At 63.0% G+C, this 56,592-nt stretch carries 52 protein-coding genes and 1 pseudogene (2 of these 53 cut by a window edge); 30 read left to right on the top strand and 23 right to left on the bottom strand.

Annotated features, from left to right (window positions below; translation table 11 throughout):
* The 3 genes from NKG99_RS15430 to NKG99_RS15420 all read left to right on the top strand — a co-directional run.
* Window positions 1–494, top strand: the final stretch of a protein-coding gene (locus tag NKG99_RS15430) for an SfnB family sulfur acquisition oxidoreductase (protein WP_352869120.1). 754 nt of this gene lie to the left of the window's left edge; the window shows 494 of its 1,248 coding nt (coding positions 755–1,248); its start codon lies off the left edge, out of view; the stop codon is at window positions 492–494.
* A 65-nt stretch (window positions 495–559) separates the two neighbouring features.
* Window positions 560–1,120 carry an FMN reductase gene (gene msuE / locus NKG99_RS15425; protein WP_352869118.1) on the top strand — a complete coding sequence of 187 codons (561 nt, stop codon included), beginning with the start codon at window positions 560–562 and terminating at the stop codon, window positions 1,118–1,120.
* A gap of 119 nt (window positions 1,121–1,239) precedes the next feature.
* Window positions 1,240–1,725 (top strand): hypothetical protein, encoded by a 486-nt coding sequence (locus NKG99_RS15420; protein ID WP_352869115.1) that lies wholly within the window; start codon window positions 1,240–1,242, stop codon window positions 1,723–1,725.
* Window positions 1,726–1,868: 143 nt separating this feature from the next.
* On the opposite strand, the gene NKG99_RS15415 is transcribed toward NKG99_RS15420, so the two are convergent.
* Window positions 1,869–2,528, bottom strand: coding sequence for a TetR/AcrR family transcriptional regulator (locus NKG99_RS15415; protein WP_352869112.1), 660 nt, complete (start codon window positions 2,526–2,528; stop codon window positions 1,869–1,871).
* 264 nt (window positions 2,529–2,792) lie between these two features.
* Between NKG99_RS15415 and NKG99_RS15410 the strand changes: the two genes are divergently transcribed.
* Both NKG99_RS15410 and NKG99_RS15405 read left to right on the top strand, forming a co-directional pair.
* Window positions 2,793–4,232 (top strand): aldehyde dehydrogenase family protein, encoded by a 1,440-nt coding sequence (locus tag NKG99_RS15410; protein WP_352869110.1) that lies wholly within the window; start codon window positions 2,793–2,795, stop codon window positions 4,230–4,232.
* 103 nt (window positions 4,233–4,335) lie between these two features.
* Complete coding sequence (locus tag NKG99_RS15405; RefSeq protein WP_352869108.1) at window positions 4,336–4,911, top strand: DUF1349 domain-containing protein; 576 nt, start codon at window positions 4,336–4,338, stop codon at window positions 4,909–4,911.
* A gap of 82 nt (window positions 4,912–4,993) precedes the next feature.
* On the opposite strand, the gene NKG99_RS15400 is transcribed toward NKG99_RS15405, so the two are convergent.
* The 3 genes from NKG99_RS15400 to NKG99_RS15390 all read right to left on the bottom strand — a co-directional run bounded on the left by NKG99_RS15400 (window position 4,994) and on the right by NKG99_RS15390 (window position 9,264).
* A complete protein-coding gene (locus NKG99_RS15400; protein ID WP_352869106.1) occupies window positions 4,994–6,208 on the bottom strand; it encodes a glycosyltransferase family 4 protein in 1,215 nt (404 codons plus the stop codon).
* 187 nt (window positions 6,209–6,395) lie between these two features.
* The gene (locus NKG99_RS15395) at window positions 6,396–7,925 is read right to left on the bottom strand and encodes a mercuric reductase (protein ID WP_352869103.1); all 1,530 of its coding nucleotides are present in this window, start codon (window positions 7,923–7,925) and stop codon (window positions 6,396–6,398) included.
* Window positions 7,915–9,264, bottom strand: a complete 1,350-nt coding sequence (locus NKG99_RS15390; RefSeq protein ID WP_352869100.1) for a glucoamylase family protein — start codon at window positions 9,262–9,264, stop codon at window positions 7,915–7,917. The genes NKG99_RS15395 and NKG99_RS15390 overlap by 11 nt, the downstream gene beginning before the upstream one ends.
* A gap of 194 nt (window positions 9,265–9,458) precedes the next feature.
* Here NKG99_RS15390 and NKG99_RS15385 point away from each other — a divergent pair, with 194 nt between their 5' ends.
* Both NKG99_RS15385 and NKG99_RS15380 read left to right on the top strand, forming a co-directional pair.
* Entirely contained in the window at window positions 9,459–9,614 is a 156-nt protein-coding gene (locus NKG99_RS15385) for a hypothetical protein (RefSeq protein WP_352869169.1), read from the top strand.
* Window positions 9,615–9,740: 126 nt separating this feature from the next.
* Window positions 9,741–11,051: an O-antigen ligase family protein gene (locus tag NKG99_RS15380; protein WP_352869097.1), complete on the top strand. Its 1,311-nt coding sequence runs from the start codon at window positions 9,741–9,743 to the stop codon at window positions 11,049–11,051.
* 213 nt (window positions 11,052–11,264) lie between these two features.
* Here the strand turns inward: NKG99_RS15380 and NKG99_RS15375 are convergent, their stop codons facing one another.
* Both NKG99_RS15375 and NKG99_RS15370 read right to left on the bottom strand, forming a co-directional pair.
* The gene (locus NKG99_RS15375) at window positions 11,265–12,530 is read right to left on the bottom strand and encodes a polysaccharide biosynthesis/export family protein (RefSeq protein ID WP_352869164.1); all 1,266 of its coding nucleotides are present in this window, start codon (window positions 12,528–12,530) and stop codon (window positions 11,265–11,267) included.
* A 100-nt stretch (window positions 12,531–12,630) separates the two neighbouring features.
* Window positions 12,631–13,308 (bottom strand): sugar transferase, encoded by a 678-nt coding sequence (locus NKG99_RS15370; RefSeq protein ID WP_352869095.1) that lies wholly within the window; start codon window positions 13,306–13,308, stop codon window positions 12,631–12,633.
* Window positions 13,309–13,910: 602 nt separating this feature from the next.
* Here NKG99_RS15370 and NKG99_RS15365 point away from each other — a divergent pair.
* Window positions 13,911–14,183 (top strand): exopolysaccharide production repressor protein, encoded by a 273-nt coding sequence (locus NKG99_RS15365; protein WP_352869092.1) that lies wholly within the window; start codon window positions 13,911–13,913, stop codon window positions 14,181–14,183.
* 31 nt (window positions 14,184–14,214) lie between these two features.
* Window positions 14,215–14,427, top strand: a complete 213-nt coding sequence (locus NKG99_RS15360; protein ID WP_352869090.1) for a hypothetical protein — start codon at window positions 14,215–14,217, stop codon at window positions 14,425–14,427.
* A 36-nt stretch (window positions 14,428–14,463) separates the two neighbouring features.
* On the opposite strand, the gene NKG99_RS15355 is transcribed toward NKG99_RS15360, so the two are convergent.
* Entirely contained in the window at window positions 14,464–14,838 is a 375-nt protein-coding gene (locus tag NKG99_RS15355) for a hypothetical protein (RefSeq protein ID WP_352869167.1), read from the bottom strand.
* Between NKG99_RS15355 and NKG99_RS15350 the strand changes: the two genes are divergently transcribed.
* From NKG99_RS15350 to NKG99_RS15320, 7 genes are all read left to right on the top strand, one after another.
* Window positions 14,777–15,796, top strand: a complete 1,020-nt coding sequence (locus NKG99_RS15350; protein WP_352869088.1) for a glycosyltransferase family 2 protein — start codon at window positions 14,777–14,779, stop codon at window positions 15,794–15,796. The two genes, NKG99_RS15355 and NKG99_RS15350, sit on opposite strands and share 62 nt — an antisense overlap.
* Window positions 15,797–16,084: 288 nt before the next feature.
* Window positions 16,085–16,480 carry a hypothetical protein gene (locus NKG99_RS15345; protein WP_352869085.1) on the top strand — a complete coding sequence of 132 codons (396 nt, stop codon included), beginning with the start codon at window positions 16,085–16,087 and terminating at the stop codon, window positions 16,478–16,480.
* A gap of 150 nt (window positions 16,481–16,630) precedes the next feature.
* Entirely contained in the window at window positions 16,631–17,494 is an 864-nt protein-coding gene (gene exoK, locus NKG99_RS15340; RefSeq protein ID WP_352869082.1) for an endo-1,3-1,4-beta-glycanase ExoK, read from the top strand.
* 67 nt (window positions 17,495–17,561) lie between these two features.
* A complete protein-coding gene (locus tag NKG99_RS15335) occupies window positions 17,562–18,893 on the top strand; it encodes a UDP-glucose dehydrogenase family protein (protein WP_352869080.1) in 1,332 nt (443 codons plus the stop codon).
* Window positions 18,894–18,924: 31 nt separating this feature from the next.
* Window positions 18,925–20,004: a glycosyltransferase gene (locus NKG99_RS15330; protein WP_352869078.1), complete on the top strand. Its 1,080-nt coding sequence runs from the start codon at window positions 18,925–18,927 to the stop codon at window positions 20,002–20,004.
* Window positions 20,005–20,496: 492 nt separating this feature from the next.
* Window positions 20,497–21,579, top strand: coding sequence for a glycosyltransferase (locus tag NKG99_RS15325; RefSeq protein ID WP_352869075.1), 1,083 nt, complete (start codon window positions 20,497–20,499; stop codon window positions 21,577–21,579).
* Window positions 21,576–23,042, top strand: coding sequence for a lipopolysaccharide biosynthesis protein (locus NKG99_RS15320; protein WP_352869073.1), 1,467 nt, complete (start codon window positions 21,576–21,578; stop codon window positions 23,040–23,042). The genes NKG99_RS15325 and NKG99_RS15320 overlap by 4 nt, the downstream gene beginning before the upstream one ends.
* 225 nt (window positions 23,043–23,267) lie before the next feature.
* On the opposite strand, the pseudogene NKG99_RS15315 reads toward NKG99_RS15320, so the two are convergent.
* A pseudogene (locus NKG99_RS15315) lies at window positions 23,268–24,317 on the bottom strand (polysaccharide pyruvyl transferase family protein); the annotation flags it as partial.
* A 291-nt stretch (window positions 24,318–24,608) separates the two neighbouring features.
* On the opposite strand from NKG99_RS15315, the gene NKG99_RS15310 reads away from it, so the two are divergent.
* From NKG99_RS15310 to NKG99_RS15285, 6 genes are all read left to right on the top strand, one after another.
* Window positions 24,609–25,811, top strand: coding sequence for a glycosyltransferase (locus NKG99_RS15310; protein ID WP_352869070.1), 1,203 nt, complete (start codon window positions 24,609–24,611; stop codon window positions 25,809–25,811).
* A complete protein-coding gene (locus NKG99_RS15305; RefSeq protein WP_352869067.1) occupies window positions 25,808–26,803 on the top strand; it encodes a glycosyltransferase family 2 protein in 996 nt (331 codons plus the stop codon). The genes NKG99_RS15310 and NKG99_RS15305 overlap by 4 nt, the downstream gene beginning before the upstream one ends.
* The gene (locus NKG99_RS15300; RefSeq protein WP_352869064.1) at window positions 26,803–27,753 is read left to right on the top strand and encodes a glycosyltransferase family 2 protein; all 951 of its coding nucleotides are present in this window, start codon (window positions 26,803–26,805) and stop codon (window positions 27,751–27,753) included. The genes NKG99_RS15305 and NKG99_RS15300 overlap by 1 nt, the downstream gene beginning before the upstream one ends.
* The gene (locus NKG99_RS15295; protein ID WP_352869061.1) at window positions 27,743–28,693 is read left to right on the top strand and encodes a glycosyltransferase family 2 protein; all 951 of its coding nucleotides are present in this window, start codon (window positions 27,743–27,745) and stop codon (window positions 28,691–28,693) included. Before NKG99_RS15300 ends, NKG99_RS15295 begins: the two co-directional genes overlap by 11 nt.
* Window positions 28,694–28,764: 71 nt before the next feature.
* Window positions 28,765–29,661, top strand: coding sequence for a UTP--glucose-1-phosphate uridylyltransferase (locus NKG99_RS15290; RefSeq protein WP_352869058.1), 897 nt, complete (start codon window positions 28,765–28,767; stop codon window positions 29,659–29,661).
* A gap of 237 nt (window positions 29,662–29,898) precedes the next feature.
* Window positions 29,899–32,286, top strand: coding sequence for a polysaccharide biosynthesis tyrosine autokinase (locus NKG99_RS15285; protein WP_352869055.1), 2,388 nt, complete (start codon window positions 29,899–29,901; stop codon window positions 32,284–32,286).
* A gap of 281 nt (window positions 32,287–32,567) precedes the next feature.
* On the opposite strand, the gene NKG99_RS15280 is transcribed toward NKG99_RS15285, so the two are convergent.
* Window positions 32,568–34,475, bottom strand: a complete 1,908-nt coding sequence (locus NKG99_RS15280) for a propionyl-CoA synthetase (protein ID WP_352869052.1) — start codon at window positions 34,473–34,475, stop codon at window positions 32,568–32,570.
* A 143-nt stretch (window positions 34,476–34,618) separates the two neighbouring features.
* On the opposite strand from NKG99_RS15280, the gene NKG99_RS15275 reads away from it, so the two are divergent.
* The 4 genes from NKG99_RS15275 to NKG99_RS15260 all read left to right on the top strand — a co-directional run bounded on the left by NKG99_RS15275 (window position 34,619) and on the right by NKG99_RS15260 (window position 37,573).
* Window positions 34,619–35,416 carry a DUF2259 domain-containing protein gene (locus NKG99_RS15275; RefSeq protein ID WP_352869049.1) on the top strand — a complete coding sequence of 266 codons (798 nt, stop codon included), beginning with the start codon at window positions 34,619–34,621 and terminating at the stop codon, window positions 35,414–35,416.
* Between the two features lie 443 nt (window positions 35,417–35,859).
* A complete protein-coding gene (locus tag NKG99_RS15270) occupies window positions 35,860–36,144 on the top strand; it encodes a PqqD family protein (RefSeq protein WP_352869046.1) in 285 nt (94 codons plus the stop codon).
* 20 nt (window positions 36,145–36,164) lie between these two features.
* Entirely contained in the window at window positions 36,165–36,599 is a 435-nt protein-coding gene (locus NKG99_RS15265; protein WP_352869162.1) for a lasso peptide biosynthesis B2 protein, read from the top strand.
* Between the two features lie 86 nt (window positions 36,600–36,685).
* The gene (locus tag NKG99_RS15260; RefSeq protein ID WP_352869043.1) at window positions 36,686–37,573 is read left to right on the top strand and encodes a phosphoenolpyruvate carboxykinase (ATP); all 888 of its coding nucleotides are present in this window, start codon (window positions 36,686–36,688) and stop codon (window positions 37,571–37,573) included.
* Between the two features lie 7 nt (window positions 37,574–37,580).
* Here the strand turns inward: NKG99_RS15260 and NKG99_RS15255 are convergent, their stop codons facing one another.
* From NKG99_RS15255 to NKG99_RS15190, 14 genes are all read right to left on the bottom strand, one after another.
* On the bottom strand, window positions 37,581–38,600 hold the full coding sequence (locus NKG99_RS15255) for a nucleotidyltransferase family protein (RefSeq protein ID WP_352869040.1): 1,020 nt from the start codon (window positions 38,598–38,600) through the stop codon (window positions 37,581–37,583).
* 70 nt (window positions 38,601–38,670) lie between these two features.
* Entirely contained in the window at window positions 38,671–39,657 is a 987-nt protein-coding gene (gene dhaK, locus NKG99_RS15250; protein ID WP_352869037.1) for a dihydroxyacetone kinase subunit DhaK, read from the bottom strand.
* A 95-nt stretch (window positions 39,658–39,752) separates the two neighbouring features.
* On the bottom strand, window positions 39,753–40,175 hold the full coding sequence (locus NKG99_RS15245) for a hypothetical protein (protein ID WP_352869034.1): 423 nt from the start codon (window positions 40,173–40,175) through the stop codon (window positions 39,753–39,755).
* 11 nt (window positions 40,176–40,186) lie between these two features.
* A complete protein-coding gene (gene ptsP, locus NKG99_RS15240; protein WP_352869031.1) occupies window positions 40,187–41,773 on the bottom strand; it encodes a phosphoenolpyruvate--protein phosphotransferase in 1,587 nt (528 codons plus the stop codon).
* The gene (locus tag NKG99_RS15235; protein WP_352869029.1) at window positions 41,757–42,059 is read right to left on the bottom strand and encodes an HPr family phosphocarrier protein; all 303 of its coding nucleotides are present in this window, start codon (window positions 42,057–42,059) and stop codon (window positions 41,757–41,759) included. Before NKG99_RS15235 ends, ptsP begins: the two co-directional genes overlap by 17 nt.
* A 21-nt stretch (window positions 42,060–42,080) precedes the next feature.
* Window positions 42,081–42,470, bottom strand: coding sequence for a dihydroxyacetone kinase phosphoryl donor subunit DhaM (gene dhaM, locus NKG99_RS15230; RefSeq protein ID WP_352869026.1), 390 nt, complete (start codon window positions 42,468–42,470; stop codon window positions 42,081–42,083).
* Entirely contained in the window at window positions 42,467–43,069 is a 603-nt protein-coding gene (gene dhaL, locus NKG99_RS15225; protein WP_352869023.1) for a dihydroxyacetone kinase subunit DhaL, read from the bottom strand. Before dhaL ends, dhaM begins: the two co-directional genes overlap by 4 nt.
* Window positions 43,070–43,141: 72 nt before the next feature.
* The gene (locus tag NKG99_RS15220) at window positions 43,142–44,785 is read right to left on the bottom strand and encodes a dihydroxyacetone kinase subunit DhaK (RefSeq protein WP_352869021.1); all 1,644 of its coding nucleotides are present in this window, start codon (window positions 44,783–44,785) and stop codon (window positions 43,142–43,144) included.
* Between the two features lie 85 nt (window positions 44,786–44,870).
* On the bottom strand, window positions 44,871–45,884 hold the full coding sequence (locus NKG99_RS15215) for an ABC transporter ATP-binding protein (protein WP_352869018.1): 1,014 nt from the start codon (window positions 45,882–45,884) through the stop codon (window positions 44,871–44,873).
* Window positions 45,877–46,989 carry an ABC transporter ATP-binding protein gene (locus NKG99_RS15210; RefSeq protein WP_352869015.1) on the bottom strand — a complete coding sequence of 371 codons (1,113 nt, stop codon included), beginning with the start codon at window positions 46,987–46,989 and terminating at the stop codon, window positions 45,877–45,879. Before NKG99_RS15210 ends, NKG99_RS15215 begins: the two co-directional genes overlap by 8 nt.
* Before the next feature lie 2 nt (window positions 46,990–46,991).
* A complete protein-coding gene (locus NKG99_RS15205) occupies window positions 46,992–47,195 on the bottom strand; it encodes a hypothetical protein (RefSeq protein ID WP_352869012.1) in 204 nt (67 codons plus the stop codon).
* 199 nt (window positions 47,196–47,394) lie between these two features.
* Window positions 47,395–48,345 carry a carbohydrate ABC transporter permease gene (locus NKG99_RS15200; RefSeq protein WP_352869009.1) on the bottom strand — a complete coding sequence of 317 codons (951 nt, stop codon included), beginning with the start codon at window positions 48,343–48,345 and terminating at the stop codon, window positions 47,395–47,397.
* Window positions 48,342–49,289 carry a carbohydrate ABC transporter permease gene (locus tag NKG99_RS15195; RefSeq protein WP_032901495.1) on the bottom strand — a complete coding sequence of 316 codons (948 nt, stop codon included), beginning with the start codon at window positions 49,287–49,289 and terminating at the stop codon, window positions 48,342–48,344. Before NKG99_RS15195 ends, NKG99_RS15200 begins: the two co-directional genes overlap by 4 nt.
* A gap of 223 nt (window positions 49,290–49,512) precedes the next feature.
* Window positions 49,513–50,844, bottom strand: a complete 1,332-nt coding sequence (locus NKG99_RS15190; protein WP_352663014.1) for an ABC transporter substrate-binding protein — start codon at window positions 50,842–50,844, stop codon at window positions 49,513–49,515.
* Between the two features lie 376 nt (window positions 50,845–51,220).
* On the opposite strand from NKG99_RS15190, the gene hrpB reads away from it, so the two are divergent.
* The 4 genes from hrpB to nhaA all read left to right on the top strand — a co-directional run.
* On the top strand, window positions 51,221–53,788 hold the full coding sequence (gene hrpB, locus NKG99_RS15185; RefSeq protein WP_352869005.1) for an ATP-dependent helicase HrpB: 2,568 nt from the start codon (window positions 51,221–51,223) through the stop codon (window positions 53,786–53,788).
* Between the two features lie 26 nt (window positions 53,789–53,814).
* A complete protein-coding gene (locus NKG99_RS15180; RefSeq protein WP_352869002.1) occupies window positions 53,815–55,146 on the top strand; it encodes an ActS/PrrB/RegB family redox-sensitive histidine kinase in 1,332 nt (443 codons plus the stop codon).
* Between the two features lie 85 nt (window positions 55,147–55,231).
* Window positions 55,232–55,795, top strand: coding sequence for an ActR/PrrA/RegA family redox response regulator transcription factor (locus tag NKG99_RS15175; RefSeq protein ID WP_023762754.1), 564 nt, complete (start codon window positions 55,232–55,234; stop codon window positions 55,793–55,795).
* Window positions 55,796–56,020: 225 nt separating this feature from the next.
* Window positions 56,021–56,592: the 5' portion of a Na+/H+ antiporter NhaA gene (gene nhaA, locus NKG99_RS15170; protein ID WP_352868999.1), read on the top strand. The gene runs 625 nt beyond the window's last position; the window shows 572 of its 1,197 coding nt (coding positions 1–572); it begins with the start codon at window positions 56,021–56,023; the stop codon falls past the right edge of the window.

The raw sequence follows: 56,592 nt of genomic DNA, 5'->3' as shown, positions 1-56,592 counted from the left end.
GCGCCATCTTCCAGATCATCCAGGTGGCGGTCGACACCGGCATCGCCCAGGCGGCGATCGACGAGACGGTCAGTTTCGTCAGGACCAAAAGCCGCGCCTGGATCGACAGCGGCGTCGACAATGCCTGGGACGATCCCTACACCATCCAGGCCATCGGCGATCTGACGCTGCGCCTGCACGCGGCGCAGGCGCTGCTCGAAAAGGCCGGCCTGGCAATCGACCGGGCGGTGATTGAGCCAACCGCCGAGACGGTGGCGCATGCCCAGATCGTCACCGCCGAGGCAAAAATCCTGTCGACCGAAATCGCCATCGCCGCGACGAACAAGCTGTTCGAGCTGGCGGGAACCCGCTCGACCCTGGCGGAACACAATCTCGACCGGCATTGGCGCAACGCCCGCACGCACACGCTGCACGACCCGGTACGCTGGAAATATGCGATCCTGGGCAAATATTTCCTGAACGGCGAGAATCCGCCGCTGCACGCCTGGAGCTGATTTCCCATCGGCGGCGAGCGGCTCGCCGCGTCAAAACTTCGACCATCCAAGAGAGGCCCACTGCCATGTCAAACCCAACAGTCGTCGGCTTTTCCGGCAACATCACCCGGCCGTCAAAGACGCGCGCCTTCGTCGATTTGGTCGCCAGGGACATCGCCGCCAGTCACGGCCTGTCGGCGAGTACCTATGATATCGAGGATCTCGGTCCGTCGCTCGGCACGGCAAGATGGGCCCGCGATCTCGACGGCCAGGCGCGCACGATCCTGGAACAAATCCTCGCCGCCGACGTGCTCGTCGTCGGGTCGCCGACCTACAAGGGCAGCTATACCGGCCTGTTCAAGCATTTCTTCGACCTGATCGACCCGGCAGCGTTGCGGGGCAAGCCCATCGTGTTGACGGCGACCGGCGGTGGCGAGCGCCATGCCTTGATCGTCGAACATCAGCTGCGGCCGCTGTTCGGCTTCTTCGAGGCCTTTGCGTTGCCCACCGCCGTCTATGCCACCGACAAGGATTTCACCGACGGTGTGCTGCATTCCGAGGCCATCCTGAAGCGTGCGGCGCAGGCGGTCGATGAGGTCGGCTTCGTGCTGGCCAATCGCTCGGCCGGCAGGATCGCCGCCGAATAGCCTGCCGTCACCAGATTTCGCCACGATCGAAATAAGCAAGGACCGCGCCCTCGCTTACGCGCGGTTTACGACCGCACGCTACATCTGTTCCTGTCTGATTCGCCTGGGACAGGAACCTTATGAGCAAAGCCCTCACCTCCTTCGCACTGGTCGCCGTGCTGACCGCCCTGCTCATGGCGTTGAGCCTGGCCGTGGCCAGGCACGGCTATCCCTATGGCGCGATCGGCGTCAGGCGCCTTGACGGCATCGCCGATGCCGGCGTGTTCATCCCGATCGCCGCGGTCTATTTCTTCAGCGCGATGCTGATGATGATCCTGCCGATCAGGGCGGCCGGCATTGTCCTGACCCATGCCGCCGACGCGATCTTCTGGACGGTGATCGTGCTGTTTGCGGCCATCGTCGGCTGTCTCGCCGCCAGATGGGCTTTCGGCCAGGGCAGCGCCGTGTGGGCGCTGCTGAACTGGCGGTTTTTGTTTGCCGCGGCGATCGTCGGTTGCCACTTCGTCATGAACGAACTGCGCCGCAACGTTCTGCTGCGCAGCCTGTTTTTCGTGGTCTTCGCCGTCGCGACGCTGGCCTGCCTGTTCTGGTCGTTCACGCTCTGACGTGGCGCCGGCTAATCCGCTGATCCGGCGGCGATGTTGCAGGCGGCAATTTCCATCCATGTCCAGAGATAGGCCGCGAGACTACGGTCGATATGGATGCGATCACTGCCACATGAAATTGCCGGGCCCCGGCAATTTCATGGCTACCGGCCGCGAGGAACGGTTTTCTCGACATAGCGCGAGAAATCCTCGACGTCCCGGGGTGACGGTTCCTGGCCAGTGAAACTGCGCAGATAGGAGGCAACATGAGCCAGCCGGCTGCTCATCGGCTCGTTGAGCTCGAGCGAGTAATAGCCGATCTGCATGAAATAGAGCACGCGAGCCCGCACGAACGCATTCACCTCTTGATAGCCATGACGCATGAACATGTCGCGAATGGCGTTGACGCGCTCCTCGTCGGCCTCGTCAAGCGCGCGCCGGATGGCAGGTGAGCGGCGGGCCCAGGCCCTGATCGCGAAATCCAGCTGCGGATCGAACAGCCTTTCGTCCACCCAGCATTCGAAAATGCTCATCACCCCGCGGATGACGGTCGCGGACGGCCGCCTGGCGCGTTCGACGATGAATTTGGTGTTGGTCTGCCGCCAGTAGTCGAGCAACTGGTCGAGCAGATCCTGCCGGCTCTTGAAATACCAGTAGAAGCTGGAACGCGACACATCGAGCTTCTGGCCAAGCGTCAGCACGCGGACGCGTTCGACACCGTCCGAGATCAACGTTTCAAGCGCAAGCTTCAGCCAGTCTTCGCGAGTGGCCTTGATGTTGCCGGTGGCGCCAGCGCGCTGAATCATCGTTTCGAGAGCTGCCATCGACACGACGCATGACATGCTGCCTCAGGCAAATCAAGGCTATGGACACTAATGTACAGAGCAATTCGACCTGGCCCGAATGGTGCGGCACAGATGTTAGCCGGACGGGATCGATATGGCGCTGTCGTCGCAGCGTCATATCGAGCGAGGGGGGTTTTTGTCGCGGCTGCTGGATCAGTGCGTGCTTTCCCGCAAGCCAATTGTCTGGCAAATACCAGTTCAGACAGATGCCGCCGCGCGGCCAACCAGCAGGGAGATAGGAACATGACGCTGTTTCGACAGAACCTTATCGATGGCGAATGGGTCGGCGAGGCCGGTTCGCGCAACATCAACCCTTCCGATACCGGCGATGTCGTCGGCGACTATGCCTCCGCGGGAGTCGAGCAGGCCAAACAGGCGATCGCCGCGGCCAAGGCGGCGTTTCCGGCGTGGTCCCGCTCCGGTCCGCTGGCGCGCCACGCGGTGCTGAAAAAAGCCTCGGACGAGATCATGGCGCGCAAGGACGAGATCGGCCGCAACCTGGCACGTGAGGAAGGCAAGACGCTGGCCGAGGGCATCGGCGAGACCATTCGCGCCGCCCAAATCTTCGATTTCTTTGCTGGTGAAGCATTGCGCCTGGCGGGAGAGGTCGTGCCGAGCGTGCGGCCGGGTGTCGGCGTCGAGATCACGCGCGAGGCGGTCGGCGTCGTCGGCATCATCACGCCATGGAATTTTCCGATCGCCATCCCGGCCTGGAAGATCGCGCCGGCGCTGTGCCACGGCAACACCGTCGTCTTCAAGCCGGCCGAACTGGTTCCCGAGAGCGCCTGGTCCATCGTCGATATCCTGCATCGCGCCGGCCTGCCGAAGGGCGTGCTCAATCTCGTCATGGGCAAGGGTTCGGTGGTCGGCCAGGCGATGCTCGACAGTCCCGATGTCAACGCCATCACCTTCACCGGCTCGGTCGGCACCGGCAAGCGCGTCGCCGCGGCAAGCATCGAGCATATGCGCAAGTTCCAGCTTGAAATGGGTGGCAAGAACCCGCTGGTCGTGCTCGACGATGCCGACCTCGCGGTTGCCGTCGATTGCGCGCTCAATGGCGCCTTCTTCTCGACCGGCCAGCGCTGCACGGCATCGTCCAGGCTGATTGTGACCGACGCCATTCATGACCGTTTCGTCGAAGCTCTCAAGGATCGCATGAGCAAACTGGTCATCGGCGATGCGCTCGACGCGCAAACCCAGATCGGCCCGGTCGTCGACGCCACCCAGTTGAAGCAAGACGAGGACTATATCGCTATCGGCGTCAGGGAAGGTGCCACGCTTGCCTTCGGCGGCGAGCGGCTCGACCGCAAGACGCCGGGTTTCTACCTGCGGCCGGCGCTGCTGACGCAGGCCACCAACGCCATGCGCAGTTCGCGCGAGGAAATCTTCGGACCCGTCGCCAGCGTCATCCGCGTCAAGGACTATGACGAGGCGCTTTCCGTCGCCAACGACACGCCCTTCGGGCTGACCTCGGGCATCTGCACCTCGAGCCTTAAGCACGCCACCCACTTCAAGCGCAATTCGGAGGCCGGCATGGTGATGGTCAATCTGCCGACGGCGGGTGTCGACTTCCATGTTCCCTTCGGCGGGCGCAAGGGCTCGAGCTACGGCCCGCGCGAACAGGGCCGCTACGCGGCGGAATTCTACACCACCGTGAAAACCGCCTATACGTTCCCAGGCTGATCGGCCAAGTGGCCGATCATGCCGAGCTGATCGGTCGATCGGGCCGGCAACCCGCCATGCACATCAAGATCGGGCACATTCTAGATTGGAGCGGCGCGAAGCGATGACAGTGCAGGACCTGACCTGGCTCAATCCGCCGCCGCACCATTCCATCGACGGCGACAGCGTTCGTGTGCGCACCGGCAAGGAGACCGATTTCTGGCGCGAAACCTTCTACGGTTTCTGGCGCGACAACGGTCACTTCCTGTACCGCCAGGTCGAGGGCGATTTCACCGCCGAGGTCACGGTCAAAGGCGACTACGAGGTGCTTTATGATCAAGCCGGGCTGATGGTCCGTCTGAGTGAAACGCATTGGATCAAGGCCGGTATCGAATACACCGACGGCGTGATGTACTTTTCCGTCGTCGTCACCAATGATGCCTCCGACTGGTCGCTGGCCACCATTCCGGCCAGTCCCGACGGTGTCAGGATCCGGTTGACCCGTCACGCCGAGACGATCCGCGTCCAGTATCTCGATGCTTCCGACGGCCACTGGAAGCCGGTGCGGCTCGCCTATTTTCCGATCTCGAAGACGGTCGATGTCGGCATGATGTGCTGTTCGCCGCAGCGCGAAGGCTTCGAGGTCACATTCGCCGGCTTTTCGGTCGGCCCACCGATATCGCGGGAATTGCACGACTGACACTGCCGTCGCTTCCAGCGTTAGGCCTGAAAACGATGCGGAACGACGTCGCTCTTCCACGTCTGGTGAAGGATCGGTAGAATCATGCGCCAGCCTCGTCCAGTCCCAGCCCGGCGCGGACGGCATTGCGGATGGCACGCGGGCTGAACCTGGCCCAAACCGCTTGATGCGCGCGGATGCGCTGCCGTGCCCGGCGGTCAGCGTCCAGGCAAAGTTCGACAGCCATGTCGGCAAGCCCTTCATCGGTATCCGACAGCAGCAACTCCTCGTTGTCGGTAAGGTCCAGACCCTCGGCCGCTAGCGGCGTCGCGATCACCGGCACGCCCCAGGCCATCGCCTCCAGAATCTTGATGCGCGTGCCGCCGCCTGCCGCAAGCGGCATGATGCTGAGATGCGCCCCGGACAGGAGCGGCGCCACGGTTTCGGGGTCTTCGACGAGCTCCACGCCAGGCAATCCGGCCAGCGCCCGCACCGCGGGCTTCGGGCTGCGTCCAGCGAGAACCAGTGTCGCCGCCGGCAAGGCCTGCCGGATGCGCGGTAATATGGAGCCGGCTAACCGCTCGACAGCATCGACGTTTGGCGGATAGCCGAGATGGCCGATAAACAGGATCACCGGAAAGCCATTGCCGGGTCCGGGCTCGGCGGGTAGCGTTTCGGGACTGTGCCCGGCGTGGGGAATTCCGTTTGGAACGACATCGATCGGAACCGTGCACCGCGAGAGGGCCATCAGCCTCTCGCGATCCTGGCCCGAGCAGACCCAGACCCTGTCGACAAGGGCAAGCGTCTTTCGCTCGAGGCGCCTGATGCCAAGGCTTGGCGTGATCGTCGCCATGGCAGGTCGCTTCGCATCGGCGCGCCGCAACTGTCCTGCCAGGTCGGATTCGACATTGTGCATGTCGAGGATGAGCTGTCGTGTCAGCGCTCGCAAAGGCCGCAGCAGCTTGAAAAGGCCGATACCCTCGACCAGCACGGTGTCCGGGCGGAAGTCCCGGACCAGTGCCTCCAGCCGCGTCAAGGCGGCGCGCGAAATGCGATGCTCCGCCCTTATGCGCCACCACCCGATCGAACCGGAGCGGGCCTCTCCTTCGATCGACAAAGCCTCGATACGGATCGACGGATCGGCTGCTTCCACGGTCCGCGGCCGCACCGACACCAGGCAGACCGGGCCGAATTCCGTTGTCGCCTCAGCGTTGCGGTAATTCCTCAGGTCAGCGCCGGATGTCGGCGGAGAGGCCGGATCGTGGGAGACGAGCAGCACGCGCCGCTCGGCGTTCCGCGTGGAAACAGTAGGGTTCAAAGCGGGCGCCCGGGACGTCGCACCAGGCACTGCTTTAAAGGCTTCATTCCAGATGGCATTCACGACGGCCCCAAGCCACAACAATCAGCTTCGACTTGTTTAGCCGAACGGGGCTTTCGTCAAGCGTCGTATCCTCTGTGGATGTCTGGTGCCCCAGCCTTGCGGCAGGCCTGCCGGCATAGCGCGATCACCGCCTGGACCATGCCAGCCAGCGGGCCGCCAGACGCTTCCAAAATGAGGTGAGCCTTGTCCGCCGATAAGCGTCGCCGGCCATCTTGATGCCTTGCGCCTGCGTTGGGAAAGGATGGATGACGTCGGCCAGCGCATGCAATCCCATGCCAGACCGCATGGCGAGCGACACCGCATTGATCATCTCGCCGGCATGGCTGGCGACGACCGTGGCACCCAGGATGCGGTCGGACCCCTCTCTGACGTGGATCTTGACGAAACCCTCCTCCTCGCCGTCCATGACCGCGCGCGCGACGTCGTGCATCAGCACCGTATAGGTCTTGACCGGGATGCCGTTCTGCCGCGCCTCCGCCGGATAGAGGCCGACATGGGCGATCTCCGGATCGGTGTAGGTGCACCACGGAATGACCAGTTCGCTCAGTTTCCTGCGTCCGAGAAACAGGGCATTGCGCACGACCATGCGGGCTGTCGCCTCGGCGGTATGGGTGAATTTGTATGCAAGGCAGACATCGCCAGCCGCATAGATGCGTGGATTGGTGGTTCTGAGGTAGTCGTCCACTTTGATGCCGGTGGCGTCGTACGCCACCCCGGCGTTCTCCAGGTCGAGTCCGTCGACATTGGGCGAACGGCCGATGCCCGTGATGATCTCGTCGACGGAAACCGTCATTGTGTCGCCGTCGCGCACAAGGTCGGCGAGCTTCTTGCCGCCTTCTGTCCGCACCGCCACCGCCTCGGTATTGAGGCGAACCTCGACCCCTTCGCGCGCCAGCGCGTCCGAAAGGATCTGGGCGGCGTCGCGTTCCTCGCCAGGCAGGAACATCGGTTCCCGCTGCACCAGGATGACGTTCGCGCCCAGCAGGCAGAAGGCCTGCGCCGCCTCGCAGCCGAGCGGTCCGCCGCCAATGACCAGAAGCCGTTTCGGGCACTCCGTGAGATCGAACATGGTTTCGTTGCTGAGATAGCCGGCTTCGGCGAGGCCCGGAATCGTCGGCAGGGCCGGACGTGCGCCCGTCGCAACCAGCGCCTTCCTGAAACGCAGTGTCTTCCCGGCAACCGTGACCTCGTCAGGCCCGGAAAATCGCGCTTGACCGAAATAGAGGTCGATGCCCGCGGAAGCCAGGCCCGCGGCCGAATCCGCGCGGCTGATCCGCTGCCGGATTTGCCGCATCCGCGTCATTGCCCGCTGAAAGTCGATGTGAAGACGGTCCGGCGTGTCGCCGCCAAGATTCTCGGCATCGCGCATATCGGCATAGAGCCTGGCCGTGCGGATGATCGCTTTCGACGGGATGCAGCCGACATTGATGCAGGTGCCGCCGATCAGCCCGCGCTCGATCAGCGCGACTTTCGCACCGAGGTTTGCCGCTTCGCTGGCAGCCGTCAAGCCGGCTGGCCCGGCGCCGATGACGACAAGATTGTATGGGCCATTGGGCTCGGGATTCTTCCAGAGCGGTGGATGGGCACCCCTGATCAGCTCGATGTCATCGCGGTCGACTGGGAAGGCGTTGGCCATGGTCCGGTCACGCGACATCGCCGTCACCTGACGCCGGGCTGGCCGGCTGAGACAGCCAGCCGCCGCTGAATCCGGCTCTGCCCAGGCCGCGGCGGATGTGCGGATTGGACCGCATCAGCTCCCAGATCAAGCGCGACCGGTGGTTCTCGATCATCATCACCACGATGCCCTGATCCAGCCCGTAATGGCCTTCCGACACCCAGCCGTCGCGGCCGAATTTTCGCCGATTGGCCAATGTCGGATTGAAGCCGCTTGGCAGCCGGAAATTGTCGATCACCTCGGGGTAGCGATCCCCGAGATGGCGCAATGCCGCCAGGCAGATGTCCGGGGCGAAGGGCAGCGACGCCGGATAGGACCATGGGGTGATCGTTCCATCATCCGGCCCGAAAGGCGCGCCGCGCGCGGCATAGCCGGAAAACCGGCGACGCTGTCGCGCTACGCTGGCACGAAAGCCGCCTGGTCCGTCGCCCGCCGAAAGTCCCCACAGGTTCTCGTCGTAGCCGCCGTAGCCGTAAGGGTTGTGGCGCGCATAGTCGCGGTGCAGGTAGGTCGAGCGGCGGCTGTTTTCGAAATAGTCCGAATTCTTCTCACGCATGAAAGCGTCGCGGATGCCCGCGAAGTCGATCCAGGCATGCGAGAACTGGTGCATGAACAACGGACCGCCATAGAGCACGTCGTAGCCGTAGATGTTTTCCCATTGGTAGGTCGCCGTCCAGCCCTCGTAGCTGTTGTCCGAGGTCGGTTTGTCGGGCGAGGCCATCGACAGCACGTAGAGGATCATCGCTTCGTTGTAGCCTTCCCAGCCATAGTGGAGAAAGCCGCTCTTCGGCTTCCAGCCCTGCCGCAGGGTCGAGCTTGAGCCTTGCGCCCATCGCCAGTCGACGCGCCGGTAGAGCGCCTCGGCCAGTTGGCGGATTTCGGCTTCGTCGCCACTGTCGTCGGAGAAATAGGCGCCTGCCACCAGCATGCCCGATATCAGCAATGCGGTATCCACCATCGACAGTTCGCAACGCCAGACGCGCAGGCCGGTCCGCATGTCGAGGAAATGGTAGTAAAAGCCCTTGTGGCCGGTGACCTCGTCGCCATTGCCTTGCCGGCTGGTCGAGAAGAAACGCAGGGCGGCAAGCGTCAGCTTCACGGCCGTATCGCGCGTCATCCAGCCGCGCTCGACTCCGATCGGGTAGCAAGACAGCGCGAAGCCGACGACAGCGATGCTGGCCGGCGAATTCGGTCGCGACGTATCGGCTACCAGTCCGTTGTCGGGGTTCACGTTTTCGAGGAAGTAGTCGAAGGCGGCACGCTGATAGCGCTCCAGAAGCTCGTCGTCGGACAGTGCGGCAGGGTCGACTTTAAGCAAAAGAAGCTGGCTCCCGCCCGATGGCTTCGTTCCGTGTCATGGTTCCCGGCATAGCTTCCTTGCATGATCGTCGATTCGAAGTCTGGGACTATACGCCCGTACGCTCCCGTTCGTTGCACCGTCACGCGGAATTGAGATGCATCCGGCCTCATTAGCTGGCGCGGCCGCCGGATACGTCGAACACGGCGGCCGTCGTGAACGAACACTCCTCCGAGGCGATCCAGCAGCCGGTCTGCAATACGCTGTGGGACAAGATCGTCGACACCTTCCGCGTCACCCGTGCCGTGCGGCCGGGCGGACCTCTCCACAAATGCCTCGCCGTAAGACAAGGTGACCGGATTTGCCATTGAGCGCCGGGCGCGATAGGTTATATTGCACTGCACAATGGAGACGCCGTTTATTGCACGCCCTTGTTTGCGGATATGCCGTCTGGCCCATGGCTTGGCGGTTCCGGGTCGCGCCGACGGGACTCTGAGATGAAGATCCCAAAGTCCCTGCTGATCGATCCCGAGAGAAATTCGGTCTATGGCGCCTTTGCCGTAGCCGTCTCGATCTGGGCGTTTTCCTACTCCGTCATTTTCGGCCAGGTGCTGATCCTGGCCTACTATGCGGTCTGGCTTCCGCTCATCCTGGTCGATTACCGGCGGTTCCTGCGCCAACTGTCCAGCGCCTGGCTGCCGCTGCTGTTTGCGGCCTATGTCTGCTCCTCCGTCTTCTGGTCGCAGGCGCCCGGCGTCACGGCGAGAACGGCCATCCAGTACTTTTCCCATATAGCCTGCGCCTACGTCGCCGCGCGCACCGTCAGTGTGCGCACCCTGACCATAGGTGCCCTGGTCGGGATATTCGTCGTCCTCATCTATTCACTGAAGGTCGCGAACTATTCCGAGGACGTTCTGGATGGCACCGTCAACTTTGTCGGCGCCTTCGCCTCCAAGAACCAGATCGGCTTTGTCGGGTCGCTCGGCGTCTATTTCTGCGCCGTCTTCCTCGCCTTTTACAGGCGCGGCCGGCTGAGCCTCATCCTGGCGGCGCCCGTCGTGCTGCTGTCGGCCTATGTTCTGGTCGTTTCGCATTCCGCCACCTCGATGGCCTCGATACCGGCGGTTCTGGCGCTGGTGGCGCTTCTTGCCATGAGCAAACTACTGTCACGCCGCTACCGCCGCGTGATCTTCCTGATCGGCGCCGGCCTGCTGGTGGTGACTGCCTTTGTCGCCTTGAATCTCGGGCTGATGGACTTCGTCCTCGGCATCTTCGGCAAGGATTCGACGCTCACCGGGCGGACCTATCTGTGGGAGCAGGGCTGGAATGCCATACAGAAATCGCCGATTCTCGGTGTTGGCTATGCCGCCTATTGGGTGCAGGGTTTTGCCGAAGCCGAGCGGCTGTGGAACGAATTCTACATCACCACACGCACCGGCTTCCACTTCCACAACACCTACATCGAAGCCCTCGTCGAACTTGGCTTCGTCGGAGCGACGCTGGTATCGCTGATCATGCTGCGCACGCTCTACGGCCATGTTTCGGCGGTGATCTTCAGGACATGGCAGGCGGATTCGGTGGTCCTCTTCGGCGTCATGGTGCTGCTGCTGATCCGCTCTTTCGTCGAGGTCGAGGTACTCAACCCCTACATCATGGGCTCTTTCCTGATGTATTTCAGCTTCTTCAAGCTGGCGCGGCTGCCCGTTACCCGCACGCGGCGGTCGCGGGCCCTGGAGCAGGCAGAGGCCAGGGGGGAGGCTGACTGGCCCCGGCATGCCGGCCGGCCGGCGGCCGCCGGCCCGTCATGAGCTATCAGCTCGCTGGTTGAACTCAGCGCACGGGAAGCCTCCGCCCGGCTTGCGTGACGCCTAATGCATGTCGCCCAAAAGTGGCCCCCGCAACGACATGCATAAAAAACGAAGCCTAAAGCGCGTCGACTGAATTCGCTTCAACGCGCAGCGGTTTAGGCCATCCCTTGCCGGGATGGATCGAAACACTGGACAGTGCCGGGGTTCGCGGGTCTACTGACTGGCCAGCGGCGCCAGCTTGATCTTGATCACATCGCCAGGCAGCACCGGCGTGTCTTCCTTCGCGGCGATTTCGCTGGTCTTGCCGTCGGCGACCCTCACCAGTGTGTAGATCAGGGTAGGCTCTTCGTTGGTAGCACTGGCCGCTATCGTGGCGGGATCGGTTGCCTGGGCCATGAGGCCTTTCTGCATATTCGCCTTCAGCGCCGCCTCATTCAGGTCGGCTTCGGTCTGCTGCCGGTCGGTGGCGAGCCTTGAACTCAAGGTGTTCTGGGCATCGATGGCATCCTGCGTAGCCTTGCTGATCGCCTGCTTGGCGGTGAGGATGGCCGTTTCGTAGTCCAGGATCTTGCCCTGCAGGTCGGCAACGGATTGGCGCGAATCCAGCAGTCGGGCGTTGGCGATCAGGCCTTTCTGCGCCAGCGGGCCGATGCTGGTGAGTTGCTGCTGCGCCAGGTCGACCTGCTGCTGCTGGTTGACGATCTTCTTCTGCAGAGATTCGATTTCGGACTGTAGAACCCCCTTCAGCTCGTCGAGCGCCTCGAGTTTCAGCTTCAGCGCCTTTTGGTCGGCTGTCAGGATCGTCATCTCGTCGGCGACGATGGCTGGCAATCTCGGATCGCCCTCGACCTCCTTCGGTACGTCGAAACTCGTCTTGCCGGCCATGTCCGCGTCGATGCGGGCGCGCTTGACGATCAGCCGAACGCGCACGTCGTCAGAGATATCGAAGTTGCCCTTGGCGGTGACCAGATCCTTGCCTAGCTGAGGGCCGTAGTCAGTGTTTCGCCTGATGCCGCCGGCGACGCTGATCGCCTGCAACACCGTCAGGTCGGGCACATAAGGAAATTTGCCGGGGTTCTGCACTTCGCCCGAAATGTAGAATGGCCGGAACTGCGCCATCTCGACCGAGGCTTCCGGCTTGTCCGATAGAGCGAGCTTACGCTGCAGCGCCTCGCCTATCGCCGTTGCGATTTCGGACGTGGTCTTGCCTGCTGCCGGCAGCTCGCCGGCGAACGGCACCGACAGCGTGCCCGATGGACCGACCGTGTACTCGCCATTCACCGCCGACCAGTCACGAAACGTGCCCTCCACGGTCTGCCATTCGGCAACGCGGATGGTGAGCTTGTCCTGCGACCCGAGGCGGTAGTCGCCGGCGGTGGCGACGTGGGGGAGAACGAGCGACACGGCAAGGCACGTGGCCAACAAACGCGCCCGCCGCGGGCGGCCGGAAACCGGGCCGCTGCGAAAGGCTTCGAAAATATCTGTTTTCAACTGAACGTTCCGATCCGCTTTAGCCCCATCGCCCGATGAGCTTGCGTCGAATGGCCGGCGCCAATGTCTGGCATCGGCCATCGGCTGGTCAGTAAGAGCCGCGCGACATCCAGACGGCCGGGACGGTCTTGATGATGATGCGAACGTCCTCGAACAGCGACCAGTTCTCGACATAGTGGCGGTCGAAGGCGACGCGGCTGTCATAGGACACATCGTTGCGGCCGCTGACCTGCCACAGGCCGGTCAGGCCCGGGCGGGATTTCAGGTAGTAGACCGCGGACGTGCCATAGATTTCCAGTTCGTCGCGCACGACCGGACGAGGGCCGACAAGACTCATGTCGCCCTGCAGGATGTTGATGATCTGCGGCAGTTCATCGAGGCTGAGTTTCCTCAGTACGGCTCCGACACGGGTGACGCGGGGGTCGTTCTTCAGCTTGCGGGTCGCATTCCATTCCGCGTTGGCGTCCGGGTTGGCGGCGAGATAGGCTGCCAGCACCTTGTCGCCGTCCGGAACCATGGTGCGGAACTTCAGGCACGGAAAAATCCGCCCGCCGCGCCCTATTCGCCTGTGGCCATAGAAAATCGAACCGCCGTCGGAAAACTTGACGAGCAGCGCTATCATGACAAACAGCGGGCTGAGAGCGATCAAGCCAATCAGCGAACCGGTGATGTCGAAACTGCGTTTGAGCAGGCCGCCGATCGGCGGCGGAAAATCGATGTCAGCCTGCGAAAAGCCCGCCGTGGCCGACTTGGCAACGTCCCTCATGCCGTAAACTCCATGCGTTGAACGAATGGTTCGCGGCAAGATACCAAAAAAATGTTGCAGCGCAACACACAATTTCCCATCTCGTTGAAATAGTCGCGTCATGAATTGACTAAATAATAAGCTAGCCATGCACAAATTTCGGCATATTTAGCACATTTGTGACAAGAAATGGGCATCGTCGAAAAAATACGGACATTTTTAGGGCGGTTTTTAGGCAAGCCTACCTATCTGCCAAGGCACGGCCCATATTAGTGCTTCAGTGTTCGGTGATGCTTGGGCAAAACCACGTAAAATACTACTTAATATTGCTTATTCTACTGGAGGTAACTGATGGCCGGAGATCGGCTTGAATCCCATTGCGTGCATTGCAGCATGATGGAGTCGATCGCAAAAGCCCGATGAAAAATATCCGGAGTTGCCCTTGCCGCCTATTGCTCGCCTTAATAGAATTGCAAATTATATCTGTCAGAGTGGCGACAGGTAGAAAAGGCCGGAAGCAACCGGCCGAGAGTGGGCGACCTTAACAAGCCCACATAACAAGGGACGGCGCTCGGGTGGGGCAAACGTTATATGTACCCGAGCCGGTTTATGGGCTGTTGGGTATGGCACTTCCAAAATTCATCCTCGGGATGATTTTCGCTTTGGCTATCGTGGTCGGCTGGTCCTGGCTGGGCGGCGCGTCGATAGGCACAATACTGGTGCGCGCCATCATTTGCGCGGTTGTCATCCAGGCGGGTTACTTCGTGCTCGTCTATGCCATGATCGCCAGGAGCCCGCCGACGCCGGCCGACATGGCTCGTGACGCCGAGCGAAAACTGAATGCGCCCGAGGTTGCCGAAGGCGAAAAGCTGAGCGCAAGGCGCGGCCTGCATTAGCCGGTCGGAATCGCGCCGCCCTCACGCGACGTTGGCGGCTTCGCTCTCCGACTGTTCCCCCGACAGCATCCTCGACAACCGGCTGCCGGGTTTTTTCCTTCAGCCGCTGATATTGGCCGACCTCGACGATACGGCGCATGACCGCACTTATGTAACGCTCTGGTTGCAAAATTCCGCACGGCAAAAGGAAAGGCTTTACGGCATCAAGGTTTTTGGTGATGCTTGCTTCGCACTTGCAGCATAAGCGTCGCGGGAACCGCTTTCTTTGGGAGACTGTGCGCTAAATGGCCTTGCCGGATGGTTCATACGAATGATTGCGCGCCGCCGCCGTGTCGATGCCTGGCCCGGCGCCACCAAAATTGCCGACATTGCCTGGCTGAACAAGCTCGCGACCTTCGTCCTCAAAGCCCGTCGCGCGCAGCTGCGCATGACAGGCCGCCTGAGCTTTTCCAGTGGCTCGACACTTGCCGCGGCAGTCGATTTCGGTCGCCGCGTCTTTGAACGGCCGGGCATTTGCCGATGGCAATTCCATCGGGCATCGAACGAGCATGGGGCGAGGGCAAATCGATATCACCTGTACGAGAGGCAAATCCATGTCGATGATGAAATCCGAGGTCTGCGTGATCATCGCGGCAAAAAACGCGGCAGCGACCATCGCTGTCGCCATCGCATCCGCGTTGCGCGAACCGGAGGTGGCGGAGGTCGTCGTCGTCGATGACGGCTCCACCGACGGCACTGCTGACGTCGCACGATCCGCCGACGACGGCAGCGGCCGGCTCACGGTGATGCGCCTCGACGTCAATCGCGGCCCCTCTTTTGCCCGCAACGCGGCGATCGCCGGCTCGAAATCGCCGTTCATCGCCATTCTCGATGCCGACGATTTCTTCCTCGAAGGTCGGTTTCGCAGCCTGTTTGCCGGTGCCGATTGGGATTTCGCGGCGGACAACATCATGCTGATCAGGGATGATGCGACAGGCGATGCGACGAAAATCGTCGCGCCTGAATTTGCCGCCGATCCGGAATTCCTCGATTTCGAACGCTTCGTCGAAGGCAATATCTCCAGGCGCCGCGTGCAAAGGGGCGAGTTGGGCTTTTTGAAGCCGGTGATCAGCCGCGCCTTCCTCGACCAGCACGGCTTGCGCTATGACGAGAGCCTGCGGCTGGGCGAGGACTATGAACTCTACGCCCGTGCGGTCGCCCGCGGGGCGCGGTTCAAGGTCATTCGCTCCTGCGGCTACGGCGCCATCGTCCGCGCCGATTCGCTGAGCGGCCGCCACAAGACGCAGGATTTGAAGCGTCTGGCCGATGCGGATTTGGCGCTGCTGGCGATCGACAGCCTGCCGGAAGGCTCGAAAGCGATGCTGCGGCGGCATGAGCGGCACGTGCGCGACAAGTATCGGCTGCGCAATTTCCTCGACGTCAAGGCCGAGCGGGGGCTGGCATCGGCCGCGGCCTATGCCTTGTCAAGCCAATCTAACCTCGTCCCTATCGTCCAGGGCGTGGCCGCCGACAAGCTCGAGGCGCTGTTTCGCCGTGTCGGCCTTGTCTCCAGGCAAAACGTGCCGCCGCTGCGTTTTCTGATGGCCGGAACCAGCACGGGCAAGGAACGTTAAGCGCGGTCCATGCGTGCGGTTGCCTGCCAAGGGACACCTTATCACGCAAACCATTTCGGCCGGAATTATGAGTTTACGAATTGGGTAGTTGCCTCACGGCTCCGACGATGGCAGTCTATGTTGCGGTGCAGCAAATTAGACGACCAGCCGAACTGGCCCCCGATCGGATTGGTTTGATGTCTCTCCCTAAGAGGAGCAGGACAATGCGACGCGAGTTTTCTGAGCCCCGGCTGCGGGGATCGGCCAGAAGCCCGGCCCACAAGCCGGCGATGACAGGAATTTGAGTTCATGGCCTCGATATTCGGTTTCAGATCAAGGGATCCGGCCCGCGACCGGCAGACCGATGTTTCACGTCTTGATCGTCTGGCAAAGCTGTTCGAGCAAATCGCGGCCGAGATCGAGTCCGAGAGGGCCGGGCTCGAGAATCGCTACCGGACGAAGGCGACCAACGCCGCCTTCCTGGTCGAAGCGATGGAAAACGGCTCCGCCTCCGACAAACGGTCCTCGGAAGTCAGCGCATTGACGCAGTCGATCCTGAATTGCGAACGCCGCATCGCGGCACTGTCGCGCCAGGATGGCATGATGAAAGAGCTCCGTCATTCGCTGGATATGGTCTTCGACGAGAATGCCGAACCGGCAGCCAAGGCTGAATTCGCCAGGCCGGCGGGAGTCGGCAGGGGTTGAAGGTGAGGGCTCGGAATTGTCGCAACGGATTTGATGCAAGGCAGCAAAAGCAATTCGGGAGGGTCACAAAAGAGATCAAGGTTGCCCGTTCAGGAGCGGTTCGAACGTCGACTTTGGGTTGGGGACGCGCAGCGCAAGGGTGAGTTTGGTATGAATTCGAATCCGAAATCCAAGTCCATGACAACACTCGACGCACCGTCGTTCGCACAGCGGCCCGGGCAAGCCGGCCGGCGGCGACTGGTTTCGCTCGGCGCGTTGCTGCTGGCCGCTCTTGGCAGTTTCCTGGCAACCCCTTCCCATGCCCAGGACATTCCGACATCGCCGTCCTTTGTCGACGATTTCAAGAGCTTCGATCGTGCGCGCTGGTATGTTTCCGACGGCTGGAACAATGGCAGCCATCAGAATTGCACTTGGTCGAAGGGACAGGTCAGCCTGTCGGACGGGGTGCTGTCGCTGGGCTTCGAGAAGCAGCAGCTGAAAGACCGTGAGTTTGCTTGCGGGGAGATCCAGACCAAGCAGCGCTTCGGCTACGGCACCTATGAGGCACGGCTGAAGACCGACACCGGCTCCGGCCTCAACGCGGCGTTCTTCTCGTATATCGGTCCGTCCGACAAGCAGCCCTGGGACGAGATCGACTTCGAAATCCTGACCAAGGACACCTCCAAGGTGCAGGTCAATGCCTATATCGCGGGCAAGGGCAAGAACGAGAAGCTGGTCGACGTGCCGGGTGGCACCGAGAGTGCTTTCAACGACTACGCCTTCGTCTGGCAAAAGGACAGTTTGCGCTGGTACGTGAACGGCCAGTTGGTCAATACCATCACCGATCCGGCGAAATTGCCGACCCATGCGCAGAAGATATTCTTCAGCTTTTGGGGCAGCGATACGATGAAAGGTTGGATGGGAGCCTTCGCCGATCCAGGCCGCAAGCTTTCGCTGCAGATCGAGCGCGTTGCTTTCACGGCGCTCGGCGAACCCTGTCAATTTCCGGAATCGCTGGCATGCAGCGTAAAGTAGTTGGGATAGTCGATTTGAACTGGCCGGGCCGAGAACGGTTCGCCGCCTTGCATGGGAATGAAAACGAATGAATTTGACGGTGTTTGGAATTGGCTATGTCGGCCTCGTGCAGGCGGCGGTGCTTGCCGAAGTAGGGCACCATGTGGTGTGCGTGGACATCGACGCCGCCAGGGTCGAGCGGCTCAATCAGGGCCTGGTTCCCATTTTCGAACCCGGGCTGGAAAATCTCGTCAAGGAGAACCATGCCGCCGGCCGCATCAAGTTCACCACCGATGCCGCCGCCGCCGTCAGGCATGGCGACATCCAGATGATCGCGGTTGGCACACCGCCCGGCGAGGACGGCTCGGCCGACCTCAAATATGTGCTGGCCGTCGCCGAGACCATCGGCCGCGAGATGGACAAACCCAAGATCGTCGTCGGCAAGTCGACGGTGCCGGTCGGCACCTGCGAAAAGGTCAAGGCGAGGATCGCCGAAACGCTGAAGAAACGAGGCCGCGAGGACCTGAGCTTCGACGTCGCTTCCAATCCGGAATTCCTCAAGGAAGGGTCCGCGGTCGCCGATTGCATGAAGCCGGACCGCATCATCGTCGGCACCGACAGCGAGGACACCGAGGCGGTGATGCGCGAACTCTACGCACCGTTCAACCGCAACCATGAGAAGATGATCGTGATGGATGTGCGCAGCGCCGAATTCACCAAATACGCCGCCAATTGCATGCTGGCGACCAAGATCAGCTTCATGAACGAGATGGCCAATTTGGCCGAGCAGCTCGGCGCCGACATCGAGGAGGTCCGCAAGGGCATCGGCAGCGACCCGCGCATCGGCTACCATTTCATCTATCCGGGTCTTGGTTATGGCGGCTCGTGCTTCCCGAAGGACGTGCGTGCGCTGATCAAGACCGCTGAAAGCGTCAAGTTCGATGCCAAGCTGCTGCGCGCGGTCGAGGAGCGCAACAACGCACAGAAATCGGTTCTCTTCGACAAGGTGGACCGCTATTTCAAGGGCAATCTCAAGGGCAGGACCTTCGCGCTGTGGGGCCTCGCCTTCAAGCCCGACACCGACGACATGCGCGAGGCGCCGGCGCGCGTCCTGATGGAAGCGCTGTGGAAGGCCGGCGCCAATGTCCAGGCCTATGATCCCGAGGCGATGCAGGAATGCCAAGCCATCTACGGGCTGCGCGACGACCTGCTTCTGTGCGGCACCAAGGAGGCGGCACTGCGCGGCGCCGACGCGCTGCTGATCGCCACCGAGTGGAAGAGTTTCCGCGCGCCGTCCTTCGATGCGCTGAGAGATGCACTGACCACACCGGTCATCTTCGACGGCCGCAACCTCTATGATCCCAAGGTCATCGCCCGTCACGGCATCGAATATCACTCGATCGGCAGAATGGCGGCGTGACGGCAGGGCGGCACAACAAGGAGCCAGGTCCATGAAAGTTCTGTTTGCGGGCGGCAGCGGCTACACGCCGCAATTCAGCGGCGGTGTGCAGTCGAGCACCCACCATCTGGTCGAACAATTGCGCGAGAACGGTCATGATGCTTCCGTTCTGGCAGCGCTGTTCGGCGATGGCATATTCGGCTTCAGGGCGCGCGCCAAGATGAAGCTCCTTCGTCAGCGCGCTGTCATCGACACTTTTCCGGGCTATCCGGTGGTGCGCGCATGGTTTCCCTGGGAAGCGGTCGGCTTTGCGGTCGAAAAGCTGAGGCCGGATGTTGCCGTGGTGCAATGCCACAACTCGGTTCCGATCGGCAGGGCACTGCAAGCCGAAGGCGTGCCTGTCGTCGTTTATCTGAGGAATGTCGAATTCCGCGAACTGGCCGGTGACCTGCGCGACCTGCAATCGGCGCTCTATATCGCCAATTCCGAGTTCACCGCGCGCACCTACAAGGCAAAATTCGATATCGATTCGACGGTCATTCCGCCGACCATCAATCCCGGGTTCTACAGCACTCCCACGACCGGTGAATTTGTCACGCTCATCAACCCCTATGAGGAAAAGGGCTTCGACCTTGCAGTCCGCATTGCCGCCGCCTGTCCTGAGATCCCATTCCTGTTCGTCGAAAGCTGGAAGCTCGATGACGATCATCGGGCCCGGATCGAAGCGACAATCTCTCCATTGCAAAACGTCAAGCTGGAAGGCCGCACCAGTGACATGAAGACGGTCTACGGCCGCACGAAGATACTGCTTGCGCCCAGCAAATGGGAGGAGGCCTGGGGCAGGGTAGCCTCAGAAGCGCATTGCAGCGGCATTCCCGTGGTCGGCTCACGTCGCGGCGGTCTGCCGGAAGCAATCGGCTCCGGCGGCGTGGTTCTGGACTACGACGCACCGCTTGCCGACTGGGTCTCGGCCGTCAGGCGGCTGTGGAGCGACGAGGCCGAGTACAAGCGTCTGTCGGCGGCGGCGATTCAGTTTTCCGAGCGATCGCAAATGAACCCAGACCGTCAGTTTGCCACGTTCATGGACGTTCTCGACAGCGCTCGGCGCGTCGGCCTGGAGCGTGCTGCCTAAACGCGCTGCGTTGGATTTGCCCAACTGGCCATGCCGGCCTCCGCACCTGGACCCGCCAAGCATGCCGGCGCTGCCGGGGTTCTGGCGGATCCTGTAGGCCTTGGAGGTTGATCGGCAGACACGCCAAATTGCCTGAAATCTTGCAAGGTCGCACCAAAAATGTTGCAGTGCAGCAAGGCCTGTACTAACGTCCGTCCGGGTGGCCAAACAGCGGTAGAATTCTATGCTGCACGTCTTGTGCCTCGGGCACGATGTTTTCGGCCCGGCCGTCGTCGGGCGCGCACCGGTTCCCAGCGCGGTTGACCTGCAGCCACCTTGCAAGGTTTCCGTGTCACCTGTCAGTCCCCATGCGGGGCGGTTCACAACGGGCTGCTTGATCGGTGTTCGCACGAACGCATCCTGCCGATGAAGATTTGCTTCGTAGTCGACAAGTTCCCCTCATTGTCGGAGACTTTCGTTCTCGACCAGATAGCCGGATGCCTTGAGCGCGGCATGGAAGTCGGCGTCGTCTGCAATGAAATGTCGTTTGGCAAGGACGGCAATATCGACGATTCTCGCTGGCACGCGCTGCCGGGAAAGGTCGTATGCTGGTGGGGTGGCCTGGCTCGCTATCGCCCGCTGCTCAGGAAGTGGTCTGGCAGGTTCTGGGATAAACTGTCGACCGCCATCGACATTGCTTATGCGCGTAAATTGCAGAACGCCGACCTGATCGTCGCCCATTTCGGCAACAACGGCATGCGCGTGGCCCGCGCTATTAAGCGAGGCAGGATTTCCGCTCCCCTTATGACGATATTTCATGGCCGCGATGTCGGCGAGCCGCTGCATGACAATTCACTCGCGCGCTACAAAATTGTGTTCGAAAAGGGCGCTCTTCAACTGCCGGTGAATGCGTTTTTCCGCGATGCTTTGATCGACGTCGGTGCATCGCCGACGCAAGTTATGGTTCACCATATGGGCGTGCGGCCGAGCGAGATCGGCTATCGGTGGCGTTCATGGGAGCACGCCACTCTATCTTTCATCTCGGTCTGCCGCCTGACCGAAAAAAAGGGCATCGAATATGCGCTTCGCGCGCTCGCCGGCCTGCCGCGGCGCGATTGGGTCTATTCGGTGATCGGAGGCGGAGAACTTCTGGAGGAGCTGAAGGAGATCGCCGCAAATCTCGGCATCGCCGACAGGGTGACCTTTCTTGGCCCGCGTTCGCACAGCGAAGTGAAGCAACGGCTGCGCGATGCTCATGTGTTCCTGCTGCCTAGCGTCACTGCGCGCGATGGCGATCTGGAAGGCATTCCGGTTTCACTGATGGAGGCGATGGCCGCCGGACTGACAGTGGTCAGCACATATCACTCGGGGATTCCCGAACTGATCGAGGATCAAAAGACAGGGTTCCTCGCTCCCGAGAGAGACATTGCGGCGCTGACTAGCAAACTTGCCTGGATCGCCGAGAATCCGAAGCCCTGCGAGCAAATTGCCCTCGCCGCGCGCAAGAAGATCGAGGCGGACTTCAACGCAGATGTGCTGAACGAACATTTCGCACAGATAGCCGAGCAGCTTGGCGAAACGAGGTTCGGTTCATGAATGTCAATCCGCCGCCCCCCCATTTCGGCCGTGTCGCCCTTCGTGGCGGATTGGTGACGATCGGTGCGCAGGGCTTCAAGATGGCGATCCAGTTTCTCTCCGTCATCGTGCTCGCCCGTCTGCTCGTTCCCGAGGATTTCGGCCTGGTGGCTTCCGTCGGGCCGATCGTGGCCTTTGTTGGATTGCTTCAAAACCTGGGCCTCCAGCAGGCTGTGGTTCAGCGCAAGGACATCAGCGACCAGCAACTCAACCAGGTTTTCTGGATCAGTGCGCTCGTCGGGCTGGGCAGTGCCGTGGCAGTGGCCGGCCTGGCGCCCGCGATTGCCGCTTTCTACGGCGATCAGCGCATGTCCGGCATCACTCTTGGCTCCGCCTTGCCGCTGCTCCTCGGCAGTCTTGCCGCGGTGCCGCTGGCATTGATGAATCGCCACCTGCAATTCGGCCAGCTCGCCGTGAACGATGTGACAAGCGCCGCAGCCGGACTTCTGGCCGCTGCGGTCGCGGCCTATGCGGGGCTTGGCTACTGGTCGCTGGTCATCGGCCCGGCTGTTTCAGCGGTTGTCGCATTGGCGGCCGCGTGGCGGGTGGCGCGGTGGAGGCCGCTACGGCCGGATTTGAAAGTCGATGCCGACATATTGTCGTTCGGCGCCAATCTGACGGGCTTCAATCTTGCCAACTTCTTCTCGCGCAATCTCGACAACATTCTCATCGGAAAATATTCCGGCGCGATCGAGCTCGGCTATTACGACCGCGCCTATAAGCTCCTGCTGTTCCCGCTGCAGAACATCAACCAGCCGCTGACGCGCGTGATGGTGCCTCTGCTAAGCCGCATCCATGAGGACAAGGCTCGATTTCGCGACATTTACGTGCGGACCAACTGGATGCTGGCTGCCGTTACCATGCCCGGCATTGCGGCGCTGACGATGACCTCCGATCAGGTCGTAGGACTTCTCTTCGGCCAGGGTTGGGCGCCGGTGGCGCCGATTTTTGCGTGGCTGGGCATCGCTAGCCTGGTCCAGTCCGTTTCAAGCACCACAGGCTGGATATTCATCTGTCAGGGCAAGACGAAGACCATGTTCCACTGGGGCATCTATTCGTCACTGACGACCGTCGCCGCCTTCATCGTCGGCTTGCACTGGGGTGCCGTCGGCGTTGCCGCGGCCTATGCCATCAGCGGTTACGTGCTGCGCGTTCCCGTGCTTGCCGTGCTGGTCCATCGAGTCGGTCCCGTCACAGCCGCCGACTTTCTCGTCATGCAGGGGCTTTTCATTGCCTCGTCCCTGCTCGCCTGGCACGCATACTCGTGGCTGCCGGCGTCGCTGACCGGACAGTCAGACCTGCTCGCGGTCTTTCTTGCGATTGCCCTCAATTACGGGATCGGTCTCATTCTCATGCTTGCGGTCGCCCAATCGCGCCGCGCGTTGTTCACCACCCTGTCCAATGCCGCGCGCAACATCCGCTGAGTGACCCTCGATCAAAGGCGCCAGCAGGTTTGTGGCCGACATTGCCGAGGCATGCTCCTCAAGCACCGCCTGAAGGCTGGTCTGGCGATAGAGGTTGAGGTTTCCTGCAAATCTGCCGAGCTTTTCGCTCGCTTCCTCAGGCGTCACTGTGTCGATGTCGAGCAGCACGTCGGCGACACCGATCCGCTTGGCTACTTCCTTGGTCTTGAACTCATAGGCGATTGGCAGCACCGGCGTGCCGACACAAAGCGACATGATCATCATGTGCATACGCGTGGCGACCACGAAGTCGAACCCTTTCACCAGTGCCATCAACTGGTCCGGCGTGTGAAATGCAGCGTCTACGGTCACATGTTTGGCGATCTCCGGATCGAGTTCGGCGACGATCGCCCGTGCGGTCTTGGAATCGTCATGGGCATATTCCGGCACCCCCTGACACGTGGAGACGAAGGTCACCTCCTTGCCGTGGTCCCTGACGAGAATCGTCGCGATCTCGTGGATCGAATCGAGATAGCGGCGCATGCCACCTTCGCCGTCGCTGACATAGTTCCAGTGGCGGACGGAAATGGCGACGCGGCCCGTCGGCGCCGGCGGCTGACTGGAGGCTAGAATTTTCTCGATCCTGTCGGTTTCTGCCAGGGCAAAGACGGCATCGGCCACCACGTGGCACTTGCCGAAATCCTTCACCATATCCTGGATATGGTTTCTGGACCGTTCGTCACGCAGCAGGATGAGCGGGCTGCGGTCGAAGATCGGACTCAATTCCTGGCGGTTGTAACTTTTATTGAACGGGCCGAGCGATTGCGTGAAGAAGACCGGATCCTTGCCGAGCACGGCATCAAGCCGGAACTGATTGAGACGCCTCTCGAGATTGTAGTTCTCGACGAGATAGGTGCCGCCCGTCGTGACCACGAGATCGGCGCCAGTGTAGATATCGAGGCTGCGACGGTCACTCCGGCTGAAGAAAGTGCCAAGCGCGCTGCTCCCAAACCACCGCAGGGCCTGAAGGACAATTTTGTTGTAGATCGGTTTGATCCGGTTCTTCAGTCCATCGCCATTCTTGTACCTGAAAAGGGATTCCGACAGCAGCTTGTGAAATTCGAGGTCCGGATACTCCCTTTTCGGGTAGAGCCTCGCCGCGACCTCGGGCTGGCTGTCGAAGATGAAGAACTGCAGGTCGCTCCCGGCGACTGCCTTTAGGATGTGCCGGATCGCTAGGAGAATCGCTGCATCCCCGGTGTTCAGGCAGACTGTGTTTTCGACCACGATCTTCATGGAATTTACCTCATATCGTCAGCAGATTCCGCAGCTAGGCCGGCGGTGCTTAAGACGGGGGTGACCGAAAATGCTGCACGCCAGGACGATCCCGATGCGCTCCGCGTCACGATTAGGGCGCCGCACCAAGTCGGTGACCGCATGGTCCGAGTGGCACTAAAAGCAAGCCCGAGATTAACGCATCAATTTTGCAGTGCAACAGAAAACGTGGATCACTGCACCAAAAATGTTGCGATGCAGCAAGAGGTGTACTAGCATTCTTGTGGGTGGGCCAACAGCGGTCGAGTTTTCATGCTGCATGTCTTGTACCTTGTGCACGACGTTTCCGACCCGGCCGTGCGCCGAAGGATTACGATGCTCAAGGCAGGTGGGGCCCAGGTCACTTTGGCCGGCTTCCGTCGCACCACGAATCCGATTGCGGATGTCGAGGGATTGCGGCCGATCGACCTTGGCGCGACGCGTGATGGGCGATTCGGCCAGCGCCTCGCGGCGGTCGCCAAGGCGGCTCTATCGGTCGGCTCGAAGCTTGCCGGGGTGCCGAGGCCCGATCTCATCATCGCGCGCAACCTGGAAATGCTGGCGCTCGCCCGCCGCGCCAGTTCAGCCTTCGGTGCGTCGGTTCCGATCGTCTACGAGTGCCTCGACATTCATCGCCTTGTGCTGCGCAACGATGTCCTGGGCAAGGCGCTGCGCGCCACGGAACGCTTCCTGGCCAGGGACGTGAAGCTGCTGGTGACCAGTTCGCCTGCCTTCATCGCCAATTATTTCAAGCCGTTCGGCCAGGTCGCGGCACCCATCGAGCTGGTCGAAAACAAGTATTTCGAGGCCGCGGCGATCTTGCCTGGCGCCCCCGAGGCCTTGGAGAGTCCGCTCGGCCCGCCATGGCGGATCGGCTGGTTCGGCGCCTTGCGCTGCCGCCGTTCGCTCGAACTGCTGGCCGATTTCTCCCGCCGCATGGATGGACGCTTCGAGATCGTGCTGCGCGGCCGTCCGGCTTTGTCCGAATTCCCGGATTTCCATGGCTTCGTCGAAGCCGAACCATGGCTGTCGTTTCGCGGGCCCTACCGCAACCCGGAGGACATGGCGGCGATTTATAACGACGTCCATTTTTCCTGGGCGATCGATTTCTTCGAGGCGGGGCAGAACTCCGAATGGCTTCTGCCCAACCGGCTCTATGAAGGCTGTCGTTTCGGCGCGGTGCCGATCTCGATGGGCAACACCGAGACCGGGCGATTCCTCAAGCAGCAGGATATCGGCGTGCTCTTGCCGCAGGCTTCGCCCGAGGCGCTCGAAACCGCGCTCGGCAAGATGGAAGAGCATCTCTTCGCCAGGCTGAAGTCGCGTGTTCTGGCCCGCAACCCGAGGACCTGGAGCTACGATCGAAGCGATTGCCGGGCGCTCGTCGAGCGGTTGCGCGGCCTGACCGCCGTGCCCGGCTCCTTTGCAGCCGAGGCATTTGGCATAGGATGGCCAGAGATGGACAGAGGCGGATGACGCAGACTGAAAACCCCTCATCCTGCCTGATCGTTATTCCGTGCTTGAACGAAGCCGCCCATATCGGCGCGCTGCTCGATCAATTGCGACCCGCGGCCGCCAGGCTTGACGCCAGCATCATCGTCGCCGACGGCGGCAGCACCGACGGCACGCTGGCCATCGTCCAGGACATCGTTGCGAAGGACCAGCGCGTTATCCTGCTTCACAATGAGCGGCGCATCCAGAGTGCGGCGATCAATCTCGCCGTCGGCACGTTCGGTAAGGGTGCCGACTATCTCATCCGCATCGATGCGCATGGCGGCTATCCCGACGACTATTGCGACCGGCTGGTCGAGGAGGCATTGGCCACCGGCGCGGATTCGGTTGTGGTTTCGATGCTGACCAGCGGCAGCGGCACCGTGCAGAAGGCCGCCGCCGCGGCGCAGAATTCCAAGCTCGGCACCGGCGGCTCGAAGCATCGGCACCTTTCGGGAGGAGAGTGGATCGACCACGGCCATCACGCGCTGATGCGGATATCGGCCTTCGGGGCGGTCGGCGGTTATGACGAGACGTTCAGCCACAATGAGGACGCAGAGCTTGACTACCGCCTTCGTCAGGCCGGCTACAAGATCTGGATGAGCGGCAAGACGCAGATGGTGTACTATCCGCGCGCCTCGCTCATCGGCCTCTATTTCCAGTATCTCGGCTACGGTCGCGGCCGCGCCAAGAACGTGCTGAAGCACCGCGTCATCCCGAAGGTCCGGCAGATGGTGCCGCTGCTGGTGTTTCCGGTCGTGCTTCTGGCGGCCTTCTCTTTCGTGCATTGGCTGGCGGCGGTGCCGCTGCTGATCTGGGCGTCGGTATGCCTCGGCTACGGCATGTGGACGGCCATCCGCCAGCGCAATGCCGATATCGCGCTTGCCGGCGTCTCGGCGATGGTCATGCATCTTGGCTGGTCGGTCGGCTTCTGGCTGCAGCTTCTCGGCCTCGGGTCGCGGCGCGGGGTGGCGTGATGACGGCGCAGGCCAAGAACCGCGGCATCGACATCGGCGTCTGCACGTTCCGCCGACCGGAACTGGCTGACACGCTGCGCTCGCTCGACGCCATGGAGATTCCGGCGGGATTCGATGTCAGCATCGTCGTCGCCGACAATGACGACGCCCCGACCGCCCGTGATCTGGTGACGGCGCTGTCGCGGGAATTGACGGTGCCGATCCGCTATCAGCATGCCCCGGCGCGAAACATCTCGATCGCCCGCAACGCTTGCCTCGACGCCAGCACCGCAGATTTCGTCGCCTTCATCGATGACGACGAGACGGCCACGCCCGCATGGCTCGCCGAACTGGTCGCTATGGCTGAAGCAAGCGGTGCCGCCGCTGTGCTCGGCCCGGTCAGGGCGCACTATCGCCCGGATGCGCCGGACTGGATGCGGCGCGGCGATTTCCATTCGACCTTGCCCGTCTGGGTGCGCGGCGAGATCCAGACCGGCTACACCTGCAACGTTCTGCTGCGGATGGGATCGGACAGCCTGCGCGGCCGCCGCTTCAGCCTGGCGCGCGGCCAGACCGGCGGCGAGGACACCGAGTTCTTCGACCAGATGCACAAGGCCGGCGGCCGCATCGCTTTTGCGCCGGAAGCCTGGGTCGACGAGGTGGTGCCGCGCACAAGGGCGGCATTCGACTGGCTCGGCCGCCGCCGCTTTCGCGTCGGGCAGACGCATGGCCACCTGCTGGGGCGCAACGCGCGGGGCATCGGCCTGGTCAAGCAGGTCGGCCTGGCGTCGGCAAAGGCCATCTATTGCTTCGCCTCGGCACTTCCGGTCCTCATCAGTCCGGTTCGAAGGAACCGAAGCGTGCTACGCGGCATTATGCATGTCGGCGTCGTCAGCGGCCTTGTCGGCATCCGCGAAATCCGGCTCTACGGCCAGCCTTCGCCACAGGAGGGAGGCAATCGTGCAGCCTGATGTGAGCTTCGTGATTGCCGCCTATAACGCCGAGGCGACCCTCGACCGGGCGATCGCCAGCGCTATCGCCCAGAACAACGTCAGCGTCGAAATCATCGTCGTCGACGACCAGTCGCGCGACGCAACGCTCGATGTGGCGCGGGCCTATCCGCAGGATATCGTCCGCGTCGTCGCCCTTGCCAGCAATCGCGGCCCTGGCGGCGCCAGGAATGCGGGCCTCGACGCCGCCCGAGGCAGGTGGATCGCGGTTCTTGATTCCGACGACGCCGTCTTTCCCGATAGGCTCGCCGCCATGATCGCGCGTGCCGAGAGTGCAGGCGCCCAGATCGCCGTCGACAACCTCCAGGTCATTCGCGAGGACGGTGTCATCGAGGACGCGATGTTCCCGCGGCACTATCTGGAAGGCTTGCGCGAAATTTCGCTAGCCACCTACATCGCCGGCAACGTCCTCTTCGAATCGAAGTTCAATCTCGGCTATCTCAAGCCGATCTTCCAGCGCGAGTTCCTGAACGAGAACGGACTTCGCTATGATGAAAAACTGATCATCGGGGAAGACTACATCCTCCTGGCCAACGCCTTGGCCATGGGCGGCAAATGCGTCGTCGAACCTGATATCGGCTATGCCTACCATATCCGCAGCGGCTCCATCTCCCGCGTGCTCGAGCTTCACCATGTCGAAGCGATGCACAGGGCAGATGCGGTGTTCGCTCAAACTCATCAGATGGATGACGCCGCTCGGGCCGCGTTCGCCCGGCGCGGCCGCAGCCTGCGCAAGGCCGCTTCATTCCTGTCGATGGTTCAGCACATCAAGGCGCGGTCACCGCTCAAGGCGATCCTGACAGCGCTCGGCGACCCGGCGGCGGTCAGGCATATGGGCATGCCGATCGCCGTGCGGTTGCGAAGAATGGCGGCGCAGTTTGCCGTTGGGGTGGGCAGGTGAAGATGCAGGCACATGGAGGTTTTCGTGGCCTGTGAATGGACTGAAGTCGATCTCCTCAGAAGGAATTTGCGATGAAGAAAATCAGGAAGGCCGTGATACCGGTGGCGGGGCTTGGAACACGGTTCCTGCCGGCGACCAAATCGATGCCGAAGGAAATGCTTCCCGTCGTCGATAGGCCTGTCGTGCAATATGCGGTGGACGAGGCCTTCGAGGCGGGCATCGAGCACATCGTGTTCGTGACCGGTCGCAACAAGGCGGTAATCGAGGACTATTTCGACCTCCATCCGGAACTGATCGGAACCCTGGAACAGACCGGCAAGAAGGCGCAGTTGCAGTCGCTGGAAAGCCTTTTGCCGGTGGCCGGCGCCACCAGCTTCATCCGCCAGCAATCGCCGCAAGGCCTCGGCCATGCCGTCTGGTGCGCGCGCGAAGTCATCGGCAACGAGCCCTTCGCCTTGCTGCTGCCGGACATGGTCTCCTTTGGCGGGCGCGGATGCCTCGCCGAAACCGTCGACCTCTACGAGCGAACCGGCGGCAATGTCATCGCCGTCGAGCGTTGCGAACCAACCGAGACCAACAAATACGGCATCGTTGGCCGCGGCGCCGAGATCGGCAGTGGCTTCGAGGTGACGGCGATGGTCGAAAAGCCGGCGCCGGCCAACGCGCCGTCGAACTTCTACATCAACGGCCGCTACATCCTGCAGCCCGAGATCTTCGCGCTTCTGGGCAATCAGCAGCGCGGCGCCGGCAACGAGATCCAGCTGACGGACGCAATGGTCCGTCTGTCGAAGGATCAGCCGTTCTTCGCCCAGCCTTTCAAGGGTCGCATGTTCGACTGCGGTTCCAAGGAAGGGTTCATCCAGGCCAACATCGCCTTCGCGCTGGCGCGCGACGACATGAAGGGCCCGGTTTTCGAGATGCTTCAGGAGTTCGTCCGGACGCATGAACGTCAGGAAGAAGCCGCATAATGCCCATGTTTCGGGAGCATTTTCAGATGGTGGATGGCGCGGGGCGATAGGCTTTGCGCTGTCTGGCACGAGGTTTGCGTCGTTTTGCGCAAACGCTCCCGATCTTGGCGGCGCCTGCAAGCCAAAGCATGATCCCGGAAAGTGGGTCCCGGTTTCCGGAAAAGATCATGTTCAAACAGTGAGATAGAGCCCATTGCGATCAATCGGAATGGGACCGGCTCTAGAATTGGACCGAAGATGAACTATGCCAACTTTCCTCTCGACAAGAGGATGCCATTGCCGAATTCAGACGCAGGAGACGGCGAAGACTTCATCGATATCGAGCGGCTGCTTGGCATGGCCGCACGGCAAGCCAAGGTGGTTGCCGTGTGCGCCATCATCGGTCTCATTCTTGGCGTGCTCTATCTGCAGACCACGCCGCCCAAATATCAGTCGGTCAGCAGCGTGCTGATCGACGAAGGCTTGAACAAGATCGTCGATGACATCTCAGCGGCATCGACAACCATGCAGACCGATTCCGCCATCCTGAGCCAGATCGAAATACTGAATTCGACGCGGCTTGCCGCCGTGGTGGTCGACAAGCTGAAGCTCGACCAGAACGATGCGTTCATGAATCCGCCCGTATCGGCTCTGGCCCAGGGCGTCGGTCTGGCCCGGAGCCTGATCCAGTATGTTCGCCCCAGCCCCGCCACGCCGGGCGTCGGTGACATCAGCAAGCTCGACCCCGCCGCCCGCGATGCGCTTATCGCCACGTCTCGTCGCGACTACGCGATCCTCAAGCTGCAGAATGAGGTCCAGGCGGAGCGCACCGGGCGAAGCTTCGTGATCACCATAGGTTATCAGGCAACGGATCCGGCCCTCGCAAACGCGGTCACCAAAGCCTATGCCGATGCCTATCTCGCCGATCAGCTCGATGCCAGCTTCGACGCCACCGAGCGGGCGGCGGTCTGGCTGCAGGGCCGGTTGACGGAATTGCGCCAGAGCTCGCAGGCGGCATCGCTCGCGGTCGAGAAATTCAGGGCCGAACATGGCTTGGCCGCCAACAGCGATGGTCAGCTGATGAGCGACAAGCAACTCTCCGATCTCAACGCCCAGCTCATCGTCGCGCAGGCCGACACCGCACGCGCCAGTGCCCGCTACCAGCAGTACAAGGCAATTGTCGAAAGCGGCTCCGACAACGCTTTCAAGGATGCCGCCATATCGAGTGACCAGCCGAGCAGCTCGGTCATCGCGGCGCTCAAGACCCGCTACCTCACGGTCTCCAAGCGGCTGCAGGACGTCGAGGCGAATTTCGGCCCCCAGCATCCGCAGGCGGTGGCGCTTACCAAGGAGAAGACCGACATATCGACGCAGATTTTCGGCGAACTGAAGCAGCTGACCGAAAGCTATCGCAACGAATATGAAGTGGCGCAGGCGCGCGAGACCGCGCTCAGGGCCAATGTCGCGGCCGCACAAGGCAAGAGCTCCGTTGACAACCAGACGCAGGTCAAGCTGCGTGAACTCGAACAGCAGGCGACGGCGCTCACCACGCTCTATCAGACCTTCCTCGGCCGCTACGAGGAAGCCGCGCAGCAGCAATCCTTCCCGGTCGGCAAGATCCGCGTCATCTCGGACGCCTCGATGCCGACCTCCGCGTCAAGCCCACGCACGATCATCGTGCTGGGACTTTCGCTGGTTCTTGGCATGCTGATGGGCGCCGGCTTCGGCGGCCTGAACGAGTTCAACGAACGGTTCTTCAGGACCGGCGAGGATGTACGCGACCGGGTCGGCCTGAAATTCCTCGGCTATCTGCCGATGATCGGCGGCAAACTCGGCAAGGAAGAAAAGCCTGGCGATACCCAGGTGGATGCCAAGACCGCCAAATCGCTGTCGGCCGCGGAAAAACGGGCGCGCATGCGGGTCAGCATCGATTCGCCTGCCTCGATGTTCTCCGAAACGCTGCGCAGCGCCAAGATTGCCTTCGACGTCGTGCTGGAAGGGCAAGGCAGCCGCGTCATCGGCATCATCTCGGTGCTTCCCGGCGAGGGCAAGTCGACGGTCGCGGCCAATCTCGCCGGCCTGCTTGCCGCCAATGGCGCCAAGACGTTGCTGATCGATGGTGACCTGCGCAATCCCGGCCTCAGCCGTGGCCTCGGCATGGAAGCCGAGCAGGGCTTGATGGAAGCGGTGGTCAACGGCCAGACCTGGCAGTCCGTCGGCAAGATCGACAGGCAGACGAAGCTGGCGATCATCCCGGCCGTGCTGCGCGGCAACTTCTCGCATACCAGCGAACTCCTCTCCTCCGCCGGCATGCGGCGCTTCATCGGGAACGCCAAGGAGACATTCGAATACATCGTCGTCGATCTGCCGCCGCTTGGACCAGTGGTCGATGCCAAGGCCTTCGCGCCGCTGGTCGACGGTTTTCTGCTCGTCACCGAATGGGGGCGCACGCCGCGCGCCATGGTCAGGTCGATGCTGGAATCCGAACCGTATGTCGCCAACAAGATCGTCGGCGCGGTGCTGAACAAGGTCGATCTGAAGAAGCTGGCCAAATACGGATCGTTCGGCGGCTCGGAAAAGTTCTTCGATAAATACTCGACCTACTATCTGGAAAAATCGGAAGTGCGCAGCAAGGCACCGGTCTGATTTGACCGCTGCCAGGGCAAGGCCGGCCGCGTTCATTGTGGCTGCACGTGACGTGGCGATGCGCTAACCGGAGCAGACGATTGGCTACGCGGCCTTGAGCCGGCAGCGGAAATGGTGCGGTCGAGCAGTAGCCGGATGCGTGGCTCGGCTTAGGTCGCCACCAGCTTGCCGCGATCATCGTCGCGCCGATTGCCATCGACCGGAGATAGAGATAAGGCGCTCCGGCGCGGACCATCGCCACTCAAGCATCGCAGCCCCGACAAGCCAAGCCCTTCAGCGGCTCAAAGGCCGATCCCGCGCTCCTTCAGGGCGGCGGCGATCTCGTCGAGAATGACCGGGTCGTCGATGGTCGCCGGCATCGCCCATTCTTCCTTGTCGGCGATCTTCTGCATGGTGCCGCGCAGGATCTTGCCCGAGCGTGTCTTGGGCAGGCGCTTGATCGTCACCACCGTCTTGAAGGCGGCGACCGGGCCGATGCGTTCGCGCACCAGGCCGACCACCTCGGTCTCGATGAGGCCGATATCGCGCGTCACACCAGCATTCAGCACCACGAAGCCGAGCGGAACCTGCCCTTTCATGGCGTCGGCAATGCCGATGACCGCGCATTCGGCGACATCGGGATGCGCCGAAAGCACCTCTTCCATGGTGCCGGTCGACAGCCGGTGGCCGGCGACATTGATGATGTCGTCGGTGCGGGCCATGACGTAGAGATAGCCGTCCTCGTCGACCATGCCGGCATCCGCCGTTTTGTAGAAGCCGGGGAACTCGTCGAGATAGGCTTGGCGGAACCGTTGATCGGCGTTCCACAGCGTCGGCAGGCAGCCGGCCGGCAGCGGCAGCTTGACCACCACATTGCCCAGCGTGCCGCGCGGCACTTCGTGGCCCGCATCGTCGAGCACGCGGATATCGTAGCCAGGCATCGGCACGCCCGGTGAGCCGTATTTCACCGGCAGCAGGCCGAGGCCGGCGGGATTGATCGTCATCGGCGAGCCGGTCTCGGTCTGCCACCAATGGTCGATCACCGGCACGTTCAGCTTCTGCTCCGCCCATTTGATGGTTTCAGGGTCGGCGCGCTCGCCGGCGAGGAACAGCGTGCGGAATTTCGACAAATCGTATTTCGCGATGAACTCGCCCTTCGGATCCTGCCCCTTGATGGCGCGGAACGCGGTCGGCGCGGTGAAAAGTGCTACGACACCGTATTCCGATATCACCCGCCAGTAGGTGCCGGCATCGGGCGTGCCGACAGGCTTGCCCTCGAACAGGATGCTGGTGCAGCCATGCAGCAGCGGCCCGTAGACGATATAGGAATGGCCGACCACCCAGCCGACATCGGATGCCGCCCAGAACACCTCGCCCGGCTTGACGCCGAACTCGTTTTCCATCGTCCATTTCAGCGCGACCATGTGGCCGCCATTGTCGCGCACGATGCCCTTGGGCTGGCCGGTCGTGCCCGATGTGTAGATGATGTAGAGCGGATCGGTAGCGAGCACCGGCACGCAATCGATATTGGCGCCCGCTGCCCGTTCGCGGGCGACGGCATCGGCGTAGTCGATGTCGAAATGCTCCCTGAGGTCGCAGCGCAGTTGGTCGCGCTGCAGGATCAGGCAGGCGTCCGGCTTGTGGCGGGAAATCTCGATCGCCTTGTCGAGCAGCGGCTTGTAGGCGACGACGCGGCCCGGCTCCAGGCCGCAGGAGGCGGAAATGATCAGCTTCGGCCTGGCGTCGTCGATGCGGGTGGCGAGCTCATGCGAGGCAAAGCCGCCGAACACCACCGAATGCACCGCGCCGATGCGGGCACAGGCCAGCATGGCGATGGCCGCCTCGGCCACCATCGGCATGTAGATGATAACGCGGTCGCCCTTGCGAATGCCGCGGTTCTTCAGCACCGAGGTGAGTGCGACCACCTCGCGCTTGAGTTCGGCATAGGTGAATTTCTTGACCGTGCCGGTGATGGCGCTGTCATGGATCAGCGCGATCTGGTCGGCGCGTCCGCCCGCCACATGGCGGTCGATGGCGTTGTAGCAGGTGTTGCAGGTGGCGCCGGTGAACCATCGGCCATAGACCCCGGCAGTGGCGTCGAACACCTTGTCGTAGGGCGAATACCAGTCGATGGCGCCGGCCGCGTCAGCCCAGAATTGCTCCGGGTCGCGTTTCCAGCCGTCATAGACCTCGTGATAGCGTGAAGCCATAAGGCCCTCCCCAGGAACGATTTTCTTCCCTCCAGATAGCGCGCTCTAACCTTGGCCGCAAATGTACGCCATTGTGCTGACGACATCGACCTGGTGCTTGGGGGCAAGCTGCTATGAAATTGCGATATGGGATTGGAGCCGCGATGTTTGCCAGGCGATCCTTGCTTCCATCCTTCCTGGCTGTCTTGCTCGCGATCTCCACCGGAGCCGCTCAGGCCGGCGATGCCGCGGCACGGCGTATCATCGGCTTTTCGCCCGACGGTGCCTATTTCGCCTTCGAGCAATATGGAAAGCTCGATGCCGGCGCCTCGGACTCCGGCTGGTCGGAGATCGACATCATCGACACGCGCACCGATGAATTCGTCGGCGGCAAGCCGATCCTCGTCGTCGACGCGTCGGAGGAAGCGACGCTGACCCTGGAACAGGCGAGGGCGCAGGCCGCCGTCAGGGCGGCGCCCGTTCTTGCCAGATATGCCATCGCATCGCGCGGCGATCAGACAGCTTCCGATAAGTTCACCTTTCCAGGTGAGATGATTGCCTACAACGACATTTCCCGCCTCGAACAGGTGTCGCAGAAGTGGCTGGCGCCGCTCTATGGCGAAACGGATATTTCGACCATCCAGCTCGATCAGATCCTGGCGGCCAGCACGGGCGATTGTTCGGCGAGTTTCGATGCGGCGCGGCAAGGCGATACATCCGGCAAGGCGCTCGGCTTCCGGCTGACGCTGCAAGGGCAAGACAGCAAGCCGTTCAAGATCCTGCACGAGGACAAGGCCGTGCCGGGCTCAAGAAACTGCCCGACCTCCTACAGCCTGTCGGAATCCTACGAATTCACCCCGGCCGGCAAGCCGGCGGTGATCGTCGTGCTGGTACAGCGTTTCAGCCAGGGTTTTGAGGGGCGTGATCGCCGCTTCCTCGCCGTGACCGGGCAACCGCGCTGACACGACGGCCCAAAGTTGCCCTGTCGATGACTATTGATTGTTCTAGATAGGCAGGGCCACAAGCATGAGACCAATGCCGCCAGCGATCAAAATTGCCGTCGCCAGCGCTTTTCTGTGACGTTCGAAGCTCGTCGGAGCCCGCTCCCAATTGTAACCCATACGCTATCTCCCCAAGACCCAGGCAGGCTTTACCTTACTCCAGGGAAGAAAAGCAACGGCCGAGCCGGTCGGTTCCCTTGTCCATGCCTCGCCTTGGCGTCTATTTCTGAGACGATTCCGGCCGGGAGCAGGCCGCGGATGCGATTTCGCGACCGGGACGAGGATCTGTCGGAACGCAAAACCGCGGCTGCCCGCCGCCGGTCTCCATGATCGGCTGATAGACAGCGTTCCATCGCCGCGCTATCTGAAATCCGGGGTTTTTGCATGGCTTGGTGGGGTTGGTGATGGAAATTGGCTCTGGAACGGTTCTGCGGCTGGCGGAAGACGCTTCGGTCCAGCATGTCGGCGATGGTGCAGTCGTGCTTTTGGCGCGCAGCGGCCAGCTTTACACATGCAACGGCACGACCGAAGCCTTCCTCGACAAGGTGGACGGCGCGCGCAACCTCGACCAGATCGTCGACCTGCTTTGCGGGGAGTTCGAGGTCGACAAGGGGACGCTCGATCAGGATATGGCGTCACTGGCCACCGATCTGATCGAGGAAGGTATCCTCGCCGCGCCGGGTGCTTGATGGCTAAAGATACGCGCCTGATGGCCGACGGTCCGCTCATGCGCGCCTTGTTTCGCTGCCATCTCTGGGCAAGCGCGCGGCTGATGCCGTTCCTGGTCGCCAACCGCAGCTTCGAGGACGTGCTCAAATGGGCGCCGCTCACCTCGTCGACGCCCTATCGCGGCTTGCCGTCCGCCTACATCGTCGCCAGCGTCAACCGCACCGTCCGCCATCCCTGGCTGATGCGCGACCGCAGGTGTCTGAGAGAGGGTCTGCTCGGCCATCGTTTCCTGCGCCTTGCCGGCTTCGATCCGGACCTGCGCTTCGGCGTTGATCCCCAGTCGATGCACGCGCCACGCATGTCGGCGCATTGCTGGGTCTGCCTCGACGGCAGGCCGGTGGTCAGCGACAGCCTTCCCGGCATGGTCGAGATCTACCGTCACCATGCCGATGCCACGAAGGTGCGTCCCGCTTGACCAGACCTTCAGCGTGCTACGCCCTCAACGGCCAGATTCTCGGCATATCGGCCGAGCGCACCGAGCTGTGGCGGGATTTCGACAGGATGTTCGCCGGCCTGCGTATCGCCGAACCCGTCGAGCCGGGCTTTCGCCTTGATATCACCGAGACCGACACCTTGGATGAGACACCCCACGGATCCCTCGTTTTCGATGGTGAGGTCCCGGAGGATGGCCACTGCCGGATGATTGAGGCCGGCGGCACCATCCATCTCGTCTTTCCCGCACGTCTCACCGTCTCGATCAAGAGCGACGAGGGTTGGGCCGAGCTCCGGGTGCGCCCCGGCACGAAAGTCGCCTGGACGGCCTGGATGCTGGTGCTCGACGCCGCGCTCGACGCTGGCGGCCAGCATATGCTGCATACCGCGGGCCTGACGTTGCCGGGCAGCGATGCGGTGGTGCTGATCCATGCCCCGAGCGGCACCGGCAAGACCACGACGTCGCTGGCTCTGGCAACGCAGGGCTTTGGCCTCTGCTCCGACGACGCCATGATCGTGAATGTCGCTTCAAGCAAGGTCGTGGCCTGGGGCTTGCCGCGCGCCGTCAAGATCCACCGGAAGACGGCGCAGATGATTCCGCGGGTGGCGCCATGCCTCGGCCAGACGTGGGATCGCAACGGCGAACAGCCCGTCTCGCTTGAAAGGCTGGCCGGGATCGTGCGGGTAGAAAACGCGTCCGCCAGGCCGGTAGCGGCCCTTCTGCACTTGGCGCGCTCCGCCGACAGCCAGACCCGGCTCGTCGCCATGGCCAGGACCGACGCAATGGTGGCGCTGGCAGTGGACAATGTCCGCACGGGCATGACCGGGCTGCTGCCGATGCAAAAACGCCGGTTGGCGACCATCGCCGGGCTGGTCAATTCGGTGCCGACCTTCCGGTTGGAGGTGGGCGCGCACCCGGCCGACGCGGCGGCGCTGATCAGCTCTACCCCGGATTGACGTCAAGTCAGGCAAGCTGTGGCCTGGCCTTGGCCAGCCGCTGGATCCATCGGAAGGCGTCGCGGCGCAGGCGCGAACCAAGCTTGTCCCTGGAATTGACGCCGAGCAGCGTATTCGTGGTGATCAACCGTCTGGCCAGCCGTATCGAGAGATCGGGCTTGATGCGGCCGGCGAGTTCAAGCGCACGGGTCTCCTCGAACAATTCGCCGGTCACATTGAGCACAACAGCCAGTTCGAGCTCGATCCCGGTCATGCGGGCAGCGTCGAACAGGCGCGCTTCCGCTTCCGCCGACTGCAACGCCCGCACCCCTTGCAGCACGTCGACGCAAAGCTGCAGCCGGTGGAATTTGTGGCCGCCGGCGGCATGCACGATGGCAATCGTCAAAAGCGCCGCCGGCGTGTCCGTCGCCTCGCCGTCGATGGCGCGCAATTCAGGGAAACCCAGCGACAGGCGCCGCCGCATGCCGGTGTCATGCACCAGATCGCCATGCAGTTCGACCAGCAGGCTCGAATTCTCCTTCTCCAGCCATTTGAACTCCTGCAACTCGTAGGATTGCGCCTCGTTGCTGCCAAGCTCGAAGCCGCATGCCGCGATCACCCGGTTTGCCCGCGCCAGGTTGGCCGGCTCGACCAGTATGTCGATGTCGGTGAACGGCCTGTCGGCGACGTTGCGGTAGAGTTTGCGCGCGAAGACCGGCCCCTTGACGATCCGCGCCGGAACGTTGTCCGCCGCCAGCCCCTTCATGATGCGGTCGCCATGGTACCGCAGCAGCATCGACTGGCCGGTGGCGATCGTCGCCTTCTGGCGCAGATCCTCCAGTCTGTCCCGCAGCCCCTGATCCGGTGGCAGCCGCGCGTCGCCGCTGAGCTTGCGCAGCATGATCGGCAGGACACCATGGAACTCGGCATTGTCGAGCAGCGCCGTCAGGGACTTTGCCGGCAAATTATCGGCGTCGAAGGCCGACGCTTCCGGATCGGCGTAGCGCAGCAGCAGCTTTTCTTCGGGTGGGGTGAGAGATGGCAGCATCAACCCGGACAATGTTGCGGCTAAAGGGATTGTCCAGGATGGTTGCAGAAAAGCGGAGTGGAAGCCAGCGTTACATGCCCCATCGCAGTGCCGCCGTGCGCACCGGCGCATCCCAGAATGCCGTCGTCTCGTCGTCGAGCATGGTGAGTGTGATCGAGCAGCCGGCCATGTCGAGCGAGGTGACGTAGGAGCCGACCAGCGAACGGGTCACCGTCACGCCGTGCTTCTCGAAAATCGCCCGCGCGCTGTTGTACATCAGATAGAGTTCCATCAGCGGCGTGCCGCCGAAGCCATTGACGAACAGCAGCGCCGGGCCTTTCGCCCCGTCGCCGAGATCGCCCAGGATCGCGGCACAAATCTCCTGCGCGATAGCATCGGCGCTTTTCAACGTATCGCGCCGGCGGCCGGGCTCGCCATGGATGCCGACGCCGAATTCCATCTCGCCGTCGCCGATGTCGAAAGTCGGCTTGCCCGCCGCCGGCACCGTGCAACTGGTCAGCGCCACGCCCATGGAGCGGGTGGCAGCGTTGACGCGGTCGCCCACTGCCTTCAACGACGCCAGCGCCAGGCCATGTTCGGCCGCCGCGCCGACGATCTTTTCCACCACCAACGTGCCGGCGACGCCACGCCGGCCGGTCGTATAAGAAGAATTCTCGACGGCGACATCGTCATTGGTCACGACCTGCTGGATCCCTTCCGACATCTCTGCCGCCATGTCGAAGTTCATCACGTCACCCTCGTAGTTCTTGACGATGAACAGGCAGCCGGCGCCGGTGTCGACGGCTTCCGCCGCCGCCAGCATCTGGTCCGGTGTCGGCGAGGTGAACACCTGGCCGGGGCAGGCAGCGTCCAGCATGCCATGGCCGACAAAGCCGCCATGCAGCGGCTCGTGGCCGGAGCCGCCGCCGGAGATCAGCGCCACCTTGCCCGGCCGCAAGGTCTTGCGGCGGATGAATTTGTGCTCGTCGCCAAGCACCAGGATGTCGGCATGGGCGGCAACGAAACCGTCGAGGCTCTCGGTCAGCACCGTGTCCACCGAATTCATGAATTTCTTCACGGCCGTCTCCTCCCGAAATAGGCGTGACATCGAAGCAATTCCAGGAAAAGTGTGTAACGGTTTTCCGTCCGGAATTGCGTACAAACTCCAAGGGGTCAGCCACCCTTGCCGGTGATGCTGGTGATCTTCTGGATGAAGTCGTTGACAGCCCTGTCGAGCGCGGCGTTCTGCTTGTCGTCGCCGAAATCCGGCACGATCAATGAAACATGCCGCGTCTTGCGCATGCCTGCCGCGACCGACATTTTTCCCGGATGCGCCTGATGATAGGCTGCGAGAAACTGATCGCGCTCTGCCGGGCTGAAATGGCACACCGAAAATATAGCCGGCAAATGTTTTGACGGGATCGGGATCGAATAGGCCGGGCTCGAAATCTGCGTGACGAAGCTGCGATGCTTGCCGAGCGCGTCGGCGAGGCGCTGGCGCATGCCGGACGGCCGCTGGTCGATGACGTGCGACAGGATCGTCTTGTAGGCGCGGATTGCCTCATCGGAACCGGGTTCGGGTGTCTTGTCGATCATGCCAGCCGCGCCTAGACCGAAATATCGGCGATGGCCGCCTTGGCCATGGCGAGTTGCGCCGGCGCGACGGAAAGTTCGCGCAGGCCGGCCTCGAGCAGCGACGGGATCGAGGCGGGATCGCCGCCGGCATCGCCGCACAGGCTGACCGGAATCTTTTCACGCTGGCCAAACGCGGTCACGGCGGCGATCAGCCGCAGCACGGCCGGATGACGGACCGAATTGAGATGTGCCACGGCGGCGTTGTCGCGGGCCGCAGCCATGACATATTGGGTGAGATCGTTGGAGCCGATCGAGAAGAAGGCGGCCTCGGCAAAGGCTTCCGGCACGATCGCCACCGAAGGCACCTCGACCATGATGCCGAGCGGCGGCATCCTGTGCGCGATGCCGCGCGCGGCAAGTGCTGCCTGTTCCTCGGCGAACATCGCCGCTGCCTGCCTGTATTCCACAATAACGGCGATCATCGGGAACATCACCTTCAGACTGCCGTGCACGGCGGCGCGCAACAGCGCACGAATCTGTACACGAAAAACCTCCGGTCTTGCCAGCGACAGCCTGATGCCGCGCAGGCCAAGAAACGGGTTGCTCTCCTCGACGGTGAAGCCCGGAACCGGCTTGTCGCCGCCGGCATCGACGGTACGGATCGTCACTGGCTTGCCGCCGGCCCACTCCAGCACCTTGCGGTAGGCGCGATATTGCGTCTCCTCATCCGGAAGCGTCCTGCCGAACAGGAATTCGGTGCGCATCAGGCCGACACCGTCGCAGGTGACGATGTCGATGCCGTCGACTTCGGACGGGTCGGCGATGTTGACCTGCACGCGCACCACCGTGCCGTTCTTGGTCACCGCCGGCCGCGCCAGGAACGTTCCAGCCCGGTCGCGGCGCGCCGAGAACGACGACGACGATTGGCGAAAGGCGGCGATATCGGCCCTGGAGGGCAACAGAACGATGCCGCCATGTTCGGCGTCGAGCAGGGCGATACCCGCAAGGTGAGCCGGCGAAGCGCCCAGCCCGACTACCATGGGAACGCCGCGCGAGCGCGCCAGCATGGCGACGTGGCTGGCGGTGCTGCCCGCCTTCAGCGCGATGCCGCCGCCGCTGCTCCAGTCGGTCTCGAGAAAGCGCGTCGGCGCGATGTCATCGCCATAGAGAATGGCGCCGGCCGGTGCCGGGATGTCGCTATCCCTGGTCAGCGCCCGCAGCACCTGGTCCCTGATGTCGCGTATGTCGGCGGCACGCGCGCGGAAATAGTCCTGGTCTGAGGCATCGTAGCCGGCGATCTCGGCATCCAGTGCCTGTCGCCACGCCACATCGGCGGGTTGACCAGTCCCGATCGCGGCAAAGGCCGGGCTGCTCAGCGCATCGTCTTCCAGCATGGCGATTTGAAATTCAAGAATGTCGGCGGCGTCGCCGTTGGCGGTTTGGATCAATGCGGTGAGACGAGCGGCCGCACTGGCGATTGCGCTCTCAAGCGCGGCCTTCTCTCCGGCGGCTGTGGCCTTGCCGACATAGGATGCGGCAATCCGGTCGAGATCGAACAGCGGCCCCTCGGCATAGCCGGCCGAGGCCGAAATGCCTTGCAGCCTAAGCGGTCCGGACATGGTCCGTGCCTTCATCGAAGTCGCGCCGCACCAGTTCGACCAGCGCGTCGACGGCATCATCGGCGCCGTCGCCGCTCGCCCTGATGTGCAGCAGCGTGCCTTTCGGCGCCTTGGCCGCCATCACCTTGACGATGCTCTTGGCGTCGAACCATGGCCCGTTGGCGGCCAGCGCTATTTCCACCTCGGCGGCAAAAGTCTTGGCCAGCTTGGTGAACTTCACCGAAGGACGCGCGTGCAGGCCCACCTCGTGGGTGATCACAACGGTCGCTTCGGCTGCTGCGGACATGTCGTCAAGCTTCCCGTTCACTCACGACGGCGACAATTCATGTGCCGTCGCCACCACTTCTTTCAGCGAGGCACCGCCTGAGGCCTCGGTCGCCGCCATGATCGCGCCCTCGACGATCGGCGCGTTGCACACGATGATCTTTTGCGACCGTGGCTCGCCGATCATCTCCACCGCCATTTCGCTGTTGGTCTCGGCGCCGCCGAGATCGACCAGGATGGCGACACCGGCTTCCGACCAGGCCTTGTCGATGGCGCCCATGATCGCCTCGACATTGGTTCCGAGCCCGCCATGGCCGTTTCCGCCGCACCATGCAAGCGGCACTTCGTCGCCCACCATCTGCCGCACCATGTCGGCCGTGCCCTCGGCGACCAGCGGCGAATGCGAGACGATGACGATGCCGACATTGCTCATGGCTGACCTTCCAGCGTTTCGACGATCGTGCGCACCAGAAGCGCGGTCGAACGCGCGCCGGGATCCATATGGCCGATCGAGCGGTCGCCGAGGAACGAGGCGCGGCCACGCAGGGCCTTCATTGACACGGTCGCCTTAGCCGCGGCGTCGGCGAAGTCAGCGATTTCCGATCCAGTCTTTCCCTCGACCAGCGCGTCATGCACCGGCTGCAGCACGTCGAGCATGGTTTTTTGCCCAACCTGCGACTTGCCACGCGCGGCCACCGCTTCGATCGCCTTGCCAAAAGCCGCCGTCAGATCGGCGCGGTCGGGCGCCGCCGAAATCTCCTTGCCGAGCGCCAGGAACAGGGTGCCGAACAGCGGACCGGAGGCGCCACCGACCGTCATCACCAGCTTGGTGCCGATCGCCTTCAGGGCCTCGGGCAATGGCTTGGCAGCAAACGCTTCGGCCTCGGCCCGCACCGCCTCGAAGCCGCGCTTCATGTTCAGCCCGTGGTCGCCGTCGCCGATCGCCTGGTCGAGCGCCGTCAACTCTTCGGCGTGAGCGGCAATCGCATCCGCGGCGGCCGCGATCAACCCGGCAAGGTTCAGCGCCGCCATGTCACTCGCATTCCTGGTTTCCACCTTTCCGGCAGTATCGAAAGAACGGTCATTCGACAACTGGAGCATGCGTCAGGCCGCTTCATGCAGCGCGGCGGCGGCCGCGAAGACCTCGGCTACCGCATAGGCGCCGGGGTCTACAACACCTTGCAGCTTGCCGCCGACATAGGCGGATCGTCCGGCTTTCGCCCTGTCCATGGCGGCAGTGGCCTCGGCACCGCGTCGGGCCGCTGGTGCCGCATCTTCCAGGCCGTTGGCGGCGAGCGCTTTCAGCGCTGGTTCCAGGGCATCAATCATCGTGCGATCCCCCATCCTTGCACCGCCATAGAACGTCATCCGCTCCAGGCCGGCTAGCAGCGCCTCGGCCAGGTTCGCGCCGCCGTTCAGAGCCTGCGCCGCCGCGGTGAAGAAGATCGACAGCAGCACGCCGCTGGAGCCGCCCATGGAGGCGCTCAGTATGTTACCTATCGCACCAAGGGTCGCGGCAGGTTCGGCAAGCGGCAGCGTGTCGAGCCGTTCCAGCACGCTGCGTGCGCCGGTCGCTGCCGTCGAGCCGGTGTCGCCGTCGCCTGCCTTGGCGTCCAGCGCGTTCAAGGTGCCTTCGAGCGCGATCAGCCTTTCGCAGACCGTGACGACCAGCCGTCTGGTGCGTGCATCCTGGGTGGGCTTGGGCACCGCGCTCTGTCCGGCCGCTTTCGCCATCGGCACGACGGCAGGCGGCACAACGGGCTTTGCCGGCATCCAGGCATGCGGGCCGACCGGCGCCAGCAAGGCTGTTTCGCGTGCCGCGTCGAGCCGGATCAGCGACAGCGAGAAGCCGTTCATGTTGAGCGCCGTCATCAGCGGGCCCGGGCCGATCGTCAGCTTGATCGCTTTGGCGAGTGGTGCGGCAAGCACCGCGTTGGCGATAACGGACATTTCGAGCGGTGGCACCGAACCGAGATTATTGATCAGCAGGGCGTAGCTGGCCGCAGGGTCGAGCCGTGCCGACAGGCGCTCGGCCATGATCGCGACCAGCCTGTCGGCGCTTTGCACCGCAATGCGCTCGACGCCCGGCTCGCCATGAATGCCGAGGCCGAGCTCGCCGTCATTTTCGCCAAACCGGTCTTCATGCGGCTGACCGGGGATCGAGCAGGACGACAGCGACATGCCGAGCGAAACGATGTCCTTCGCAGCCGTGCGCGCGGCTGCCGCAACGGACGCGAGGTCATGACCGGCTTCCGACAGATGGCCAGCGATCTTGTGCACGAACAAGGTGCCGGCGACGCCGCGCGGCTGGGTGATGTCAGGCAAAGCGATATCGTCGGCGACGATGACCATTTCGACACGAAACCCTTCGGCGCGCGCCTTCTCGGCCGCCAGGCCGAAATTGAGACGGTCGCCGGTATAATTCTTGACGATGAGCAGGCAGCCGGCCGGGCCGGTCACCGCGCGAATTGCCGCCAGCACGGCTTCGACGCTCGGTGAGGCAAAGATCTCGCCCGAAACCGCCGCCGTCAGCATGCCCTTGCCGACGAAGCCGGCATGCGACGGCTCGTGCCCGGCGCCACCACCGGAGATGACGCTGACCTTCGTCTTGTCCCAACCGGCGCGCAGGATCACCTTGATCTCGGGATAGCCGTCGAGGCGCGCGAGATCGCCTGATCCGATGGTCCGCAACAGACCGTCCAGCGCCTCGGTGACGATCGTTTCCCTGCGATTGAAAAAGTGCTTCATCGAATTCGTCCCGTACTCGCAAAGTCAAAAACCGGCGCCGAGCCCTTGGCAAGCAAACACCGAAAACCGCTCACATCAGCCCCATTCACATCAGTCGTTGTCCGTCGGCGCCAAAATACAGCGGCGACCGGTAGCGGATCACCACTCTGTCGCCCTGCGCCAGATCCGTGTCGGGGTCGGTCAGCGTCACCAGTTTCTTCGACCCAACCGTAACATGCAGGTGGTTCTGGTCGCCGAGATGCTCGACCCAGTCGACCACGCCGTCGGCGTGGCCGTTGGTTGCCTTTTCGATCGTCAGATGTTCGGTGCGCGCGCCGATCGTCTTGGTTCCCGCCGGCGCGCCACCATCGGGCAGCAGTCCGGTCGGCAGAAGATTGATCGCCGGCTGGCCGAGTCTTGCCGCGACATGCAGGTTCGCCGGCTCCGAATATATGATTCGCGGCGAGCCGATCTGCACCAGCACGCCGTCGGCAAGGATGCCGATGCGGTCGGCCATCGTCATCGCCTCGATCTGGTCGTGCGTGACATAGAGCATGGTGGCGCCGAGTTCGGTCTGGATGCGCTTCAGCTCGAGCCTGAGATCCCCGCGCAGCTTGGCGTCGAGCGACGACAGCGGCTCGTCCATCAGATAGATCGAGGGCTTGCGCACCAGCGCGCGGCCGATGGCGACGCGCTGCATTTCGCCGCCCGAAAGCTTGGTCGAGCGGTTGGCGAGCTTGTGATGGATGCGCACCATCCTGGCCACCTCCTCGACCCGGCGGCGGATCTGGTCTTCTGGCATTTTCCGAGCCGGCGAGCGCAGCGGGAAGGCGAGATTGTCGAACACCGACAGATGCGGATAGAGCGAATACTGCTGGAAGACGAAAGCGGTGTCGCGCTCCGCCGGCGACAGCGTCGTGGCATTGTGTCCGCCGATTTCGATCGTGCCGGAATCCGGTCGCTCCAGCCCGGCGATGAGCCGCAGCGTCGTCGTCTTGCCGGCCCCGGTCGGTCCGAGCAGCACGACGAACTCGCCATCTGATATATCCAGATCAAGGCCGTCGACGGCGGCATGGTCGCCAAAACTCTTGGTCACGTTCTTGATGTGCACATCAGCCATGCTGGGCCCTCCGCTCAGAGGCGACGTCGTGGATCGCGGTTCTCACCGCGCGGCCGGATCCTTTCTCGAACAGCGACAGCCGCGCGCTGCTCAGCGCCAACCCGACATGGTCGCCGGTGGAGAGCCGGATTTCGGCCGGGACGCGTGCCTTGATGATGCCGTCCGCCGTCTCTACCGCCACGATTTGCGTGGTGCCGAGATATTCGGTGCCATAGATGGCACCGCGCAGCTGCGAATTGTCGTCGAAGCGGATGTGTTCGGGCCTGATGCCGAGCGCCATGTCGGCAGGTGCGATATCCTCGCGCACCTCCGGCACCGCCACCTTCGCACCTTGCACGACGATCTCCCTGGCACCCTTGGCGAGCCCGCCGCCGAATCCCAAGAAATTCATCGGCGGCGAGCCGATGAAGTCGGCGACGAACATGGTCGCCGGGCGGTCGTAGATTTCGCGTGGCGTGCCGAACTGTTCGATGACGCCATGGTTCATCACCGCGATCTTGTCGGCCATCGACATCGCTTCCATCTGGTCGTGCGTGACATAGACCGTCGTGGCGTGGATGCGGTTGTGCAGCTCGCGCAGCTCATGGACCATCAGATCGCGGAATTCGGTGTCGAGCGTGCCAAGCGGCTCATCCATCAGGAAGCATTTGGGCCGCCGCACGATGGCTCGGCCGAGCGCCACGCGCTGGCGGTCGCCACCGGCAAGGCCGGAGACGGATTTGTTGAGCAGATGGTCGATGCGCAGAAGCTTCGCCGTCTCCTCGACCCGCGTGCGAATCTCGGCCGAAGGCATGCCTTGCGCCAGGAGCGGAAAGCCGATGTTCTTGCGCACGTTCATGTGCGGATAGAGCGCGAACAGCTGGAAGACGAAGGCGATGTCGCGCTCGCGTGCCCGCCGCATGGTGACGTCGTCGCCGCCGAGCAGGATCTGGCCGCCGGTCGGCAATTCGAGCCCGGCAATCATTCGCAAGGTCGTCGTCTTGCCGCAGCCCGATGGCCCTAGCATGACGAAGAACTCGCCATCCTCGACGACGAAGTTGGAATCCTTCACGGCGACGAAATCGCCGAAGGCCTTTCTCAGGTGCTGGACGCGAATTTCGGCCATGATTATTCCGGGAACTTCGAGACGATGATGAACATCACCGTGCCGGCGAGCATGGTGATGAAGGAATAGGTGTAGAGCGACAGCGCGAAGGGCTGGAACAGCATCAGGAAGCCGATGGCGATCAGCGCCGTCGCGATGTTTTCCATCAGGCCGCGGCGGAGCGCGCGCGGCCAGGACGAGCGCTTGGCAGAGCTGCGGCGGGTCATGGCGACAACCTCCGCGACACCTTCTCCCCGTCACTACACGGGGAGAAGGTGGCCCGAAGGGCCGGATGAGGGGCGGCGCCCAAGTCCGGAAAGCTAGCGCTGCCCCTCATCTGCCTGCCGGCATCTTCTCCCCGTAAACGGGGGGAAGGGACGCTGCCGCGCCGTCGGTTCCATGCCTGCTGACAACTCATGATGCTGCTCATTTGCGCACCGCGCCGAAAGTGATGCCGCGCAGCAATTGCTTGCGAAGCAGGATGGTGAAGACCAGGATCGGCACCAGGAAGATCGTCGTGCCGGCTGCTACCGCCGGCCAGTCCTGGCCGCCTTCGCCGATGATGGTCGGGATGAAGGGCGGCGCGGTCTGCGCCGTGCCGGAGGTCAGGAGTGCCGCGAAGGCGTATTCGTTCCAGGCGAAGATCAGGCAGAAGATAGCGGTCGCGGCAATGCCGGTGGTGGCTTGCGGCAACACGGTGCGCCAGAAGGCCTGCAGCCGCGTATAGCCGTCGATCATCGCCGCTTCCTCATATTCGCGCGGGATCTCGTCGATGAAGCCTTTCAGCAGCCACACCGCCAGCGACACGTTGACGGCCGTGTAAAGCAGGATCATGCCGAGCGCCGTGTCGGACAGGCCAAGCTCGCGGTACATCAGGTAGATCGGAATGGCGACGGCGATCGGCGGCATGAAGCGCGTCGACAGGATGAAGAACAAGAGGTCGTCGGCCAGCGGCACCTTGAAGCGCGAGAAGCCGTAGGCCGACAGCGTGCCGAGAAACACCGCGCAGAAGGTCGAGCCGAAGGCGATGATCAATGAGTTGAGGAAGCGCGGCAGGAAGTTGGAAGGGCCGGCGATCACCATGTTGCGCTTGCGCGTGGTCTCGTCGCAGAAGCTCGTCGCCGGTCCCAGCGAGTTGATGTATTCCGGCGTCTGCCGCGTCCGCGTCGTGAACAGATTGCAGTAGCCTTCGAGGCTCGGCTGGAACAGGATCTTGGGCGGATAGGCGATCGAATCCGGCGGCGTCTTGAAGCTGGTGGCGAAGATCCACAGCAGCGGCACGATCGAGATCAGTGCATAGGCAATGATGATCGCGCCGGCGATGCGCTTCGAGTTGCTGCTCGGTGCGACGACCGAATGGGCTGTGGTCAGGCTCATCTCTGCTTCACCTTGTTGAGCGCCTTGACGTAGATGTTGGCCAGCCCGAACACTGCGACGAACAGGATGATGGCGAAGGCCGAGGAATAGCCGGTGCGCCAGCTTTCGAAGGCTTGCCGCTTCAGCGTGATCGAGGCGACCTCGGTGGTCGAGCCCGGCCCGCCGCCGGTCAACAGATTGACCATGTCGAACATCTTGAAATTCTCGATGCCGCGAAACAGCACCGCCAGCATGATGAAGGGCAGCGCCATCGGCAGGGTGATCGACCAGAACTGCCGCCAGTTGGAGGCGCGGTCGACCTCGGCCGCCTCATAGATGTATTCGGGAATGGAGCGTAAGCCCGCGAGGCAGATCAGCATCACGTAGGGCGTCCACATCCACGTATCGACGATGATGATCGACCACGGCGCCAGCGACACGTTGGAGAGCATCTGGATATCGGTCGGCGGGATCCTCGTGACGAACGAGATGGCATAGGCGAACAAGCCGATCTGCGGCTCGTAGAGGAAGCGCCAGAAATTGCCGACCACCGCCGGCGACAGCATCATCGGCACCAGGATCAGCGTCGTCCAGAAGGCATGGCCGCGGAACTTCCGGTCGATCAGCCAGGCCAGCGTGAAGCCGATCAGCGTCTGCAGCAGGATGGTCCAGAACACGAAATGCGCCGTCGTCTGCATGGCGATCCAGATATCCTTGTCGCCGAGGATGCGCTGGTAGTTGGCAAAGCCGAGGTTCTTCACCACTTCGTTCGGGCGGTTGGCGCGGTAGTTGGTGAACGACAGATAGATCGCCCAGAACAGCGGGAAGATGTTGATGGCGAGCAGCAACAGGATCGTCGGCGAGATGAACAGCCAGGCCAGGCCCTTGTCGCTGATGCCCCGGACTTTGCGGGCCAACGGTTCCGGGGTCGCCCGGGCAACGTTCTCCGCGGTCCGATTGAGCATGGTGAGTCCTGCTTCGGTCACTTGGTCGTCTCTGTCATGGAATTTATCTGAACCGCGTCCCGTGCCAAGGGCGGCACGGGACCAAGAGCATGATGCCGAAAAGTGTGCAGCGGTTTTCGGACGACATCATGCTCTCTCTCTTTTTATCCCTGGAGGCGGATGATTTCTGGTCGATTCGACCTGAAAATCATCCGCCTCCGGGGCCTAGCTCGGGAGGAGCCGATTACATCTTGCCGTCGTCCTCGAAGACCTGCGTCCAGTCCTTGACGAGGCCGTCGAGTGCGTCCTTGGCCGATCCCTGGCCGGCGACGACATAGTCGTGGAAGCGCTTCTGCGAGGCCTGCAGCAGCGGTGCGTAGCTGGGCTCGGCCCAGAAGTCCTTCACGATGGCCATCGAGTCGAGGAAGGTCTGCGCGTAGGGCTGGCTGGCCGGGAAGGCCGGATCCTTGACCACCGCGTTGAGGCAGGAATAGCCGCCGAGCGACCACCACTTGGACTGCACGTCCTTGTTGGCGAACCACTTGATGTATTTCAGCGCCGCTTCCTGCTTGTCGGAATAGGACACCACCGAGATGCCCTGGCCGCCGAGCTGGGCGAACTGCTCGCCGTCGGGACCCTTGGGATTGACGAAGTAGCCGATCTTGTCGCCGCCGACATTCTCGTCCTTTTGCAGGCCGGGCCATGTGAAGGCGAAGTTCATGTGCATCGCCACCTGGCCGGATTTGAAGGCATCGACACCTTCGCCCATGTAGCTGTTCGAGGCGCCGGGCGGTGTGCAGCAATCATAGAGCGCCTTGTAGAACTCCAGGCCCTTCACCGACTTGTCGGAATTGACGAAGCCTTCCATCTCATAGGGCTTCTTGGGGTTCTCGTACTGGAAGCCATAGCTGTAGAGCACGTCCATGGCGCCCATGGTGATGCCTTCAGAGCCGCGCTCGGTATAGATCGAGGCGCCGTAGACGGTCTTGCCGTCGATCTCACGCTTCTGGAAGAACTCGGCGACCTGCTTCAGCTGGTCGAAGGTGGCCGGCGGGCCGAGATCCCAGCCGTACTTCTCCTTGAATTCCTTCTGCAGTTCCGGCTTGGAGAACCAGTCCTTGCGATAGGTCCAGCCGACGACGTCGCCCATGGCCGGCAACGCCCAGTAGTTCGGCGTGTTCTTCGGCCATTCCGAATAGCCGACGACGGTTGCCGGTACGAAGTCGTCCATGCTGATCTTCTCCTTGTCGAAGAAGTCGTTCAGCTTGACGTAGTGGCCGTTCTCGGCGGCGCCGCCGATCCACTGGCTGTCGCCGATGATCAGGTCGCACAGCTTGCCGTGCGAATTCAGCTCATTGAGGAACCGGTCGGCATAGTTGGTCCACGGCACGAACTCGAATTTCATGCCGATGCCGGTTTCCTTGGTAAAATCCTTGGACAGTTCGACAAGCGCGTTTGCCGGGTCCCAGGCGGCCCAGCAGAGCGTCAGGTCTTCAGCGTGCGCGACGTTCGAGACGGCTGTCGACGCTGTAATCGCCGAGGTCAGTCCCAGCGCCAGTTTCAAACTCGATTTCATATCTTCCTCCCATTTGCGAAACGCGCCGGATGACGGTTTCAAGAGCCTTCAAACCCTCTCCTCAGGGGGCCCAAACATAGCGGCGCAACAGCGTCGCGGATGTTTAGTAATTTGTTTAGTGATGCAATTTTTACTAAACAAGGCAAGCGAATTCGTTGCTGCGCCGCAGCATGCTTATGGCGATGTCTGAAAACGTTGGGAAAAGCGCTGGTCGGCTACGGCCTGGCGGTCGTCGGTGGAGCGGCCTGCTGACCATGGTGCGCGAGGAAGCGCGGCTGGGCACGGTGCGCTGGAACCCGTTTTCCCGCACCCGGCTTTGAATTGGCGTTGGTGCGATAAGTTGCGCGGCCACCACCACCGCTGATATGCGGACGCGATGACCACAAAACCCCTGCCGGAGCTTCCGGTATCCGCCGTGCTGCCGGCGCTGAGCGAAGCGCTCGGCCATGGCAACAGCGCCGTGCTGGTGGCGCCGCCCGGCGCCGGCAAGACGACGCTGGTGCCGCTGGCGCTGCTCGACGCGTCCTGGCTGGGGGTCGGCAAGATCGTTCTGCTCGAACCGCGCCGGCTCGCCGCCCGCGCCGCCGCCCGCCGCATGGCGCAATTGCTTGATGAGGAGCCCGGCGCCACCGTCGGCTATGCCATGCGCATGGAAAACCGCACCTCGGCAAAGACCAGGATATTGGTCGTCACCGAGGGCGTGCTGGCACGGATGATCCTCGACGATCCCGAACTGCCCGGCGTCTCGGCGGTGATTTTCGACGAATTCCACGAGCGTTCGCTCGACGGCGATTTCGGTCTGGCATTGGCGATCGACGTGCAGGGCGCGCTGCGGCCGGATCTGCGGCTGCTGGTGATGTCGGCGACGCTCGATGGCGCGCGCGTCGCGAAGCTGCTGTCGGGCGCCCCGGTAATCGAGAGCGAGGGCCGCGCCTTTCCTGTCGATGTGCGTTACGACGAGCGGTCGGCGGGCACCACCATCGAAGACGCCATGGCCAAGGCGATCCGCGCCGCCCTTGCCGACGAGAGCGGCAGCGTGCTCGCCTTCCTGCCCGGCCAGCGCGAGATCGAACGCACCGCCGAGCGGCTGGCCGACAGGATCAGTGCCGATACCGACATCGTGCCGCTCTACGGCATGCTCGACGGCAAGGCGCAGGACGCGGCGATCAAGCCGGCGCCGCCAGGCCGCCGCAAGGTGGTGCTGGCCACCTCGATCGCCGAGACCTCCATCACCATCGACGGCGTGCGCGTCGTCATCGATTCCGGCCTGTCGCGGCTGCCGCGCTACGAGCCGGCGAGCGGCCTTACCCGGCTGGAGACCGTGCGCGTCAGCAAGGCTTCCGCCGACCAGCGCGCCGGCCGTGCCGGCCGCACGCAGCCTGGCGTCGCCATCCGGCTGTGGCGGGCCGAGCAGACGGCCGCACTCCCCGCCTTCACGCCACCCGAAATCCTTGAGGCCGACCTGTCCGGCCTGCTGCTCGACTGCGCCGCTTTCGGCGTCGCCGATCCGACAGGGCTCGCCTTTCTCGATCCGCTGCCGGCGCCAGCGCTCAACGAGGCTCGGGCGCTGCTGCGCGCGCTGGATGCCATAGACGAGGATGGGCGCCTGACGGATGCGGGTATGGCGATGCGCAAGCTCGCTCTGCCCGTGCGGCTTGCGCATATGGTCGCCGAGGCAGCCGAGAGCGGTCACGCCCATGAGGCGGCCATGCTTGCCGTGCTGCTCACCGAACGCGGCCTTGGCGGTGATGGCGCCGACCTAGAGCGACGGTTGATGCGCTTTCGCCAGGAAAGATCGCCGCGCGCCACCGCCGCGCGCCAGCTCGCCGAACGGCTGGCGAGGCAGGCATCTTCACCCTCCCCCTTGTGGGGAGGGTCGATCCGCGAAGCGGAGCGGGGTGGGGGTCGGCCGCGCGCGGCACCCCCACCCCGGCTCCCTCGTCTTGGTGCGCAAGGCGCGCGCGCCGACCCACCCCTCAAGGGTGCCGGCCCTCTGCTCGTCCATGCCTGGCCGGATCGCGTCGCCAAGGCGCGCGGCGAGCGCGGCCGTTTCGTACTGGCCAATGGCTCGGGCGCCATGCTCGACGCAGCCGACCCGCTGGCGGGTGAGCCGTTTCTGGTCGTCGCCGATTTGCAGGGCAAGGCGCAGAACGCGCGCATCACGGCGGCGGCGGCAATCAGCGAGGACGATGTCCGCGCCGCGCTCGCGGACAAGATCGAAACACGAAGGCAAACGAGCTTCGACCGCGACAAGCGCGCGGTGCGCGTGCGCGAGGCCGTTCGCCTTGGCGCCATCACGCTTGCCGAACGCATGCTGCCGCCGCCAACCGGCATCGATGCCGATCGGGCCATCCTTGATGCGGTGCGCGAGCACGGGCTGTCGCTGCTGACCTGGAGCAAGGAGGCGCAAACGCTGCGCCAGCGGCTTGGCTGGCTGCATCGCGGCCTTGGCGCGCCCTGGCCCGATATGGCGGATGCCGCCCTCATCGAGCGTCTCGACGACTGGCTGCTGCCGTTCCTGTCCGGCGCGGCATCCTTTGCCGCCATCGATGCGGGCGTTGTCTCGGCCGGACTGGCCACACTCGTGCCGCACGATCTGCAGCGCAGGATCGACACGCTGGCGCCGACCCATTTCGACGCCCCGTCGGGCAGCCATGTGCCGATCCGCTATGACGGCGAATGGCCGGTGCTGGCGGTTCGCGTGCAGGAGCTGTTCGGTCTCGACCGCCATCCCGCCATCGCCAATGGCAGCGTGCCGCTGACGCTCGAACTCCTGTCGCCGGCGCACCGGCCGATCCAGACGACGCGCGACCTGCCCGGCTTCTGGCGCGGCTCCTGGGCCGATGTGCGCGCCGACATGCGCGGCCGCTATCCCAAGCATGTCTGGCCGGAAAATCCGCTTCTCGCCGCCGCCACCGCCCGGGCAAAACCCAGAGGTACCTAGCGCTTGCCGTCCCGCGGCTGTATTTCATGGTCATGATCAGCGTTTTGCGTTCGCCCGATTTCCAGCAGAGTCAGAGACTGCGCCTCAACACGCTGATCCGGCTGCGCTGGCTTGCCATCGTCGGTCAGAGCGTTGCGGTTCTCGTCGTTGCCTATGGCCTGAAGTTTCCGCTGCCGGTCAGCCTCTGCTTTGCCCTGATCGCCTGTTCGGCCTGGATGAACCTGTTTCTCGCCTTCCGTTTTCCGGCGGCGCACCGGCTCACTCCGCTCGCGGCCTTCGGCATCCTCATCTTCGACAGCCTGCAGCTTGCCGGCCTGCTCTACATGACCGGCGGCCTCACCAACCCGTTCTCGCTGCTGATGACCGTGCCCGTCGTCATTTCGGCGACCTCGCTGCCCCTGCGCCTGACCGCCATCCTCGGCGGGCTGGTGATGTCGGCGGCGACCTTGCTGGTCTTTGTCCATCTGCCGCTGCCCTGGCATGAAGGCGCGCCGCTGGAGATGCCCTTCATCTACGTCGCCGGTATGTGGATGGCGGTGCTGTCCTCGATCGCCTTCACCGCCATATACGCCTTCCGGGTGGCCGCCGAAGCACGGCTTCTGGCCAATGCGCTCGCCGCCACGGAGTTGGTGCTGCAGCGCGAGCAGCATCTTTCGGCGCTCGACGGGCTGGCCGCCGCGGCCGCGCACGAACTTGGGACGCCGCTCGCCACCATCGCGCTTGTCGCCAAGGAGATGGAAAAGGCCCTCGGCAACGATCTGAAATACGGGGAAGACGTGAAGCTGCTTCGCTCGCAGAGCGAGCGCTGCCGCGAAATCCTCAAGCGCCTGACCAGCCTGTCCTCCGAGGGCGAAGCGCATCTTTCGCGGCTGCCGTTGACCTCGCTGGTCGAGGAGGTCACCGCGCCGCATCGCGACTTCGGCATCTCGATCAAGCTTCGGCCTGGCGAACGCATCGGGCCCGAGCCGGTCGGGCGCCGCAATCCGGGCGTCATCTACGGCCTCGGCAATCTGGTCGAGAACGCCGTCGACTTCGCCCGCAAGAGCGTCACCGTCGGCTGGAGCTGGAACGAGGCCACCGTCACCTTCTCGATCATCGATGACGGACCGGGCTTTCCGGCCGAGATCATCGACCGCATCGGCGAGCCCTATATGTCGACGCGCCAGGGCAATGAAGGCGGCGGCGGCCTGGGGCTCGGCCTGTTCATCGCCAAGACTTTGCTCGAACGCTCTGGCGCGACGCTCGATTTCCGCAATTCGAGCGGCCTGGGCGAGGGCGCCGTGGTACAGATATCGTGGCCGCGTGGTGTGTTCCTCAATCCGGAAATCACTTCGGCCAGCATGTTCGACACCGCCTGAGAGCCTTGAAGGAGCTCTAAAAATTGGACAATGAGGCTCGGGAACTATATCTGCGTAAAATTAAGGCAGCAGGAATTTTGAGACTATGACAGGCGACGAAAATATTGGCGCAATGGTTGAAGGCGAGGACACCTCGCTGCTCATCGTCGATGACGACAAGCCGTTCCTTACGCGTCTGGCCCGCGCCATGGAAACCAGGGGATTCGTGGTCGAGACGGCCGAGAGCGTCGAGGAGGCGGTTGCCAAGGCGCGCGCCAATCCGCCCGCCTACGCCGTGGTCGACATGCGGCTTGGCGATGGCAACGGCCTCGACGTGGTCGCGGCCATCCGCGAAAAGCGCGACGATTCCCGCGCCATCATCCTTACCGGCTACGGCAACATCGCCACCGCGGTGACCGCGGTGAAGCTTGGCGCCGTCGATTACCTCTCCAAGCCCGCCGACGCCGACGATATCTTCGCGGCACTCACCCGCACCGCCGGCGAGCGCGCGGCGCCTCCGGAAAACCCGATGTCGGCCGACCGCGTCCGCTGGGAGCATATCCAGCGCGTCTATGAAATGTGCGAGCGCAATGTCTCAGAGACAGCGCGCCGGCTCAACATGCATCGCCGCACCTTGCAGCGGATACTAGCCAAGCGCGCGCCACGCTGAGAGACTGCTTGGAAACTCTACTCTGGCGGCCATCTGATGGCGTTTTCTGCGCTTCCGTTGCTCACGGACCAAATGTCCGCTGCGCTACGGTTCTCGAAACCGCCACCATATGACTCGCCAGAGCGAATTTCGAAACAGTCTCTGGGGCGCGGAACACAGTCCGATGCTTGCTCCACTGCCGGAGTTTGAGCATCATCGCGAGTGACGCGGCTTAACGGAGGCGACATGCGGGATTTGAAGCAGCGGCCGGTTTCCGTCTTCCGCGAATTCCTCGATAGTGAAGCGGCCGGCGGTATCGTCCTGATGGCGGCGGCGGCACTGGCTCTCATCGTCGCCAATTCGCCGCTGGCCGAAACCTACTTTTCCGCGCTCCACGCCTATCTCGGCCCGCTCAGCGTGTCGCACTGGGTCAATGACGGGTTGATGGCGGTGTTCTTCCTGCTCGTCGGGCTGGAGATCAAGCGCGAGATGCTGGATGGCCAGCTCTCCACCTGGCCCCGGCGCGCATTGCCCGGCATCGCCGCCGCCGGCGGCATGGTGGTTCCGGCGCTCGTCTATGTCGCCATCAACCGCGACAATACGGCGGCACTGTCGGGCTGGGCGATCCCGACCGCCACCGACATCGCCTTCGCGCTCGGCGTGCTGTCGCTGCTCGGCAGCCGCGTGCCGGCTTCGCTGAAGGTGTTCCTCACCGCGCTGGCCATCATCGATGATCTCGGCGCCGTCATCATCATCGCCATCTTCTACACCAGCGGTCTGTCGCTCACCTATCTCGGCGCCGCTTTCGCCGTCATCGC

The organism is Mesorhizobium sp. M1409 (genome assembly GCF_040317535.1).
GTDB lineage: Bacteria > Pseudomonadota > Alphaproteobacteria > Rhizobiales > Rhizobiaceae > Mesorhizobium.
This window is presented reverse-complemented; position numbering and strand designations above follow the sequence as displayed.

Excerpts from the sequence above, each read along its gene's own strand:
- msuE (WP_352869118.1), top strand. The coding sequence starts at position 560 with ATGTCAAACCCAACAGTCGTCGGCTTTTCCGGCAACATCACCCGGCCG.
- NKG99_RS15420 (WP_352869115.1), top strand. The coding sequence starts at position 1,240 with ATGAGCAAAGCCCTCACCTCCTTCGCACTGGTCGCCGTGCTGACCGCC.
- NKG99_RS15415 (WP_352869112.1), bottom strand. The coding sequence starts at position 2,528 with ATGGCAGCTCTCGAAACGATGATTCAGCGCGCTGGCGCCACCGGCAAC.
- NKG99_RS15410 (WP_352869110.1), top strand. The coding sequence starts at position 2,793 with ATGACGCTGTTTCGACAGAACCTTATCGATGGCGAATGGGTCGGCGAG.
- NKG99_RS15405 (WP_352869108.1), top strand. The coding sequence starts at position 4,336 with ATGACAGTGCAGGACCTGACCTGGCTCAATCCGCCGCCGCACCATTCC.
- NKG99_RS15395 (WP_352869103.1), bottom strand. The coding sequence starts at position 7,925 with ATGTCGCGTGACCGGACCATGGCCAACGCCTTCCCAGTCGACCGCGAT.
- NKG99_RS15380 (WP_352869097.1), top strand. The coding sequence starts at position 9,741 with ATGAAGATCCCAAAGTCCCTGCTGATCGATCCCGAGAGAAATTCGGTC.
- NKG99_RS15370 (WP_352869095.1), bottom strand. The coding sequence starts at position 13,308 with ATGAGGGACGTTGCCAAGTCGGCCACGGCGGGCTTTTCGCAGGCTGAC.
- NKG99_RS15365 (WP_352869092.1), top strand. The coding sequence starts at position 13,911 with ATGGCACTTCCAAAATTCATCCTCGGGATGATTTTCGCTTTGGCTATC.
- NKG99_RS15350 (WP_352869088.1), top strand. The coding sequence starts at position 14,777 with ATGTCGATGATGAAATCCGAGGTCTGCGTGATCATCGCGGCAAAAAAC.
- NKG99_RS15355 (WP_352869167.1), bottom strand. The coding sequence starts at position 14,838 with ATGGTCGCTGCCGCGTTTTTTGCCGCGATGATCACGCAGACCTCGGAT.
- NKG99_RS15345 (WP_352869085.1), top strand. The coding sequence starts at position 16,085 with ATGGCCTCGATATTCGGTTTCAGATCAAGGGATCCGGCCCGCGACCGG.
- exoK (WP_352869082.1), top strand. The coding sequence starts at position 16,631 with ATGAATTCGAATCCGAAATCCAAGTCCATGACAACACTCGACGCACCG.
- NKG99_RS15335 (WP_352869080.1), top strand. The coding sequence starts at position 17,562 with ATGAATTTGACGGTGTTTGGAATTGGCTATGTCGGCCTCGTGCAGGCG.
- NKG99_RS15330 (WP_352869078.1), top strand. The coding sequence starts at position 18,925 with ATGAAAGTTCTGTTTGCGGGCGGCAGCGGCTACACGCCGCAATTCAGC.
- NKG99_RS15325 (WP_352869075.1), top strand. The coding sequence starts at position 20,497 with ATGGAAGTCGGCGTCGTCTGCAATGAAATGTCGTTTGGCAAGGACGGC.
- NKG99_RS15320 (WP_352869073.1), top strand. The coding sequence starts at position 21,576 with ATGAATGTCAATCCGCCGCCCCCCCATTTCGGCCGTGTCGCCCTTCGT.
- NKG99_RS15310 (WP_352869070.1), top strand. The coding sequence starts at position 24,609 with ATGCTGCATGTCTTGTACCTTGTGCACGACGTTTCCGACCCGGCCGTG.
- NKG99_RS15305 (WP_352869067.1), top strand. The coding sequence starts at position 25,808 with ATGACGCAGACTGAAAACCCCTCATCCTGCCTGATCGTTATTCCGTGC.
- NKG99_RS15300 (WP_352869064.1), top strand. The coding sequence starts at position 26,803 with ATGACGGCGCAGGCCAAGAACCGCGGCATCGACATCGGCGTCTGCACG.
- NKG99_RS15290 (WP_352869058.1), top strand. The coding sequence starts at position 28,765 with ATGAAGAAAATCAGGAAGGCCGTGATACCGGTGGCGGGGCTTGGAACA.
- NKG99_RS15285 (WP_352869055.1), top strand. The coding sequence starts at position 29,899 with ATGAACTATGCCAACTTTCCTCTCGACAAGAGGATGCCATTGCCGAAT.
- NKG99_RS15280 (WP_352869052.1), bottom strand. The coding sequence starts at position 34,475 with ATGGCTTCACGCTATCACGAGGTCTATGACGGCTGGAAACGCGACCCG.
- NKG99_RS15275 (WP_352869049.1), top strand. The coding sequence starts at position 34,619 with ATGTTTGCCAGGCGATCCTTGCTTCCATCCTTCCTGGCTGTCTTGCTC.
- NKG99_RS15270 (WP_352869046.1), top strand. The coding sequence starts at position 35,860 with ATGGAAATTGGCTCTGGAACGGTTCTGCGGCTGGCGGAAGACGCTTCG.
- NKG99_RS15265 (WP_352869162.1), top strand. The coding sequence starts at position 36,165 with ATGGCCGACGGTCCGCTCATGCGCGCCTTGTTTCGCTGCCATCTCTGG.
- NKG99_RS15260 (WP_352869043.1), top strand. The coding sequence starts at position 36,686 with ATGTTCGCCGGCCTGCGTATCGCCGAACCCGTCGAGCCGGGCTTTCGC.
- NKG99_RS15255 (WP_352869040.1), bottom strand. The coding sequence starts at position 38,600 with ATGCTGCCATCTCTCACCCCACCCGAAGAAAAGCTGCTGCTGCGCTAC.
- NKG99_RS15245 (WP_352869034.1), bottom strand. The coding sequence starts at position 40,175 with ATGATCGACAAGACACCCGAACCCGGTTCCGATGAGGCAATCCGCGCC.
- ptsP (WP_352869031.1), bottom strand. The coding sequence starts at position 41,773 with ATGTCCGGACCGCTTAGGCTGCAAGGCATTTCGGCCTCGGCCGGCTAT.
- NKG99_RS15235 (WP_352869029.1), bottom strand. The coding sequence starts at position 42,059 with ATGTCCGCAGCAGCCGAAGCGACCGTTGTGATCACCCACGAGGTGGGC.
- dhaM (WP_352869026.1), bottom strand. The coding sequence starts at position 42,470 with ATGAGCAATGTCGGCATCGTCATCGTCTCGCATTCGCCGCTGGTCGCC.
- dhaL (WP_352869023.1), bottom strand. The coding sequence starts at position 43,069 with ATGGCGGCGCTGAACCTTGCCGGGTTGATCGCGGCCGCCGCGGATGCG.
- NKG99_RS15220 (WP_352869021.1), bottom strand. The coding sequence starts at position 44,785 with ATGAAGCACTTTTTCAATCGCAGGGAAACGATCGTCACCGAGGCGCTG.
- NKG99_RS15215 (WP_352869018.1), bottom strand. The coding sequence starts at position 45,884 with ATGGCTGATGTGCACATCAAGAACGTGACCAAGAGTTTTGGCGACCAT.
- NKG99_RS15210 (WP_352869015.1), bottom strand. The coding sequence starts at position 46,989 with ATGGCCGAAATTCGCGTCCAGCACCTGAGAAAGGCCTTCGGCGATTTC.
- NKG99_RS15205 (WP_352869012.1), bottom strand. The coding sequence starts at position 47,195 with ATGACCCGCCGCAGCTCTGCCAAGCGCTCGTCCTGGCCGCGCGCGCTC.
- NKG99_RS15200 (WP_352869009.1), bottom strand. The coding sequence starts at position 48,345 with ATGAGCCTGACCACAGCCCATTCGGTCGTCGCACCGAGCAGCAACTCG.
- NKG99_RS15195 (WP_032901495.1), bottom strand. The coding sequence starts at position 49,289 with ATGCTCAATCGGACCGCGGAGAACGTTGCCCGGGCGACCCCGGAACCG.
- NKG99_RS15190 (WP_352663014.1), bottom strand. The coding sequence starts at position 50,844 with ATGAAATCGAGTTTGAAACTGGCGCTGGGACTGACCTCGGCGATTACA.
- hrpB (WP_352869005.1), top strand. The coding sequence starts at position 51,221 with ATGACCACAAAACCCCTGCCGGAGCTTCCGGTATCCGCCGTGCTGCCG.
- NKG99_RS15180 (WP_352869002.1), top strand. The coding sequence starts at position 53,815 with ATGGTCATGATCAGCGTTTTGCGTTCGCCCGATTTCCAGCAGAGTCAG.
- NKG99_RS15175 (WP_023762754.1), top strand. The coding sequence starts at position 55,232 with ATGACAGGCGACGAAAATATTGGCGCAATGGTTGAAGGCGAGGACACC.